This window comes from Acinetobacter sp. yr461 (genome assembly GCF_900110445.1).
GTDB classification, from domain to species: domain Bacteria; phylum Pseudomonadota; class Gammaproteobacteria; order Pseudomonadales; family Moraxellaceae; genus Acinetobacter; species Acinetobacter calcoaceticus.
On record NZ_FODU01000019.1, the window covers coordinates 1 to 51,146 of the forward strand.

61 protein-coding genes, 2 tRNA genes and 2 pseudogenes are annotated in these 51,146 nt (G+C 40.3%); 16 read left to right on the forward strand and 49 right to left on the reverse strand.

The features are described 5' to 3' along the window. Window position 1: 1 nt before the first annotated feature. Window positions 2-78, reverse strand: a tRNA-Arg gene (locus BMW38_RS17115). A 9-nt stretch (window positions 79-87) separates the two neighbouring features. Next, window positions 88-178: transfer RNA gene (locus tag BMW38_RS17120), tRNA-Ser, on the reverse strand. A gap of 261 nt (window positions 179-439) precedes the next feature. Between BMW38_RS17120 and rnr the strand changes: the two genes are divergently transcribed. The 4 genes from rnr (at window position 440) to BMW38_RS17140 (ending at window position 5,730) form a co-directional block, all read left to right on the forward strand. Further along, the gene (gene rnr / locus BMW38_RS17125; protein ID WP_213031193.1) at window positions 440-2,854 is read left to right on the forward strand and encodes a ribonuclease R; all 2,415 of its coding nucleotides are present in this window, start codon (window positions 440-442) and stop codon (window positions 2,852-2,854) included. Window positions 2,855-2,988: 134 nt separating this feature from the next. Continuing rightward, window positions 2,989-5,043: a M3 family metallopeptidase gene (locus BMW38_RS17130; protein ID WP_092710316.1), complete on the forward strand. Its 2,055-nt coding sequence runs from the start codon at window positions 2,989-2,991 to the stop codon at window positions 5,041-5,043. Between the two features lie 40 nt (window positions 5,044-5,083). After that, window positions 5,084-5,293 (forward strand): YheV family putative zinc ribbon protein, encoded by a 210-nt coding sequence (locus BMW38_RS17135; protein WP_004639498.1) that lies wholly within the window; start codon window positions 5,084-5,086, stop codon window positions 5,291-5,293. Window positions 5,294-5,304: 11 nt separating this feature from the next. Beyond that, entirely contained in the window at window positions 5,305-5,730 is a 426-nt protein-coding gene (locus BMW38_RS17140; protein ID WP_092710319.1) for a hypothetical protein, read from the forward strand. Window positions 5,731-5,887: 157 nt separating this feature from the next. Here the strand turns inward: BMW38_RS17140 and BMW38_RS17145 are convergent, their stop codons facing one another. The 5 genes from BMW38_RS17145 to BMW38_RS17165 form a co-directional block, all read right to left on the reverse strand. After that, a complete protein-coding gene (locus BMW38_RS17145) occupies window positions 5,888-8,083 on the reverse strand; it encodes a TRAP transporter large permease subunit (RefSeq protein WP_092710323.1) in 2,196 nt (731 codons plus the stop codon). 178 nt (window positions 8,084-8,261) lie between these two features. Beyond that, entirely contained in the window at window positions 8,262-8,837 is a 576-nt protein-coding gene (rrtA, locus tag BMW38_RS17150) for a rhombosortase (RefSeq protein ID WP_092710327.1), read from the reverse strand. 83 nt (window positions 8,838-8,920) lie between these two features. Next, on the reverse strand, window positions 8,921-10,009 hold the full coding sequence (locus BMW38_RS17155) for a hypothetical protein (protein ID WP_092710332.1): 1,089 nt from the start codon (window positions 10,007-10,009) through the stop codon (window positions 8,921-8,923). 770 nt (window positions 10,010-10,779) lie between these two features. Next, window positions 10,780-11,169, reverse strand: coding sequence for a hypothetical protein (locus BMW38_RS19675; protein WP_092710336.1), 390 nt, complete (start codon window positions 11,167-11,169; stop codon window positions 10,780-10,782). A 6-nt stretch (window positions 11,170-11,175) separates the two neighbouring features. Continuing rightward, complete coding sequence (locus tag BMW38_RS17165; protein WP_017388310.1) at window positions 11,176-11,433, reverse strand: FAD assembly factor SdhE; 258 nt, start codon at window positions 11,431-11,433, stop codon at window positions 11,176-11,178. 189 nt (window positions 11,434-11,622) lie between these two features. Between BMW38_RS17165 and BMW38_RS17170 the strand changes: the two genes are divergently transcribed. Continuing rightward, window positions 11,623-12,795 (forward strand): acyl-CoA dehydrogenase family protein, encoded by a 1,173-nt coding sequence (locus BMW38_RS17170; RefSeq protein WP_017388309.1) that lies wholly within the window; start codon window positions 11,623-11,625, stop codon window positions 12,793-12,795. 50 nt (window positions 12,796-12,845) lie between these two features. Here the strand turns inward: BMW38_RS17170 and BMW38_RS17175 are convergent, their stop codons facing one another. The 30 genes and pseudogenes from BMW38_RS17175 to BMW38_RS17320 form a co-directional block, all read right to left on the reverse strand. Then, window positions 12,846-14,336: a flavin-containing monooxygenase gene (locus tag BMW38_RS17175; RefSeq protein WP_092710339.1), complete on the reverse strand. Its 1,491-nt coding sequence runs from the start codon at window positions 14,334-14,336 to the stop codon at window positions 12,846-12,848. Between the two features lie 181 nt (window positions 14,337-14,517). Beyond that, a complete protein-coding gene (gene rplQ / locus BMW38_RS17180) occupies window positions 14,518-14,895 on the reverse strand; it encodes a 50S ribosomal protein L17 (RefSeq protein WP_002049717.1) in 378 nt (125 codons plus the stop codon). An 18-nt stretch (window positions 14,896-14,913) separates the two neighbouring features. After that, entirely contained in the window at window positions 14,914-15,921 is a 1,008-nt protein-coding gene (gene rpoA, locus BMW38_RS17185; RefSeq protein ID WP_003653641.1) for a DNA-directed RNA polymerase subunit alpha, read from the reverse strand. Between the two features lie 17 nt (window positions 15,922-15,938). After that, on the reverse strand, window positions 15,939-16,565 hold the full coding sequence (rpsD, locus tag BMW38_RS17190) for a 30S ribosomal protein S4 (RefSeq protein ID WP_003653643.1): 627 nt from the start codon (window positions 16,563-16,565) through the stop codon (window positions 15,939-15,941). Window positions 16,566-16,577: 12 nt separating this feature from the next. After that, complete coding sequence (rpsK, locus tag BMW38_RS17195; protein ID WP_001040166.1) at window positions 16,578-16,964, reverse strand: 30S ribosomal protein S11; 387 nt, start codon at window positions 16,962-16,964, stop codon at window positions 16,578-16,580. A 19-nt stretch (window positions 16,965-16,983) separates the two neighbouring features. After that, the gene (gene rpsM / locus BMW38_RS17200) at window positions 16,984-17,340 is read right to left on the reverse strand and encodes a 30S ribosomal protein S13 (RefSeq protein ID WP_003653646.1); all 357 of its coding nucleotides are present in this window, start codon (window positions 17,338-17,340) and stop codon (window positions 16,984-16,986) included. A 105-nt stretch (window positions 17,341-17,445) separates the two neighbouring features. Further along, window positions 17,446-17,562, reverse strand: coding sequence for a 50S ribosomal protein L36 (rpmJ, locus tag BMW38_RS17205; protein ID WP_000867907.1), 117 nt, complete (start codon window positions 17,560-17,562; stop codon window positions 17,446-17,448). Between the two features lie 20 nt (window positions 17,563-17,582). After that, window positions 17,583-18,902 (reverse strand): preprotein translocase subunit SecY, encoded by a 1,320-nt coding sequence (secY, locus tag BMW38_RS17210; RefSeq protein ID WP_170834093.1) that lies wholly within the window; start codon window positions 18,900-18,902, stop codon window positions 17,583-17,585. Window positions 18,903-18,947: 45 nt separating this feature from the next. After that, on the reverse strand, window positions 18,948-19,388 hold the full coding sequence (gene rplO, locus BMW38_RS17215; RefSeq protein ID WP_003653650.1) for a 50S ribosomal protein L15: 441 nt from the start codon (window positions 19,386-19,388) through the stop codon (window positions 18,948-18,950). Between the two features lie 3 nt (window positions 19,389-19,391). Next, complete coding sequence (gene rpmD / locus BMW38_RS17220) at window positions 19,392-19,568, reverse strand: 50S ribosomal protein L30 (RefSeq protein ID WP_003653652.1); 177 nt, start codon at window positions 19,566-19,568, stop codon at window positions 19,392-19,394. A gap of 6 nt (window positions 19,569-19,574) precedes the next feature. Then, window positions 19,575-20,072: a 30S ribosomal protein S5 gene (gene rpsE / locus BMW38_RS17225; protein WP_003653653.1), complete on the reverse strand. Its 498-nt coding sequence runs from the start codon at window positions 20,070-20,072 to the stop codon at window positions 19,575-19,577. A 2-nt stretch (window positions 20,073-20,074) separates the two neighbouring features. Next, a complete protein-coding gene (gene rplR / locus BMW38_RS17230; RefSeq protein ID WP_003653654.1) occupies window positions 20,075-20,425 on the reverse strand; it encodes a 50S ribosomal protein L18 in 351 nt (116 codons plus the stop codon). Window positions 20,426-20,439: 14 nt separating this feature from the next. Next, window positions 20,440-20,973 carry a 50S ribosomal protein L6 gene (gene rplF, locus BMW38_RS17235; RefSeq protein ID WP_003653655.1) on the reverse strand — a complete coding sequence of 178 codons (534 nt, stop codon included), beginning with the start codon at window positions 20,971-20,973 and terminating at the stop codon, window positions 20,440-20,442. 13 nt (window positions 20,974-20,986) lie between these two features. Next, complete coding sequence (gene rpsH, locus BMW38_RS17240) at window positions 20,987-21,382, reverse strand: 30S ribosomal protein S8 (protein WP_003653656.1); 396 nt, start codon at window positions 21,380-21,382, stop codon at window positions 20,987-20,989. Between the two features lie 11 nt (window positions 21,383-21,393). After that, entirely contained in the window at window positions 21,394-21,699 is a 306-nt protein-coding gene (rpsN, locus tag BMW38_RS17245; protein WP_003653657.1) for a 30S ribosomal protein S14, read from the reverse strand. Window positions 21,700-21,708: 9 nt separating this feature from the next. After that, window positions 21,709-22,245, reverse strand: coding sequence for a 50S ribosomal protein L5 (gene rplE / locus BMW38_RS17250; RefSeq protein WP_003653658.1), 537 nt, complete (start codon window positions 22,243-22,245; stop codon window positions 21,709-21,711). Between the two features lie 15 nt (window positions 22,246-22,260). After that, window positions 22,261-22,578, reverse strand: a complete 318-nt coding sequence (rplX, locus tag BMW38_RS17255; RefSeq protein ID WP_002116820.1) for a 50S ribosomal protein L24 — start codon at window positions 22,576-22,578, stop codon at window positions 22,261-22,263. Between the two features lie 9 nt (window positions 22,579-22,587). Beyond that, window positions 22,588-22,956, reverse strand: coding sequence for a 50S ribosomal protein L14 (gene rplN / locus BMW38_RS17260; protein ID WP_001982634.1), 369 nt, complete (start codon window positions 22,954-22,956; stop codon window positions 22,588-22,590). A gap of 92 nt (window positions 22,957-23,048) precedes the next feature. Next, window positions 23,049-23,306 (reverse strand): 30S ribosomal protein S17, encoded by a 258-nt coding sequence (rpsQ, locus tag BMW38_RS17265; protein ID WP_001291845.1) that lies wholly within the window; start codon window positions 23,304-23,306, stop codon window positions 23,049-23,051. Beyond that, window positions 23,303-23,500 carry a 50S ribosomal protein L29 gene (gene rpmC, locus BMW38_RS17270; RefSeq protein WP_000849928.1) on the reverse strand — a complete coding sequence of 66 codons (198 nt, stop codon included), beginning with the start codon at window positions 23,498-23,500 and terminating at the stop codon, window positions 23,303-23,305. The genes rpsQ and rpmC overlap by 4 nt, the downstream gene beginning before the upstream one ends. After that, a complete protein-coding gene (rplP, locus tag BMW38_RS17275) occupies window positions 23,500-23,913 on the reverse strand; it encodes a 50S ribosomal protein L16 (protein ID WP_002049688.1) in 414 nt (137 codons plus the stop codon). The genes rpmC and rplP overlap by 1 nt, the downstream gene beginning before the upstream one ends. Further along, window positions 23,853-24,669, reverse strand: a pseudogene (gene rpsC / locus BMW38_RS17280) (30S ribosomal protein S3). The gene rplP and the pseudogene rpsC overlap by 61 nt, the downstream one beginning before the upstream one ends. Window position 24,670: 1 nt before the next feature. Beyond that, complete coding sequence (gene rplV, locus BMW38_RS17285) at window positions 24,671-25,000, reverse strand: 50S ribosomal protein L22 (protein WP_004639524.1); 330 nt, start codon at window positions 24,998-25,000, stop codon at window positions 24,671-24,673. An 11-nt stretch (window positions 25,001-25,011) separates the two neighbouring features. Then, window positions 25,012-25,287, reverse strand: a complete 276-nt coding sequence (gene rpsS / locus BMW38_RS17290; protein ID WP_001138119.1) for a 30S ribosomal protein S19 — start codon at window positions 25,285-25,287, stop codon at window positions 25,012-25,014. A gap of 13 nt (window positions 25,288-25,300) precedes the next feature. Further along, a complete protein-coding gene (gene rplB / locus BMW38_RS17295) occupies window positions 25,301-26,125 on the reverse strand; it encodes a 50S ribosomal protein L2 (RefSeq protein ID WP_004789629.1) in 825 nt (274 codons plus the stop codon). Window positions 26,126-26,136: 11 nt separating this feature from the next. After that, on the reverse strand, window positions 26,137-26,457 hold the full coding sequence (gene rplW, locus BMW38_RS17300) for a 50S ribosomal protein L23 (protein WP_003653662.1): 321 nt from the start codon (window positions 26,455-26,457) through the stop codon (window positions 26,137-26,139). Further along, on the reverse strand, window positions 26,454-27,056 hold the full coding sequence (gene rplD / locus BMW38_RS17305; RefSeq protein WP_003653663.1) for a 50S ribosomal protein L4: 603 nt from the start codon (window positions 27,054-27,056) through the stop codon (window positions 26,454-26,456). Before rplD ends, rplW begins: the two co-directional genes overlap by 4 nt. A gap of 11 nt (window positions 27,057-27,067) precedes the next feature. After that, window positions 27,068-27,706, reverse strand: coding sequence for a 50S ribosomal protein L3 (rplC, locus tag BMW38_RS17310; RefSeq protein WP_004639526.1), 639 nt, complete (start codon window positions 27,704-27,706; stop codon window positions 27,068-27,070). Between the two features lie 58 nt (window positions 27,707-27,764). Continuing rightward, window positions 27,765-28,076, reverse strand: coding sequence for a 30S ribosomal protein S10 (gene rpsJ, locus BMW38_RS17315; protein WP_000070912.1), 312 nt, complete (start codon window positions 28,074-28,076; stop codon window positions 27,765-27,767). Window positions 28,077-28,328: 252 nt separating this feature from the next. Next, window positions 28,329-29,057, reverse strand: a complete 729-nt coding sequence (locus BMW38_RS17320) for a type 1 glutamine amidotransferase (RefSeq protein WP_092710343.1) — start codon at window positions 29,055-29,057, stop codon at window positions 28,329-28,331. A 168-nt stretch (window positions 29,058-29,225) separates the two neighbouring features. On the opposite strand from BMW38_RS17320, the gene BMW38_RS17325 reads away from it, so the two are divergent. The 7 genes and pseudogenes from BMW38_RS17325 (at window position 29,226) to BMW38_RS17350 (ending at window position 35,392) form a co-directional block, all read left to right on the forward strand. Beyond that, window positions 29,226-30,416 (forward strand): PLP-dependent transferase, encoded by a 1,191-nt coding sequence (locus tag BMW38_RS17325; protein WP_092710345.1) that lies wholly within the window; start codon window positions 29,226-29,228, stop codon window positions 30,414-30,416. Between the two features lie 43 nt (window positions 30,417-30,459). After that, on the forward strand, window positions 30,460-32,007 hold the full coding sequence (locus BMW38_RS17330) for a helicase HerA-like domain-containing protein (protein ID WP_056482623.1): 1,548 nt from the start codon (window positions 30,460-30,462) through the stop codon (window positions 32,005-32,007). Continuing rightward, window positions 31,997-32,148 (forward strand): annotated as a pseudogene (locus tag BMW38_RS19385) (hypothetical protein). The gene BMW38_RS17330 and the pseudogene BMW38_RS19385 overlap by 11 nt, the downstream one beginning before the upstream one ends. A 2-nt stretch (window positions 32,149-32,150) precedes the next feature. After that, complete coding sequence (locus tag BMW38_RS17335; RefSeq protein WP_056482620.1) at window positions 32,151-32,915, forward strand: globin domain-containing protein; 765 nt, start codon at window positions 32,151-32,153, stop codon at window positions 32,913-32,915. 87 nt (window positions 32,916-33,002) lie between these two features. Then, a complete protein-coding gene (locus BMW38_RS17340) occupies window positions 33,003-33,440 on the forward strand; it encodes an RrF2 family transcriptional regulator (RefSeq protein WP_092710349.1) in 438 nt (145 codons plus the stop codon). A 100-nt stretch (window positions 33,441-33,540) separates the two neighbouring features. Next, window positions 33,541-34,317 (forward strand): ribosome biogenesis GTP-binding protein YihA/YsxC, encoded by a 777-nt coding sequence (gene yihA, locus BMW38_RS17345; protein ID WP_092710353.1) that lies wholly within the window; start codon window positions 33,541-33,543, stop codon window positions 34,315-34,317. A 124-nt stretch (window positions 34,318-34,441) separates the two neighbouring features. Further along, window positions 34,442-35,392 carry a metal-dependent hydrolase gene (locus BMW38_RS17350; RefSeq protein WP_092710358.1) on the forward strand — a complete coding sequence of 317 codons (951 nt, stop codon included), beginning with the start codon at window positions 34,442-34,444 and terminating at the stop codon, window positions 35,390-35,392. 48 nt (window positions 35,393-35,440) lie between these two features. Here the strand turns inward: BMW38_RS17350 and BMW38_RS17355 are convergent, their stop codons facing one another. Both BMW38_RS17355 and BMW38_RS17360 read right to left on the reverse strand, forming a co-directional pair. After that, a complete protein-coding gene (locus BMW38_RS17355; RefSeq protein ID WP_009388008.1) occupies window positions 35,441-36,706 on the reverse strand; it encodes a dicarboxylate/amino acid:cation symporter in 1,266 nt (421 codons plus the stop codon). A gap of 109 nt (window positions 36,707-36,815) precedes the next feature. Then, window positions 36,816-37,688: an acyl-CoA thioesterase gene (locus tag BMW38_RS17360; protein ID WP_092710363.1), complete on the reverse strand. Its 873-nt coding sequence runs from the start codon at window positions 37,686-37,688 to the stop codon at window positions 36,816-36,818. Window positions 37,689-37,964: 276 nt separating this feature from the next. On the opposite strand from BMW38_RS17360, the gene plsB reads away from it, so the two are divergent. Beyond that, complete coding sequence (gene plsB, locus BMW38_RS17365; RefSeq protein WP_092710367.1) at window positions 37,965-40,532, forward strand: glycerol-3-phosphate 1-O-acyltransferase PlsB; 2,568 nt, start codon at window positions 37,965-37,967, stop codon at window positions 40,530-40,532. Between the two features lie 46 nt (window positions 40,533-40,578). On the opposite strand, the gene BMW38_RS17370 is transcribed toward plsB, so the two are convergent. Continuing rightward, window positions 40,579-41,562: a putative solute-binding protein gene (locus tag BMW38_RS17370; RefSeq protein WP_092710370.1), complete on the reverse strand. Its 984-nt coding sequence runs from the start codon at window positions 41,560-41,562 to the stop codon at window positions 40,579-40,581. Window positions 41,563-41,641: 79 nt separating this feature from the next. Beyond that, on the reverse strand, window positions 41,642-42,457 hold the full coding sequence (locus BMW38_RS17375; RefSeq protein ID WP_092710375.1) for an NAD(P)H-binding protein: 816 nt from the start codon (window positions 42,455-42,457) through the stop codon (window positions 41,642-41,644). 20 nt (window positions 42,458-42,477) lie between these two features. Between BMW38_RS17375 and recG the strand changes: the two genes are divergently transcribed. Then, on the forward strand, window positions 42,478-44,523 hold the full coding sequence (gene recG, locus BMW38_RS17380) for an ATP-dependent DNA helicase RecG (RefSeq protein WP_092710379.1): 2,046 nt from the start codon (window positions 42,478-42,480) through the stop codon (window positions 44,521-44,523). Next, the gene (locus BMW38_RS17385) at window positions 44,516-45,145 is read left to right on the forward strand and encodes a ComF family protein (protein WP_092710410.1); all 630 of its coding nucleotides are present in this window, start codon (window positions 44,516-44,518) and stop codon (window positions 45,143-45,145) included. Before recG ends, BMW38_RS17385 begins: the two co-directional genes overlap by 8 nt. 5 nt (window positions 45,146-45,150) lie before the next feature. Here BMW38_RS17385 and BMW38_RS17390 read toward each other — a convergent pair whose 3' ends face one another. Together BMW38_RS17390 and BMW38_RS17395 are read right to left on the reverse strand one after the other, a co-directional pair. After that, on the reverse strand, window positions 45,151-45,549 hold the full coding sequence (locus tag BMW38_RS17390; RefSeq protein ID WP_092710383.1) for an NUDIX hydrolase: 399 nt from the start codon (window positions 45,547-45,549) through the stop codon (window positions 45,151-45,153). Window positions 45,550-45,562: 13 nt separating this feature from the next. Beyond that, the gene (locus BMW38_RS17395) at window positions 45,563-46,144 is read right to left on the reverse strand and encodes an LOG family protein (protein ID WP_092710388.1); all 582 of its coding nucleotides are present in this window, start codon (window positions 46,142-46,144) and stop codon (window positions 45,563-45,565) included. Between the two features lie 158 nt (window positions 46,145-46,302). Between BMW38_RS17395 and BMW38_RS17400 the strand changes: the two genes are divergently transcribed. After that, a complete protein-coding gene (locus tag BMW38_RS17400) occupies window positions 46,303-47,316 on the forward strand; it encodes a magnesium and cobalt transport protein CorA (protein ID WP_004639553.1) in 1,014 nt (337 codons plus the stop codon). 72 nt (window positions 47,317-47,388) lie between these two features. On the opposite strand, the gene BMW38_RS17405 is transcribed toward BMW38_RS17400, so the two are convergent. The 6 genes from BMW38_RS17405 to BMW38_RS17430 form a co-directional block, all read right to left on the reverse strand. Then, window positions 47,389-47,676 (reverse strand): STAS domain-containing protein, encoded by a 288-nt coding sequence (locus BMW38_RS17405; RefSeq protein WP_092710392.1) that lies wholly within the window; start codon window positions 47,674-47,676, stop codon window positions 47,389-47,391. A gap of 11 nt (window positions 47,677-47,687) precedes the next feature. Next, the gene (locus BMW38_RS17410) at window positions 47,688-48,329 is read right to left on the reverse strand and encodes an MlaC/ttg2D family ABC transporter substrate-binding protein (protein ID WP_005038459.1); all 642 of its coding nucleotides are present in this window, start codon (window positions 48,327-48,329) and stop codon (window positions 47,688-47,690) included. 26 nt (window positions 48,330-48,355) lie between these two features. Beyond that, complete coding sequence (locus BMW38_RS17415) at window positions 48,356-49,033, reverse strand: outer membrane lipid asymmetry maintenance protein MlaD (protein ID WP_092710397.1); 678 nt, start codon at window positions 49,031-49,033, stop codon at window positions 48,356-48,358. Next, window positions 49,033-49,812 (reverse strand): lipid asymmetry maintenance ABC transporter permease subunit MlaE, encoded by a 780-nt coding sequence (gene mlaE / locus BMW38_RS17420; protein ID WP_092710402.1) that lies wholly within the window; start codon window positions 49,810-49,812, stop codon window positions 49,033-49,035. Before mlaE ends, BMW38_RS17415 begins: the two co-directional genes overlap by 1 nt. Beyond that, window positions 49,809-50,627 carry an ABC transporter ATP-binding protein gene (locus BMW38_RS17425; RefSeq protein ID WP_092710406.1) on the reverse strand — a complete coding sequence of 273 codons (819 nt, stop codon included), beginning with the start codon at window positions 50,625-50,627 and terminating at the stop codon, window positions 49,809-49,811. Before BMW38_RS17425 ends, mlaE begins: the two co-directional genes overlap by 4 nt. Window positions 50,628-50,717: 90 nt before the next feature. Further along, a complete protein-coding gene (locus tag BMW38_RS17430; protein ID WP_026057109.1) occupies window positions 50,718-50,927 on the reverse strand; it encodes a hypothetical protein in 210 nt (69 codons plus the stop codon). Between the last annotated feature and the right edge of the window lie 219 nt (window positions 50,928-51,146).

Genomic DNA, 51,146 nt, shown 5'->3' on the forward strand with positions numbered 1-51,146 from the left:
TTGGTGCGCTCAGAGAGATTCGAACTCCCGACCCCTTAGTTCGTAGCCAAGTGCTCTATCCAGCTGAGCTATGAGCGCATTAAGTAATGGCGGTGAGAGAGGGATTCGAACCCTCGATACCAGTAATAGGTATGCTTCCTTAGCAGGGAAGTGATTTCAGCCACTCATCCACCTCACCGGAACGAGCCGCCATAATACAAACTAAAACCACATTGATCAAGTCATCATACTGAAATTTTCTTGTTTTTTAGTTCAATGAATTACTTTTTAAGCAATTTACTCATTATTTTCGTCTTTTTCGATCAAACGCTTGTTAAGATAGATATTATTTCTTCATCAAAATACTGTAGTGCATAACACATTATTGCAAACCTAAACGTGCAGTTCGGGTCTGCATGGCTTATGCTAAACTTATCTGCCAAGCGTGAAACCAAACGACATGACAAAAAACTGGGCTGACCCTGAAGCGAAAGCTGAAGCTGAACGTTATGACAATCCTATTCCAAGCCGTACTCTTATTTTAGATACATTGGAGCAGGTGCAAACACCACAATCTCATGCAGAGCTTGTCGATCATTTTAATATTCATGACCAAAAAAGTATCGAAGCGTTAAGTCATCGTTTAAGTGCTATGGTTCGTGATGGTCAAATCATGAAAGACGGTTTTAAATTTCAGTTGGTGGCAGATCAACCAACATATGAAGCAACTGTTTATATTAATAGTAAAGGTTTAGGTACAGCACATATTGATGGTCAAACTGACCTTTTACTTCCTGAACGTGAATTACGTTTAGTATTTAATGGTGACCGAGTTAGAGTACGCCAGACTTCGGTAGACCGTAAAGGTAAACCTTGGGGTTTTATTACAGAAGTTTTACAACATCGCGTCAAACAATTGATCGGTAAATTGTCAGTTCATGAGGGCGAATATTTTATTCAACCCAACAGTCCTAATCAGCACCAACCTATTCCTTTAGAAAAAGAACTCGTAAAACACGCTGAAGTAAATGTTGGCGATATGCTACGTGTTGCAATTGATAGCTATCCGACCCGCGAAGAGTTTTCAACGGCGCATATTATTCAATCTATGGCCGATAAAGCTGATACAGAAATTATCATTCCACAAACCATTCTTGAGTTTGGTTTGCCATATGAGTTTCCAGATCAGGTATTAAAAGAAGCAGAAAGTTTTAAAGAGCCATCTGCTCAAGACCGTGAAGGCCGCATTGATTTAAGAGATTTAGCATTAGTTACGATTGATGGTGAAGATGCACGCGATTTTGACGATGCTGTTTATGCAGAAAAACGTCCGGGTGGTGGTTACCGGGTGGTGGTGGCAATTGCTGACGTAAGTCATTATGTACGCTTAGACTCAGCCCTCAATGAAGAAGCTGAGGAACGAGGTACTTCTGTATACTTCCCACACTTTGTATTACCAATGCTACCAGAAGCATTGTCAAATGGGCTGTGCTCTCTGAATCCGCATGTAGACCGTTTATGTATGGTCTGTGACCTTAAACTCTCTCGTACAGGCCTTGTAACTGGCTTTGAGTTTTATCCATCGGTCATGCACTCAAAAGCACGTTTGACCTATACCCAAGTAGCACAATATTTTGAAGGCGCAACAGATGCGATTCCAAAAGATCGCGATGTTCATAAATCCTTAAATACGCTTTTCCAGCTTTATCAAATTTTGAAAAACTTACGTGCCGATCGTCATGCAATGGAATTTGAAACCATTGAAACGTACATGACTTTTGATGAGCTAGGCGGGATTAAAGAAATTTTGCCACGTACACGTAATGAAGCTCATAAGCTGATTGAAGAATGTATGTTACTTGCTAACGTAGCTGCAGCTGAATATGCGTTAGAAAATGATATTCCAATGTTGTATCGCGTACATGAAGCTCCTGAGTTTTCACGTATTCAGAAAGTAAAAGACTTTGTTAAATTACTTGGTCTACCCTTCCCTGACCAGCCAACTCAAGCAGATTATCAACGAGTCATCGAAGCAACCAAAGACCGTATTGATGCACCAAGCATTCACGCCGTGTTATTACGCTCAATGATGCAAGCTTATTATGGCGCAAAAAATGCGGGGCACTATGGTTTGGCTTATGAAGCATATACGCATTTCACTTCGCCAATCCGTCGTTACCCAGATTTATTGTTACACCGTGCGATTAAAGCTCATCTAAAACAAAAACCTTCTCCACTTTCTGGCGCTGCACTAGATGATGCTGGTGAACATTTTTCTAAAACTGAACGCCGTGCAGATGAAGCATCTCGTAGTGTAACGACTTGGTTGAAATGTCACTATATGCAACAGCATTTAGGCGAGGAATTCATTGGTATTGTAAGTGCCGTAACTGAGTTTGGTTTGTTCGTGACACTGAAAGACTTATATGTCGATGGCATGATTCATATTAGCCAACTCGGTGATGACTTCTTTATTTATGACCAAGCGAGTCAAAATCTTGTAGGCCAAAATAGAGGTCAAGTTTTTGGTTTAGGCGATGAAGTTAAAATTCAGGTTGCTGGCGTAAATCTTGAAGAACGTAAAATTGACTTCCAGCTTCTTCAACAAGTCACACATGCAGGACGAGTAGTTCGTAGCCGAGCTCCACGCACAACCAAAACATCTTCACAGGCAACTGAAGAAGTTTTCAGCAAACCAACAAGTAGTGATGGCGAAAAGCCTGTTCACAAAAAGAAAGAGAAAGCCAAGCCTAGTTCTTATACTAAAAAGCCTGGTAAAAAAACTTCTGCAAAAGCAGAAAGTAAACCAGAAAAAGTAAAGAAAAAGTCTAAGCCTAAAAAGAAAAAGGCCAATGCAAAATCAAAGGCTGAATAATTAAACAATAGATGTTGCCAATTTAGAAATAAGCTCCGATTTGGAGCTTATTTCTTTTTAAAAAGCTTATTTTGCAAATTAAACTTGATTTCCTACCTGACAGGACCTACATCTAATACTATGTTTAAAAAATAATGTGGCTAACAGCAATGACTTTTCAACAAGCGACCTTACCAACTCCGCGTTTTGATCAAATTGAATTAGAAAATTTAAAAGAAGACATCCAACAAGCGATTCAAGCAGGTCAAGAATTTTTAAATACGCTTACAGTTGTACCTAGCGATACCGCTCAACAACTTGCCGTACTTGAACAAGTCGATACACTTGAAAACAACCTCAGTGAATCATGGGGTGTTTTATCACATTTAAATGCTGTGATGAACAATGCTGAAACCAGAGAAGTCTATCAATCGTTATTACCAGCGTTGAGTGAATACTATACTCAGCTTGGTCAACACACGGCGCTTTATCAAACGTATCAACATATCCATGATGGTCAGGGCTATACGTCTCTTAGTCCAGCCCAACAAAGTGCTATTCGCCTTGCCTTACGTGATTTTAAACTTTCAGGTGTGGCTTTAGAGGGTGAAGAGAAAAAACGTTATGCAGAGATTTCTGCACGTTTGTCACAAATTTCTTCTGATTTTTCTAATCATGTACTTGATGCAACACAAGCTTATTTTAAACCCCTTACAGAAGCTGAGCTAAAAGGTCTTCCAGAAAGTAATGTTGAGTTGTTGAAACAGTACGGTAAACAACGTGAACTCGACCAAGCTGTTGCAACTCTGGACTTCCCCGCTTACTTTGCCATTATGACCTATGCAGATGACCGTTCATTACGTGAAGAGCTTTATAGAGCGTATGTGACTCGTGCTTCTGATCAGTCTGAGCAAGCTGAATTTGATAACAGCAAAATTATGGAAGAAATTTTGAGTCTTCGTCAAGAAATGGCGAAGCTACTCGGTTTTAATAATTATGCGGAATATTCTCTTGCAAGCAAGATGGCGCCAGATGTAAAAACAGTACATGAGTTTTTGGTTGATCTAGCCGAACATGCACGTGCCCCTGCTCTCCAAGAAGTTGCTGAACTTCGAGATATTGCCAAACAAGATGGGGTAGATGAACTTCAACCTTGGGATACCACTTATTATTCTGAAAAGCTAAAACAACAACAGTTCAACTTATCTCAAGAAGCATTAAAACCTTACTTCCCTGCACCTAAAGTCATTCAAGGATTATTCCAGATCGTGCAGCGCTTATATGGTATTAGCATCATTGAGCGACAAGCACCTGTCTGGCACCCAGATGCACGTTATTTTGAGTTAGAAGACCAAGGCCAAGTTATTGGTGGATTCTTCTTTGACATCTATGCACGTACGGGTAAACGTGGTGGTGCATGGATGAATGGTTTCCGCTCACGCATGCAGACTCTTCACGGTCTACAAAAACCAATTTGCTACATGGTATGTAACTTTACACCTCCAGTAGGTGATCAGCCTGCTTTACTGACTCATGATGAAGTCATCACCTTATTCCATGAGTTTGGACATGGTTTACATCACATGCTGACCGAAGTAGATAACATTTCGGTTGCAGGTACTCATGGTGTCGCTTGGGATGCGGTAGAACTACCAAGTCAGTTCATGGAATTCTGGTCTTGGGATAAAGAAAGTCTAGATGTATTAAGTGAGCACATTGAGAGTAAACAAACCTTACCACAAGAATTATTAGATGCTTTATTAAATGCCCGCTTCTTCCAATCTGGCATGCAGACTTTACGTCAACTTGAATTTGCCTTGTTTGATTTAACAATTCACACCAAAACACCAGCACTGAACAGTGAGCAAATTCAGCAGACTTTAAATGAAATACGTAGCCAATATGCTGTCGTTCCTACGGTCGGATACAACCGTTTCCAACATAGTTTTAGTCATATTTTTGCAGGCGGTTATGCAGCAGGTTATTACTCTTACAAATGGGCAGAAGTGTTAGCTAGCGATGCATTTGACCGTTTTGAACATGAAGGTATTTTCAATACTCAAACGGGTAAAGAATTCCGTCAGGCGATTTTAGCTGTAGGCGGAAAAGACACTGCGCTTGAAGCATTTGTTAATTTCCGTGGTCGTGAACCTAAAATTGATGCATTGTTACGTCATCAAGGTTGGACGAATGACAGCAAAACCGCTTAAACTATGGGCCTAAATTGATCGTGTGGTTAGGGTGATAAAGATGAAAAAACGTTTCATTGCTGGGGCTAAATGTCCAAAATGTGAAGCAACAGATCGGATTGTCATGCTAACCACCGCTGAAGACGAATGGATTGAATGTATCGAATGCGGTTATAGCGAAAATCGTCCGACTCATATTGATGAGCCTGAAGCACCTGCTGTACCTGATGAAGTTGGAGTAATACAGTTCAAGCCTCGTCGTCCTGACTAAAGGTCTTAGAGATGCCACTACAAAGAAAACAAAACTCAAAACTATTGTGGATTTTAATTGGGGGCTTAAGCATTCTCGTAGTGCTTTTTTTCGCTGCACAATGGTTTTTCAAAAAAACCGAGTCATCCACACCAATGGTTGATCCTCATCCTGTTTCGACACCTGCGCCTGTTAAAGCCACTGATCCATCATCAGCTTCTGAACCGAAAGCAGAGGCTGCGAGTTCACAACAACTGGTGAATGAAGATGTGCTTAAACAGCCTGTACCTGCTCAAGAATCTTTAGCTAAAGAAGAAGTGTCTAAACTCGATGACATCCACCGTCAGTTGCAAGATCAAGAAAGTTCATTAAAAGCTCAGCATGCAGATGCAGATCAATTAACGAAACTCAAAGAAGAACAAGTTAAATTGCTTGAAGCTCAACTCAAGCATCAATAGTTTTTCAATGGGAACTTAAAAAGCTAAAGTTATTCATCTTTAGCTTTTTTATTTTAATTAAAATAATTTTAGTCATCTTTTTTCCAAAAGTATCTGTAATACAAAAAAGCCCTCCATTTAGGAGGGCTTTTTTGTATTACAGATACTTTAATTTAAGTTATTTATACCAATCGAATAACTTGAACACATACGGTACATAAGTAACCAATACCAATGATGAGAACAAGACAATAATTGGTAGTAACCAGCGCTCATAACGGAAGTAGAAACTTGTATATTTCTCTTTCGCTTCAGCATCCGCCGCATTAACTTCATCATCTCCGACGGACAACCGCGTGAGTAGATGGTTCAAGGCAACTGGTGGAGTTACATAACCAAATTCGAATGCAACCAACACAATCATCCAGAAGTGAATTGGATGAATACCATTTTCGTATGCCACAGGTGCAATGGTTGCAGCAACTAAAATTACAGCACCAAATGGATCGGTACACATACCAATAATCGCAAGTAGCAGTGCAATACATGCCAGTGATATATAGATACTGCCTAAATGAGTTGGCAATAATTCAACCACTTCAGAGCGTTCAATTAAACCACCTACACTTGCAGACAATGCCATCAAGATAATTAGTGCACCAATATGACCTACAGTTTCTGAGGTCGCAAAACGAAGTGCTCCACCAAAACCAAGACGGTATTGAGAACTATGTGGATCATGTGACTGCAAGAATGGAGATTTTTGCTCATGTTCACGAACAATTGCTTCATGAATATTGATTGCAGGAGCTTCTTTTGTAGACACCAATTTGTCATACAAGATCATTGCGATCAGGACTAATGGCAAAATTACTGGCGCAGTAAATTCATTCATTCCTGTATCTAGCGCATATTTATAGATCGCAAGAACAACAGCAGTGATCAGAATGTATGGAATAACGGGTACAAAGGCACGTAACATACCCGGAATCGCTACTTTTGGTGAATTCACGCGGAATTTTTCTTCAGCCAATAGTAATGAAACACCCAAGAAAATAAATGCGGTTAGCCAAAATACATAAACACCATGGCCAAACAACTCATCGGACGTTACATGACGGCTATCAAGCATGGCAATTAAAACGACCAGTAAACATGGACGTACAACTACCCCTAAAGAACCTGACATTGCAGACACAGCCAAAGCATATTGACGGCGAGCACCTGCATTCCAAACTTCTTTATAAATAATCGCACCTGCCGCAATAACGAAAATACCTGATGCACCTGTATAAGCCGTTGGTACCGCAGCTGCAATTAGGATTAACCATGTTAGGGTTTCTGGTGCCAAATTCCATGGACGAAGCACATTAAGGAATAAATCCATAACACGTGTTTGAGTTAGGAGCATACCTGCCCAAATAAACAAGGCAAGGTTTAAGAAAATACCTGAGAACTCAACCAATAAACCAAGGTAAATCCCTTGCCCCATTGGATAATCCATGAAGAATGTAAATACGATACCTGTAATCAAACCCATGTAAGCATATAAAGGTACACTTAGAAGGGCTAAGCCAATATTACCGCCTTCACGTTTTGGTGGAGGTGAAACAAATAGTTGATAAAGACTAATTAAAGTCAGAACAACAAATAGAATCATCCATATCCAGTAAATAGTTACTGTTTCATAGGTTGGTGTTACCCCAGAATTAATAACTGAACGATACTGGCTAATTACAGAGAAACTGAGTAGTGCATTAGCAACCACCATAAAGATGGAATAGACTTTGTAATCTATTTTTGTTGCCGGATTACGTAAGCCAATATGGTGAAATTTTAACGATGCTGTAATCGCAGAAATCAAAACCATAAAAATCAGTAAAATTGCGCGATTTTCTGTACCAAATTTAAAAATACCAAAGAAACCTGTCTCGATGGTACGGTAAGTACGCACCCCTGGGTTAGCTTCGATATATTTAATTGTCTTGTCATATGCCTGATATTTCTCGTCACATTGTTGCTGTGCAGCGAGTAGCGATGCACGGACATCACTTTCCGATGCTGCACCAAAGAAACTCGAGAAATCGTCAGATGCATTGGCTTTCATTTGTTCTTTTACTTGAGCATCGATATTTGGATGTCGATCACAAGTCGGCTTTTCAGGTTCAGCACGCAAAAATGAATATTGCATGCCTATAGCAGGGTCACCATAAAGACGCTCCCCGATACGTAATAATTGTCCGTGGATCATTTCCCCGGTACCAATGATTAAAGTCATTAATAGCAGAGTGAGGATGACGAATGTTGAGATCCATTCGTTCCAGATATAACCCAACAGACCTAATCCAGATCTTTTTTCTTGATATTCTTGCATAAATATTCCAATTTTGTTCTCTCAAGTCCTTAAAAAATAAAGACTTGAGTCATGCAATTTTCTTGGTCAGGGGTTAAATCCATACCCCTTCTACCAATCCCTTTATTCAACGATCAAATTTGCATCAAACTTTATTAATAAAGAATGACTAAAATCACTTTTTTAACAGTTCGTATTGTCAATATTTCTTTTTTACTCTCTGTACCAGCCAATAGCACCCACCAAAGATTGCGCCACCAATCGCGCCATATAAGTGAGCTTCAGTTAAAACTGGGCTTCCTATTAACTGGGCCGTTCCTGTTTGCCCAAAGGTATTTTCCCATATCAGTTTTGCAATAATTAATCCTAAAACCAGAAAAGCAAAATTCCGTTCTTTACGATATTGCAAGTAAACTAAAGCAACTGCTGTATAGAGCCCATGTAATACACCAGATAGCCCTGCATACGCTTCGATATAAGGTAAATAGAAATAGAACACCAAACTAATGAACGGTGGCAAAAGCAGAAGCAGACTTAAAAGATGCCACGCTTTGGTATGCGGGAAGATAAACGGTAAACAGGCGAATGCCATCATATTTAAAAGGAAATGAATCCACCCAACGTGTACCCAATGTGCTGTCCACAAACGCCAGAATTCGCCAAGTAGGCTTTCACGCCAATAAATAAATGTATCAGGAAACACCTGTAGACAGGCAGACACAGAAATGCACACTGCGACCAAAAGCACTTTATTATTCAGTACATGATCCTTCATGGCACACTCCTTGAAATTAAACTTCTTGCTACCATTGTAAAACTTAACAACAGTCTCGCAAGAAGTTAACCTTTCAAATATTTTTACTGCGCTGCTGGTGGAGCAGATGAGTCTGCAGGAGCTTCAGATGCGGCCCCTCCATCAAACAATTCATCTAACTCTGCTGCACCTTCATTCTTATCATCCCAGAAATGTGACATACCATCATCTCCAGTACGTACACCGGTATGCTCTGTCCAGTAACGGTCAGAAATACCACGTACAATCAGACCAGCCATACTATCGATTAACTTAAAGTTCGGATTGACAGGCTTATCATCAGCTTGAGATGCGGCATATGATCTTAATGCATCACGGATTTTTACATCATCACCACTTGCTTGGGCAGCTACCGCATACAAAGCATGGGACAGGCGAACACCTTTTTGTTCACCAATTTGAACTGACTGTTTTAAAGTTTGATATGGGTCAGGTTTCCCTTCATCAGCCCCAGGCAGTAAGGTCCAAATAACAGCACGTGTTGCATTAGGTGCGCCCCAGAATTTTTCATTATCTAGACAAACCATACCGCGCTCTACAATAGCAGCAATATCTTTTGGAACATTGACTGCACCACCAGAGTTAATATCATTGGTTACAGCCTGAAGGCCACTAATCATTCCTAGTAAATATACAGTTTGATCAGTATCACTACGCATCGTTGGACAAGAATCACCTAAATGATATTTATATTTAGATTCCCAACGGTCAGCGAACAATTTATAGCCCGTATATTGACGCTCAGCAGCAATTGCTGCCCAACGTTTCTGAGCAATACGAGCATCTTGAGCTTCGGTTACTTGACCTGCTTTTGATGCACGTAAATAACGTAATTCCTGTTCTAACGCTTGGTTTTCCGCACATACACCTGATGCGGCATACATTAATACAGCAACACGAGTTGGATCTGCACCCATACCTTTGGTAGACATAATTGCAGGTGTTAATGCACTACCCGTATTACAAACCATTTCAGCATCTTGCATTGCTAAAATAGGTGGAACGACGTGCTTTTCCGTAAAACCTAAAGCAACATTTGCTCCGGTTTTCACGACGTATGAACAACCTGATAAAACTGAAGCTGCAAGCAAACTTACCGCCAAACCTTGGCTTATTTTTTGGACTTTAGACATCTTCCTGTCCTCTATGTAATTTGTTTTTTCCTTTTCAGATGTACATTAGCAGATGCATATCTTGAATAAAAGAGTAATTACTCTAATTGTAGCGCTTATACTTTGACATACTTCACAGTAGATAAAATTGACAGTTTTTTCAGAAAACAGAAATTTTAGGCAAAAAAAAGTAGCATTGCGACGGTTCAGCACATGCTACTTATTAACTGAGATAAGCTTTTAACGGCTTATATTATTTTTGTTCTAGATAATCCTTAAGTAAAGTTCCTGCTCTTCCTACTACCACAGCCATAAGCACTGCAATTAACAGAAACATCCACATTGAAATCTCCATGAGAGACCTCCTTTACTACAATCGCACCCAGTTATAAACTGGACACTTGATGAAATTAATCGACTAACCAATTTAATAATTGACTGATCGACGACGTTGCATCCTCTGTCTCTTAACTTTGCTAAAATTAACTTTGTTAAGATATTCCCTGAGTAAAGTTCCTGCTCTTCCGATCACCACTGCCAAAATGATGGCAATGACCAAGAACGACCATGTTGGCATCTCCATTTTGAGACCTCCGACACACTTTACGTTGGTGTTTGTACTTTAACCGATCAACTAGATACCCATAGGTGAAATTGTCAGACAATTGTATTTCCTTAGCTTTTTTCTAATTTTTAATTAGACAATCCTAAACTCAAGCAAAAAAATAAAGATTAAATTATTGTTTTTTATAATTTTTAAATAAATATACAAATGTAGAATTGTCTAACAATTAATGAAGTTTCTGTAAGACTTTTAGCTTTTTCCAATGCTGCAAAGGAAGTTGATCAAACCAAATTATGGCTACCTTTATAGGTGCCCCTTCAAGATAAATAATCATAAACAACTGATAATCAATTATTTTAGAAATTTCGACACGAGAGATTATCTTTTGTGAGGAGTATGCAATTGACCACGATTTTTGGTCTAAATATGCAATTTGAGAAATTCGTGATTGTCTTAAAAAAAATAGAAAACTAATAGATAAAAGGATGAAAGCAATCAACCACCAAATGGGTGATAACAATTGATAAAGTAGGATGGCTAAACTCAAGCCAATAAAAAGCTGAAATATTATCGAGAAATGACTATATTTCAGCTCAAAATTTAATTCTTTTATCAAAACAGTTTAGCCATGAACGTACTGTTTTAATTTATAAATAAATTCACGTAACTCTGTACGTGGAGGTTCAGAAACTTCCATGAACCAATCGAGTAAATCAGGATCTTCTTGTTCAACTAACTCTGCAAATAAGGCCTTCTCTGCCGAATCCGCTTTTAGATAATAGTTTTTTACATAAGGGTCAAAATAGACGTCAATTTCTTTTAAGCCGCGGCGTGCTCGATAAATTACTTTACGTTCTTCCAAGGTCATTTCGTCAGACATTTATTTCCCCATCTGCGTTGATAGTGCGCTTAGTTTACCTGATCACATTCCAAAGATCGCTAAAAATATCAAATTGACCAAATTTATCATCTTGTACTCATAATTGAGCATTCATCACATTGTTACATAAGCAAGGCTTCCGTATGTTTAAGTTCATAACATCACACCTGAACCAAGGAAGAAATACAAATGCAATCTGGTGCTATCCGTCCCATTCCAAATATGTTACCGAGACAATTATTTAACGAAGAACATGAGGCCTTCCGCGAAACAGTTCGTAAATTTTATGAAAAAGAAGTTGTTCCCAATATTGAAAAATATGAAAAACAGCAACATGTTGATCGCGATCTTTGGAATAAGGCTGGAGAATTAGGCCTCTTGTGTACCACAATGCCAGAACAATACGGTGGATCCGGAGTAGACCGCTTGTACAGTATGATCTTAATCGAAGAACAAGCTTATGCTATGGACTCTAGCACGGGCTTCTCTTTGCATTCAGATATTGTTGCCAATTATGTGAACAATTTTGGTAATGAAGAACAAAAACAAAAATGGTTACCTAAAATGGCCACTGGAGAAGTGGTCACAGCTATTGCCATGACTGAACCAGGCACTGGTTCTGATTTACAAGCAGTAAGAACCACAGCCGTTCTTGATGGTGATGATTATGTAATTAATGGTTCCAAGATTTTCATCACTAATGGTTATTTATGTGACATGGTCGTAGTGGTTTGTAAAACTGGCAATAACGACAAAGGTTCAGCAAACTTATCACTCATTATTGTTGAAGCAGACCGAGCTGGTTTTAGCAAAGGTAAGCCTCTGAATAAAATTGGAATGAAAGGTCAAGATACATGCGAATTGTTTTTCGATAACGTTCGCGTTCCTAAAGAAAATCTTTTAGGTATGGAAGGCATGGGCTTTATTATGCTCATGAAAGAGTTAGCTTGGGAACGAATGCTAGTTGCTATTATTTGTCAGGCAGGAGCTGAAGCGGCATTTGCACATACGGTTCAATACACAAAAGACCGTAAAGCATTTGGTAAACATATTGGTGCTTTTCAAAATACGCGTTTTAAACTTGCTGAACTGAGAACAGAAATAGATTTCTGCCGTACTTATTTAGATCGTTGTATGGAATTACAACTTGAAGAAAAATTGAGTGTGGAAGCTGCTGCAGCTGCTAAATATAAAATTTCAGACATGTTCTCAAAAATTGTAGATGAGTGTCTTCAATTGCATGGTGGTTATGGCTATATGCTTGAATATCCAATTGCACGTGCATACATTGATCATCGAGCAAATCGAATTTATGCAGGTACCAATGAAATCATGAAAGAGTTAATTTCAAGAACACTTTAATACCTACATAAGAAAGGGGCATTATGCCCCTTTTCTTTATCTAATATCTATTAAGATACTAATTTTGGCTTACGCTCATTAGCTTCTGAACGTTTATGAAAATGTAGAACACCATCTTCAAATTTTGAATTTTTCAGCGACTTTCTATCTTCTAAATAGTTATTAGTGACTTGCCATGGAGCATGCTTACCCTGTTTTGGAAGTTCATGTGCCGCACGGCTAATATAACCTGAAGACAATTTACCCATTACAGTATCTTCTTCCATTTCAGTTTTATCACCTGATGGAATCACTTCATCATAGTGATTTTTATCCATATAATTTAACAAGCGACAAATATATTCCGCAGCGATATCAACTTTAAGGGTCCACGATGCATTTACATAACCAATAATCATAGCCATGTTTGGTACATCACTTAACATCACACCGTTATAAAGCATATGCTCAGATGAATTAACTGCTTTCCCATCAATAGTCGCCTGAACACCACCCATAATCTGAACTTGTAAGCCTGTTGCAGAAACAACAATATCAGCATCAAGGTGTTTACCAGATTTAAGTAGAATACCTTTTTCGGTAAATTTCTCAATCTGATCAGTTTCTACGCTTGCTTTACCTTCACGCAAAATTTTAAACAAATCGCCATCAGGTACCACACACAAACGTTGATCCCAAGGGTTATATGAAGGTGTAAAATGCTTCATATCTACCTTACCCTTCAACTGCACTTCAATTGCTTTTAAGAGTAAACGACGTACAGTCTTTGGATGTTTCTGCGATAATGCATAAATAGCGCGCTGCATACCAATATTACGTGCGCGGGTAAATTTATAAGCTGTTTCTTCAGACATAAATTTACGCGTTTTTTCATAAACGAAATCGATAGACGGTACACTAGCAATATACGTTGGTGAACGCTGCAACATCGTTACATGACCAGCGCCACCTTTAGCCATTGCCGGAACTAAAGTAATTGCAGTTGCGCCACTACCAATAATAACGACTTTTTTGCCTGTGTAATCTAAATTCTCAGGCCAATGCTGTGGGTGAATAAGCTGCCCTTTAAAAGCTTCTTGATTTGGGAAAGAAGGAGCATATCCCTGATCATAATTATAATAACCGGTACAACCTACAACAAAATTAGCAATCCAAGTCTGTTGTTTTTTCTTACCATCTTCAATTACAACCTGCCATTTCTTTGATTCAGAATCATAATTAGCAGAAAGCACACGATGACCAAAGTGAATTTTTTCTTTTAATTTATATTCATCAATGACTTCGCCTAAATACCCTTTAATAGAAGCACCATCAGCTAATACATTCGCTTTACACCATGGTTTAAAATTAAAACCAAATGTGGACATATCTGAGTCTGAGCGAATGCCTGGATAACGGAAAAGATCCCATGTTCCACCAAAAGATTCACGACGCTCTAAAATTTCAAATTGGCGTTGTGGCGAATTTTTTGATAAATGGGCAGCAATTCCAATTCCTGAGATACCTGCGCCAATGATTAAAATATCAACTTGCTTTTCCATTTTATTTTTATACCCATTGTTGAGAATATAAGTTTATTAAAGCACAATTTTGACAATACACAATGTCAAGTTTGACCGTTTATCCGTTTTTTTATGTCACTTGAGGACATTTTTATAATTTTATTAATTAACAAAAATAAAAAAGACCGGTATAGAACCGGTCTTTTTTGAATAAAATCAATTATTCAGCTGAAGTGTTCACTTCACGATCTACAAGCTCAACGTAAGCCATCGGCGCTGCATCACCAGCACGGAAGCCCGCTTTAAGAACACGTAGATAACCGCCGTTACGTTCTTTGTAACGAGGGCCGAGTACGGTAAATAATTTACCTACAGTTGCAGCATTACGAGTACGAGCAAATGCTAAACGACGATTTGCTACAGTATCGTTTTTTGCTAGAGTGATTAAAGGCTCAGCAACACGACGTAATTCTTTAGCTTTAGGCACAGTTGTTTTGATCAACTCGTGTTCAAATAAAGAATTAGCCAAGTTTTGGAACATCGCTTTACGATGGCTGCTTGTACGGCCTAATTTCACACCACTATTACGATGACGCATGGTGATAGTCCTACTTAATTAACGGCTACGATAGGCAAAACGGTCGTCCATACGAAGACTAGCTGGTGGCCAGTTTTCAAGACGCATACCGAGTTGTAAGCCTTTCGATGCCAAAACATCTTTGATCTCTGTTAACGATTTTTTACCAAGGTTAGGAGTTTTTAACAACTCAACTTCAGTACGTTGAACAAGATCACCAATGTAGTAAATATTTTCTGCTTTCAAACAGTTAGCAGAACGAACAGTAAGCTCTAGATCATCTACTGGGCGAAGCAAGATTGGGTCAACTTCTTCACGAGGCTCTTGAGCAACTGGAGTTTGGTCTTTCTGAAGATCAACAAAAATTGCAATTTGTTGTTGCAAGATTGTTGCCGCTTTGCGGATTGCTTCTTCAGGATCAACCGTTCCATTTGTCTCGAGGTCGATTACCAGTTTATCTAAATCGGTACGTTGTTCTACACGCGCATTTTCAACGGTGTAAGAAACACGCTTAATCGGGCTATAAGAAGCATCTAATTGCAAACGACCAACAGGACGTGTTTCACCTTCAGGGAAACGAGAATCAGATGTTTCATAACCACGACCTTGAGCAACCTTCAAGCGCATTTTTAATGAGCCTGAAGCACTCAAAGTACCTATTAAATGTTCTGGATTAACCACTTCAACATTATGAGGTAAACGAAGGTCAGCAGCAGTAATTTCGCCAGGACCTTGTTTCTCTAATGTTAAATATGCTTCATTTTGATCGAACAGCTTAATAGACAATCCTTTTAGGTTCAGCAAGAGCTCGACGATGTCCTGCTGCAAGCCTTCTAAAGTACTGTACTCGTGCTCGACACCTTCTATCTCAACTTCAACCACAGCAGCGCCAGGTAAAGAAGACAATAGAATGCGACGTAAAGCATTACCTAGAGTGTGGCCAAAACCACGCTCTAAAGGTTCTAGAATCACTTTTGCCGAGGTCCCGCTAACCGCTTCGACCTTGATCGCTTGCGGAGTTAGAAACTCGTTTGCAGTACGCGTCATTATTGCTACCTCAAGGATTATTTAGAATACAATTCTACAATCAAGCTTTCATTGATTTCAGCAGGTAAATCAGCACGATCTGGTGCAGCTTTAAACGTACCTTCAAGCTTAGAATGATCAACATCCATCCAAGCTGGAATACCACGTTGTGCAGCTAACTCAATCGCGTTTTTAATACGCAATTGTTGTTTAGCACCTTCGTGAACCGCAATTACATCACCAGCTTTAACTTGAATAGATGCGATGTTTACACGACGACCATTCAAAGTAATGCTACGGTGACTTACTAACTGACGAGCTTCTGCACGTGTAGAACCAAAACCCATGCGATAAACAACGTTATCAAGACGGCTTTCAAGCAATTTCAACAAGTTCTCACCTGTTGCGCCTTTAACACGAGCTGCTTCTTTATAGTAGTTACTAAATTGACGTTCTAACACACCGTAAATACGACGGACTTTTTGTTTTTCACGTAATTGTAGTGAATACTCAGATTGCTTACCACCGCGTGCCTGACCATGTTGACCAGGTGCTTTGTTAGCTTTTTTAGTTTTGACGTCAAAAGGTTTAACGCCAGATTTAAGTTGCAGGTCTGTCCCTTCGCGGCGAGAGAGTTTGCATTTTGGACCAATATAACGAGCCATGAATGTTTCTCCTTACACGCGACGTTTTTTAGGTGGACGGCAACCGTTGTGAGGAATTGGCGTCACATCGGTAATGCTGTTAATTTTATAACCCACTGCGCCTAATGCACGAACCGCAGACTCACGACCTGGACCAGGACCTTTTACAAGGACATCCAGATTTTTCAAACCGTAATCTAAAGCTGCTTTACCAGCAACTTCAGCAGCTACCTGAGCAGCAAACGGAGTTGATTTACGTGAACCACGGAAGCCTTGTCCACCAGAGGTGGCCCAAGCCAATGCATTACCTTGACGATCAGTAATCGTAACAATGGTGTTATTAAAAGACGCGTGAATGTGTGCAACACCTTCAGAGACGGTACGGGTGACCTTCTTGCGTGTGCGAGTATCTTTAGCCATCTTTTAGCTTCCAGAAATCTTACTTTTTAATCGGTTTGCGCGGACCTTTACGGGTACGTGCGTTAGTTTTGGTGCGTTGACCACGGACAGGCAAGCTGCGACGATGGCGAAGGCCGCGGTAGCAACCCAAATCCATTAAACGTTTAATGTTCATGGAAATTTCGCGACGTAAGTCACCTTCGGTAGGAACCTTAGCAACTTCTGCACGAATCGCATCAAGCTGAGCATCGTCCAACTCACGGATCTTAGTAGTTTCAGTAATACCAACTGCAGTTAAGATATTCTTAGCAGTATGGCGACCGACACCAAAGATGTAAGTGAGGGAGATAACAGCATGCTTGTTATCCGGAATGTTTACACCGGCAATACGAGCCATTCACTTTCTCCAAAAAGGCAGTAGAGATAATCAACCGCCCCACAAAATCTTGAGGGGCGGATATTAACCCAATTCGCCTACTGAAATCAACAGGTCTTGATTAGATTAACCTTGACGCTGCTTATGACGAGGTTCTGCGCTACAAATTACGCGAATAACCCCATTACGACGGATAACTTTACAGCTACCACAAATTTTCTTTACAGAAGCTTGTACTTTCATGATGAAACCTCTAAGTGCGCTTATCCCTTAGGATGAGCAGTCGTTTTTCTCATTAATGTTTGATTATCATATTGATGAGATGTTAAGTGCGCTTGTAGCTGAGCCATAAAGTCCATAACAACGACAACTACGATTAGTAATGATGTACCACCCAAAGAGAATGGGATCCCAAAAGAACTTTGTAGAATCATTGGCATTAAACAAATGACCGTAATATAAATCGCACCAATAAACGTCAAACGATTAAGAATATGATCTAAGTAACGAGCAGTTTGCTCACCTGGGCGAATACCAGGCACATAAGCTCCGCTGCGTTTTAGATTTTCTGATACTTCCTTAGGGCTAAATACTAAAGCCGTATAAAAGTAACAGAAAAAGATAATTAACGCACCAAAGAGCACCAAATACAAAGGCTGTCCAGGCGACAATACTAAAGCTAAATCTTGTAAGCTACGCTTAATTAATCCAGCATTTGCATCTGCACTTCCCACCCATTGACCAAGACTCGCTGGGAACAATAGTAAAGAACTTGCAAAAATCGCAGGAATCACACCAGCCATATTAATTTTCAATGGCAAATGTGTCTGCTGTGCCGTAAATATACGACGACCTTGCTGCTTTTGTGCATAGTTTACTGGAATACGACGTTGTGCTTTTTCAATAAACACAATCGCAGCCAACACGCCTAAAGACAAAAGACCAAAGATCACAAGACCAATTAAACTTGTCTGACCATTATCTACTGATGAAACTGATTGCATAATTAATTTAGGCAAACCAGAAACAATACCAGCAAAAATAATCATTGAGATACCGTTACCAATACCTCTTTCAGTGATTTGTTCACCTAGCCACATTAAGAACATAGTTCCAGCGACAAGTGATGTAACTGCTGGTATATAAAACTCAAGACCAACTGACAGAGTAATACCCTGACCAATCAAACCTGCGCACATACCAACTGCCTGAACCACTGCAAGCAATAATGTACCCTGACGCGTATATTGATTAATTTTACGCTTACCTTGCTCACCTTCCTTTTTCAAGGATTCTAGTGAAGGAATTACCGTAGACATTAACTGCACAATAATTGATGCAGAAATGTAAGGCATAATTCCTAAAGCAAGAATAGACATTCGCTCTAAAGCACCGCCAGAAAACATATTGAATAGCCCAAGAATAGTTCCTTGGTTCGCATGAAATAAATTTTCTAACGCAGCATTATTAATGCCTGGTACTGGAATATGCGCTCCTAGTCGAAAGACCAGCAATGCACCGATTAGAAAACTCATCCGGCGAATAATTTCACGATATTTCACATGAAATGGCTGACCTTTCATCATGTTGACATGACCTGAAGAACTAGGAGACATAGACACTCGAGATTACTCCTCGACTTTGCCGCCAGCTGCTTCAATTGCAGCTTTAGCGCCTTTAGTCAATGCAACACCTTGAACAGTGAATGCACGAGTGATTTCACCAGAAAGTACGATACGAGCACGAATTTGGTCACGACGAACAACATTCGCAGCTTTCAAAGTTTCTAGGCTAACGATGTCGCCTTCAACTTTGCTTAACTCAGATAAACGTACTTCAGCAGTTTTTAAAGCGATTTGGCTAGTGAAACCGAATTTAGGTAAACGACGATAAATCGCTGTTTGACCGCCTTCAAAGCCTGGACGAACGCCACCACTTTTACGTGATTTTTGACCTTTGACACCACGGCCACCGGTCTTACCAACGCCAGAACCGATACCACGGCCTAAACGACGGTTTTCACGTTTTGCACCTTCTGCAGGCGCAAGCTCATTTAAACGCAGAGTCATGGCTTATTCCTCTACACTAACCATATAGTAGACTTTGTTGACCATACCACGGTTAGAAGGCGTATCTTGCACTTCTACAGTATGACCAATACGACGCAGACCTAAACCTTGTAAGCAAAGCTTGTGATTTTTCAAGCGATGTGAAGAAGATTTAGTCTGGGTAACTTTAATCGTTTTCATGATTGATTACCCTTGAATTTCTGCTACTGATTTACCACGTTTCGCAGCGACTTTCTCAGGAGAAGTCATATCACGCAAACCTTTGAAAGTTGCGTTTACTACGTTAGCAGCATTAGTAGAACCATAACATTTAGCAAGTACGTTATGCACGCCTGCAGCTTCTAGAACGGCACGCATTGCGCCACCAGCGATTACGCCAGTACCTTCAGAAGCAGGTTGCATATATACACGGCTTGCACCATGACGAGCATTCACAGGGTGTTGTAAAGTAGTACCTGCAAGGTCTACAGTAATCATGTTGCGACGTGCAGCTTCAAGTGCTTTAGAAATAGCAGCTGGAACTTCACGTGCTTTACCACGACCAAAACCAACACGACCATTACCATCACCCACAACAGTTAATGCTGTGAAAGAGAAGATACGACCGCCCTTAACAACTTTGGCTACACGATCAACGGCAACCAGCTTTTCAACAAGACCTTCGTTTTGTTCAACTTTAGCCATGATTAGAACTCCAAGCCGTTTTCACGAGCAGCATCAGCCAAGGCTTTGATACGACCATGATATTTAAAACCAGAACGGTCAAATGCAACTTTAGTTACACCAGCTGCTTTCGCGCGCTCTGCGATTAAAGCACCTACTTTAGTAGCCGCATCTACATTACCTGTAGTACCGCTACGTAAAGATGCATCCAAAGTTGAAGCTTGTGCTAAAACTTTGCCACCATCTGCTGAAATAACTTGAGCATAGATGTGACGCGGAGTGCGGTTTACACACAAACGAGTCGCACCCAATGCACGGATGTGCAAGCGTGTGCTTTTCGCACGACGCAAACGGGTTTGTTTCTTTTCGTTCATAAGAACCTCGCGCCTTATTTCTTCTTAGCTTCTTTACGAAGAATGACTTCATCCGAATAACGAACACCTTTACCTTTATATGGTTCAGGAGAACGATACGCACGGATTTCTGCCGCTACTTGACCTAACAACTGCTTGTTTGCTGATTTCAAAATGATTTCAGTTGCAGTTGGAGTTTCCGCTGTTACACTTTCAGGTAAAGCGTAGTCAATTGGGTGTGAAAAACCAAGGTTAAGGTTTACAACAGTACCCTTAACCGCAGCTTTATAACCAACACCAACTAGCTGCAACTTACGTTCGAAGCCTTCACTAACCCCTTTTACAAGGTTATTCAATACAGCGCGAGCAGTACCAGCTTGCATCCAAGCATCTTTCGATTCTTTAACTGGAGCAAGTTGAAGTTTACCTTCTTCCTGTTTTAGCTCGACCAGCGCATGCAGGTTGAAAGACAACGTACCTTTGCTGCCTTTCACTTCGACCTGCCGGCCGTTCTGAGTAACTGTTACACCATTTGGTACAGTTACTGGGGCTTTAGCCACACGAGACATGAGGAATCACCTATTAAGAAACAAAAGCAATAACTTCACCACCAACGCCCGCAGCACGTGCAGCGCGATCAGTCATGATGCCTTTGCTTGTAGAAACAATTGCAATACCTAAACCTTGCTTAACGCTTGGAAGTTTATCTTTACCGCGGTATTGGCGAAGACCTGGACGGCTTACGCGCTTAACCACTTCGATAACTGGTTTGCCTTCGAAATATTTTAAAGTAATTGTCAAAGTAGATTTTGTCTCTTCTTGAGCAACTTCTACATTTGAAACATAACCTTCTTGTTGAAGAACGTTTGCAATTGCAACTTTCAACTTAGAAGAAGGCATAGAAACAGTTTGTTTCTTAGCCATTTGTGCGTTACGAACACGTGTTAGCATGTCGGCAACGGTATCTTGCATACTCATTTAGTCGCTCCTTACCAGCTTGCCTTAACAACGCCTGGTACATCACCCTGCATTACTGTGTCACGTAATTTGTTACGGCTTAAACCGAACTTACGGAAGTAACCATGAGGACGACCAGTTAAACCACAACGGTTACGAAGACGTACCGGAGATGCATTACGTGGCAATGCCTGTAACTTTAACGTCGCTTCGAAACGCTCTTCTTCAGTTGCGTTTACGTTTGCAATAGTAGCTTTTAATTCAGCACGTTTTGCAGCGTATTTAGCAACTGTTTTTTCGCGTTTCAATTCGCGATTAATCATACCTTTCTTAGCCATATCGACCTCTTATTTGAACGGGAAGCCGAATGCACGCATAAGCGCACGGCCTTCGTCATCGGTGCGAGCAGTCGTAGTAATAGTAATATCCATACCACGAATACGATCAATCTTATCGAAATCGATTTCAGGGAAAACGATTTGCTCTTTCAAACCCATTGAATAGTTACCACGACCATCAAATGATTTCGAAGAGAAACCACGGAAGTCACGGATACGAGGGATTGCGATTGAGATCAAACGATCCAAGAATTCGTACATTTGGTCGCCACGTAAAGTAACTTTACAACCAATCGGCCACCCATCACGGATTTTAAAACCTGCGATAGATTTACGAGCAAGTGTAATTACTGGTTTTTGACCAGCAATTAGTTGCATGTCGACTACAGCACCATCTAATAATTTCTTATCAGTTGCAGCTGCGCCTACACCCATGTTTAGGGTGATTTTTGTGATGCGTGGAATTTCCATCACGTTCTTAACGCTAAGTTCTTCTTTTAACTTGGCTTTAAGTTCATCATTGTAACGTGCTTTAAGTCTGGCCATCGCCTTTTCAACCTATTACTTCGCTACCGCCACTGATTCACCATTTGATTTATAAACGCGAGTTTTCACGCCATCAATCACTTGGTAACCAACACGGTCAGCCTTCTGGGTTGTAGCATTTAAAATTGCCACGTTTGAAATATGAAGCGAAGCTTCTTGAGTAACAATACCGCCTTCAGCGCCAGTTACACGATTCGGCTTTTGATGCTTCTTCACTAAGTTAAGGCCTTCAACCTTAACGCGGTCTTCAGAAACAGACAATACAGTACCCTGTTTGCCTTTTTCTTTACCTGCGATCACAATAACTTGATCGCCTTTTTTAATCTTAGCCATGATTGCCTCTTATAGAACTTCAGGAGCCAATGAAATGATTTTCATGAACTGTTCAGTACGAAGTTCACGAGTCACTGGTCCGAAGATACGAGTAGCAATCGGAGCTTTGTTGTTGTTCAGGATAACTGCAGCATTATCATCAAAACGGATCACAGAACCATCTGGACGACGAATGCCGAATTTAGTACGAACTACAACCGCATTCATCACGTCACCTTTTTTAACACGTGCGCGTGGGATTGCTTCTTTTACAGTAACTTTAATAATGTCGCCAACAGAAGCATAACGACGATGTGAACCACCAAGTACTTTAATACATTGTACGCGGCGAGCACCACTGTTGTCTGCTACGTCGAGCATAGTTTCGGTTTGAATCATTGCCCTACTCCAAAACCGAGCATCACCGGTCACAATTTCGAAAGGCTCAAAGAGTACTCGAAATTGACCGATGATGCAACAAGAACGTCGAATTACTCAGCAGCTGCTTCAACTACTTCCACTAAAGTCCAAGCTTTAGTTTTAGAAATTGGGCGGCTTTCTTTAATGGTCACAACATCACCAATTTTAGCGACGTTATTCTCATCATGAGCGTGTAACTTAGTTGAACGGCGAATTGACTTGCCATACAACGGGTGTTGAACGCGGCGTTCAATAAGAACAACAATAGATTTATCCATTTTGTCACTTACGACTTTGCCGGTTAACGTGCGGACTGTTTTTTCACTCATTGTCCGTTCCCCTGTTTTTCGGTAAGGAGTGTCTTAATACGAGCAATTGTCTTACGAGCAACTTGCACTTCGTGCGATTTACCCAACTGACCAGTTGCTTTCGCCATACGAAGACGGAATTGGTTAAGCTGTTGCTCATCAAGCAAAGCTTTCAACTCTTCTACCGATTTTTCACGTAAATCTTTAGTTTTCATTACATTACCGTCCGAGTCACGATAGTGGTTTTAAACGGAAGTTTAGCAGCAGCTAAAGCAAATGCTTCACGCGCTAATTCTTCGTTCACACCTTCAATTTCGTACAGGATCTTGCCTGGTTGGATCTGGCAAACCCAGTATTCCACGCTACCCTTACCTTTACCCATACGCACTTCAAGAGGCTTTTGAGTAATTGGCTTATCCGGGAATACGCGAATAAAGATCTTACCACCACGCTTAATACGGCGGCTAATAGTACGACGTGCAGCTTCAATCTGACGCGCAGTCATACGACCACGTTCAGTTGCTTTAATTGCAATCGAACCAAATGATACTGTACTACCACGATGCGCTAGACCAGTATTACGGCCTTTGTGCACCTTACGGAATTTGGTACGTTTAGGTTGCAACATGGATTATTCTCCCTTGTCAGCAGCACGGTCACCGCGACGACCACGACGCTCTTGACCTTCACCACGACCACGACCACGTTTAGCTGGACGATCTTCAGCAGGAGCAGGGTTCATGACTTGTTTCATGCCACCTAAAATCTCGCCACGGAAAATCCAAACTTTAACACCAATCGTACCGTAAGTTGTTTCTGCACGCACAGTTGCATAGTCAATGTCTGCACGCAATGTATGCAAAGGTACACGACCTTCACGATACCATTCAGTACGAGCAATCTCTGCACCACCTAAACGGCCAGACACTTCAACTTTGATACCTTTAGCACCAGCACGCATAGTGTTTTGAACCGCACGCTTCATAGCACGACGGAACATTACACGCTTTTCTAATTGAGAAGCAATTGCTTCAGCAACTAAACGCGCATCTAAGTCTGGGCGATCAATTTCGTTGATACTTACTTGCGCAGGAACACCCATAATGCTAGTAAGTTCGCGCTGTAATTTCTCAATATCTTCGCCTTTTTTACCGATTACGATACCAGGACGAGCTGTGCTAATTGTTACTTTAGCAGCGCCTGATGGACGTTCGATAAGAATGTTGCTGATCATCGCATTCTTAAGTTTTTTATTTAAAAACTCACGAACTTGAAGATCTTTAAGCAAGTATTCAGCGTATTGTTTCGGACTCGCATACCAGTTAGCGTTATGACGTTTCACAACACCTAGGCGGATACCGATTGGATGAACCTTCTGACCCATATCAAACCCCTACCTTAACGGTGATGTGACAAGTACGCTTAGTAATACGATCTGCACGGCCTTTAGCACGTGGCATAATACGTTTAAGGCTAACGCCTTCATCAACGTAAATCGTAGAAACTTTAAGATCATCAACATCTAAACTGTTATTGTGTTCAGCGTTTGCAATCGCAGATTCCAATGCTTTTTTTACTAAAACAGCAGCTTTTTTATTGCTGAAGTTTAAAATATTTAAAGCATGCGCAACAGATTTGCCGCGAATAAGATCTGCAACCAAACGTGCCTTTTGTGCCGAGATAGCGGCACCGCGTAATTTAGCAGTTACTTCCATCATGACACCTATTAACGTTTAGACTTCTTGTCAACACCGTGACCACGATAGGTACGAGTTGGCGCGAATTCACCGAGTTTATGACCAACCATATGCTCAGTAACAATTACTGGAACGTGATTACGACCATTATGAACAGAAATTGTTAAACCAACAAAATCTGGAAGGATCATCGAACGACGAGACCAAGTTTTAATCGGCTTGCGAGAGTTACTAGCAACAGCCGCTTCAACCTTAGCGAACAAGTGCGCATCGACGAATGGGCCTTTTTTCAGAGAACGAGGCATTAGTCAGATTCCTTTACTTGACGCGACGGTCGCGAATAATCATCTTAGTCGTACGCTTATTGGTACGTGTCTTGTACCCTTTAGCTTTTTGACCCCATGGGCTTACAGGTTGAATACCTTTATTACGCCCTTCACCACCACCGTGCGGGTGATCAACTGGGTTCATCGCCATACCACGTACGGTAGGACGAACACCACGCCAGCGCGCAGCACCAGCTTTACCCAATGAACGAAGGTTGTTTTCTTGGTTAGAAACTTCACCAATTACAGCGCGGCATTCAACATGAATTTTACGCATTTCGCCTGAACGAAGACGAACAATTGCGTAAGAACCATCACGACCCAACAACTGAACAGAAGCACCAGCAGAACGCGCTAATTGCGCACCCTTACCAATTTTAAGTTCAACGTTATGAAGTGTAGAACCGATCGGCATGTTACGAAGTGGCAAGCAGTTACCTGGACGAATTGGAGCATCGTTACCAGATTGTACTTTATCGCCAGCACGTAAGCCTTTAGGTGCAATGATATAACGACGCTCACCATCAGCATATTTCAACAAAGCAATATGTGCTGTACGGTTAGGATCGTATTCAATGCGCTCTACAACAGCTGGGATGCTGTCTTTATTACGCTTAAAGTCAACGATACGATAGTGTTGCTTATGACCACCACCAACGTGACGAGTTGTAATGTGACCGTTATTATTACGACCACCAGTACGTTTTTTTGCTTCAACCAACGGTGAGTAAGGCGCGCCTTTGTGAAGGTGATCATGAACCACTTTCTCTACAAAGCGACGTCCTGGAGACGTTGGCTTACATTTTTGAATCGGCATAATTTTCGTCCTTATTCCGCTGCGCTTTCAGCGGTATCGCCCAAGTCAGCCATTTCAACATCTTGGCCGGCTTTCAGGGTGACGTATGCTTTTTTAACATCAGAACGACGTCCCAATGTTTTACCAAAGCGCTTAGTTTTACCTTTAGTAATAGTAGTGTTAACTTTAACAACTTCTACACCAAAAAGTTTTTCAACTGCTTTTTTAACTTCAAGTTTAGTAGCATTAATATCTACTTTAAATACTTGAACGCCAACAGTATCACCTAAAACTTGTGCCTTTTCTGAGAAGACTGGTCCTTTAAGGACTTGATAGATACGTTCGTTGTTCATCCGAGTTCTACCTCAATTTTCTTAGCAGCAGCTACAGACATAACAACTTTATCAAACGCGATCAAGCTTACAGGATCGATTGCAGTTGCATCCACCACATCTACATGCGGAAGGTTGCGTGCTGCAAGATATAAGTTCTCATCTACAGCTTCAGTAACGATCAATGCACGAGCGGCATTTAAATCGCCAAGCTTAGCAAGCAATTCTTTAGTTTTTGGAGCTGCAATAGCAAACTCTTCAACTAATACAAGACGATCTTGGCGAACAAGTTCAGCTAAGATACATTGCATTGCACCGCGGTACATTTTGCGGTTTACTTTTTGAGACCAATCTTGTGGACGAGCAGCAAAAGTTTTACCACCACCAACCCAGATAGGGCTACGAGTAGAACCCGCACGAGCACGACCAGTACCTTTTTGACGGAATGGTTTTTTACCACCGCCAGAAACGTCTGCACGTGACTTCTGAGCACGAGTACCTTGACGACCACCTGCTAAATAAGCAGTAACAACTTGGTGTACAAGAGCTTCGTTAAATTCACGTCCGAAAGCAACTTCAGACAATTCAACAGCAGAGCCGGAAACAGTTTTCAAATTCACGGTATTTCCCCTCAGGCCTTGATGGTAGGACGTACAATCACGTCACCGCCAGTTGAACCAGGAATTGCACCTTTAACAACTAAAACAGAACGTTCAGCGTCAATAGATACGATTTCAAGACCTTGTACTGTTACGCGTTCATCACCTAAGTGACCAGCCATTTTTTTGCCTTTGAACACGCGACCAGGAGTTTGGTTTTGACCTGTAGAACCTAATACACGGTGAGAAACTGAGTTACCGTGAGTAGCGTCTTGGGTACGGAAGTTCCAACGCTTAACACCACCTTGGAAACCTTTACCTTTTGATTGACCAGTTACGTCAACAACTTGACCAACTGTGAACAAATCAACACCAATAGTACCGCCAACTTCACGACCTTCAAGCTCAGCTTCAGTAACACGGAACTCTTTAACCAAACGACCAGCAGCAACACCAGCTTTCGCAAAGTGACCTTTCTGAGCGTTAGTTACGCGAGATTCGCGACGTTCACCAGTAGTTACTTGAACAGCTTGATAACCATCAGTTTCAAGTGTTTTGATTTGCGTAATGCGGTTTGGATCGACTTCGATGACTGTAACAGGTACAGAAACACCTGCATCTGTAAAGATGCGAGTCATACCACATTTGCGACCGACTAAACCAATAGCCATGTGCATAAACCTCTAAAAAAGCGGCCTAATTAACTTAAAAGTTAATCAACCGAAAGCCTTAACCCAAAGCGATCTGAACATCAACACCAGCCGCAAGATCTAATTTCATCAATGCATCAACAGTTTTATCTGTAGGTTGAACGATGTCGATCAAACGTTTGTAGGTGCGGATTTCGTACTGGTCACGCGCATCTTTGTTAACGTGCGGTGAAGTAAGAACGTTGAAGCGTTCGATGCGAGTAGGCATCGGAATTGGACCACAAACTTGTGCGCCAGTACGCTTAGCGGTTTCTACGATCTCTTGAGCAGATTGATCAATCAGACGATGATCAAAAGACTTCAAACGGATACGAATTCTCTGGTTAGACATACCAGTAAACTCCAAGCCAAACATATAAAGAATCACCCTTGACGCATCTCACCCATTGGTAAGTGTCAAAGGCAGTGAAAATCACTAAGGTCATGATCGATGCCACGACTGTAATGCACATTTACCACTTTCTTCGCAGCAAATGCCCCTCCTATTGAGGGTCGCTCATTATAACGATTGTTTAAGTCTTATGCAATTCTCTTTTTCTATTTTCTCCACAAAACCCGCTTTGATCGAGCATTCAAAGTTCATCTAGGCATTTATTACAAACTCAATAGCTTTATTTAGGAGTTGATTGCCTTGCTCAAATTTTTGTGCTTCTGAATACTGTAGTTCACACGTAGATTGAACATATTCTCCGTCAAAAATAGACAACTCCTCTTCATCTTCAAGTAAGAGCTCTAAAGCTGCTGGTGTCATCTCTGGATGAAACTGAAAACCAAGCACATTTTTTCCAATCTGATACATCTGATTGCGACAAGCTCTGCTCTCCGCCAAATGTATAGCGCCTTTAGGTATTTCAAATGTCTCACTATGCCACTGCATAACATTTATCTTTTCAGGTAACGGAAAGCTTTCTTGAGGTAAATTTGCAACTCTCTGAACCGTTGACCAGCCAAGTTCCTGATAGCGATTACGGCTCACTGCCGCGCCCAATGCATTAGCAATCAGTTGCCCCCCTAGACAAAGACCAATAGCAGGCTTTCCTGCTGCCAAATAACGGCGCAACCATCTTTTCTCAATCTTAAGCCATGGAAAATTTGCCTCATCATTTACACTCATCGTTCCACCCATAACCAGTAATAAATCAACCTCTTCGATTCTAGGCAAAGCCTCTATTTCAAGTGATCGATCAACCGGAAGTGCAAAGAACTCCGTAGAGCTAATGGTCGCGTGATGGGCTTTTAAAAATGAATAACAACTTCCAAATCCCTCACCTGCAATATGTTGAAAATAGTGAACTCGTAAATGCGACTTCATGCGCTTAAACCTATTGTTGTTAGAATGTTGTAGTGGTCTTTGCAAAAATAAAGCCAAGTTTTTATTTTATGGGTCTACTGTAACGAAACGTCTTATAAAACTTCGTAAATCTAGCGAAGAACTTAAATTTCTCTTAATCTAACTTTATTATCTAAAATGCAACGCACTATGAAAAAGCATAACGACTTCCAGACTCGCCTCATTCACGCACCAAGAAAAGCTCCGCAATTTATCGAAACAGTGCAACCACCCTTATTTCGTGCATCCACTATTATTTTTAAATCAACTTCGCACCTTTTTGATCGCCATTGGACTGATGATTACGACTATAGCTATGGCACGCATGGCACCCCGACCACCTTCACCTTAGGCGACAATATTGCGCAAATCGAAGGTGGGCTGCATTGTTTGCTTGCACCGAGTGGTCTATCAGCAATTAATGTTGTGAACTCAGCATTTTTAAACACTAATGATGAAGTATGGGTCCCAGACAACATTTATGGACCGAATCTAGAACATTTAAATCATCTACAAAATCAATATGGCGTTATTGTTAAAGTATATAACCCTATTGATGCTTCAAGTTTTCAACCGACTGAAAGAAGTAAACTATTATGGTTGGAGGCTGCAGGTTCGGTTACTCTAGAATTCCCTGATCTTAAAAATCTAGTCAAAAAAGCTAAAAAACATGGTGTATTAACAGCATTAGATAACACCTGGGGAGCCGGGCTTGCGTTTAATGCTTTTAATTTTTCAGATGAACACCTATCAGTCGACTTAACCGTCCATGCTCTAACCAAATATCCGAGCGGTGGCGGTGACATCTTAATGGGTAGCATTGTAACTCGTGATGATAAACTCCATCATCGTCTGTTCCGTACGCATGCCATTTTAGGTATTGCAGTTTCAGGAGATGATGCGGCTCAAGTCCAACGCAGTCTAGCTCATATGTCTTTACGCTATGAACAACAATCAGCCAATGCTCAAACTTTACTTAAATGGCTAAAAGACCAATCTCAATTTGCACAAGTTCTACATCCAAGTGATGAGACTGCCCCAGGCCATCAATATTGGCAAGAAATCTGCACAAATGGTCAAAGTGCTGGCTTAGTCAGCGTTATTTTCAAACCAGATTATGACATTACCGCAGTACGTCGCTTCTGTGATGCATTAGAGTTATTTAAACTCGGTTTTAGCTGGGGAGGACCAGTTAGCCTGATCATGCTTTATGATTTAAAAATGATGAGAAAACTTGAGAATACACATTTACAACAAGGTTTATTAGTTCGCTTCTGTATAGGACTGGAAGATCCGCAAGATTTAATTCAAGATATCGAAAATGCACTGAAACAACTGTAAAAACGACAACATTATAGTGGCTCGAACCAAAGGATAAAAATATATGGGTACACCGATTGTTATTGCTAAAAATCTTAATGACACATCAAAAGAAATTGTTTTGCTTTCTCAGTTTGCTAACCGCCATGGCCTAATTGCAGGTGCAACAGGTACAGGTAAAACAGTTACTTTAAAAGTTCTAGCAGAAAGTTTCTCTCGAATCGGCGTTCCTGTATTTCTTGCCGATGCTAAAGGCGATGTTTCGAGTCTCGCAAAATCAGGTGAGGCTTCAGATAAGTTTAATGAACGTCTAAAATTATTACAGATTGATAGCGTTCCTTTTGCTGCTAACCCTGTCGTTTTTTGGGACTTGTTCGGTCAACAAGGCCACCCTATTCGCACTACTATTTCTGAGATTGGGCCAATTTTATTGGCTCGTATGCTCAATTTAAATGATACTCAAGAAGGTGTATTAGCTGCAGTTTTTCGAATTGCGGATGATCAGGGCCTACTGTTAGTAGACTTTAAAGACCTAAAAGCCATGATCACCTTCGTTAGTGAACATGCAGCAGAGTTTAAAGCAGAATATGGCAATTTATCTCCGGCTAGCTTAGGTGCTATTCAGCGTAACTTGCTTGCTCTTGCTGACCAAGGTGGAGAACAATTTTTTGGTGAGCCGGCTTTAAATATTCTGGACTTTATACAAACCGATGCAAATGGACATGGTTATATCAATATTCTTGCTGCTGACAAGCTGATGAATACGCCTAAGCTATATGCCACCTTCTTGTTATGGATGCTTTCGGAGTTATTTGAACAGCTTCCAGAAGTTGGCGATATGGACAAACCAAAACTCGTGTTTTTCTTTGATGAGGCTCACTTATTATTTGACAATGCCAGTCAAGCATTACAAGAAAAGATTGAGCAAGTTGTACGCTTAATTCGCTCTAAAGGTATTGGCATCTATTTTATTACTCAGAATCCACTCGATTTACCAGAAAGTGTTCTTGGCCAGCTTGGCAATCGCATTCAACATGCGCTACGTGCATTTACGCCTAAAGATCAAAAAGCAGTAAAAACCGCAGCAGATACTTTCCGTGCCAATCCAAACTTTAAAGTTGATGAAGCCATTACCGAACTGGCTGTTGGTGAGGCGCTCATTAGTTGTCTTGATGAACAAGGTACGCCACAAATTGTAGAACGTGGCTGGGTGATGCCTCCTTACTCTGCTTTTACACCAATCACTCCAGAAGAGCGTCAAACTCTAATCTCAAAAAGTATTATTGCTGGTATTTATGAACAAGCTGTAGATCGTGATAGCGCTTATGAAATGCTACAAAATAAAGTCGCTGAACGTGAGCAACAACAACAAAATACTGAACTTGCTAAACAACAAGAAAAAGAGCAAGAAACTTTAGCAAAGCAGCAAGCAAAGGAACAAGAACGATTAGCACGTGAACAGCAAAAAGAAGAAGAACGAGCAGCACGTGAACGAGCCAAGCTTACGCAAGATATTGTGGGTACTTTTGCAAAAAGTGCCGCGCGCAGTCTAGGGGGAAGTACAGGTCAAAAATTAGTAAGGGGCCTACTAGGTTCACTATTTGGTAAATAAATTTCTTCCATATATCAGTTTTAAATTAGGGAATTTTATATTCCCTAATTTTTTTATGGTTTTTATAAAAAATCTATTGCGATTGTTTTTTTAAAGATGTATTTTAAATACATCTTATATAGCCAGATAAATAAGGTCTAGCCATGACTCCACAACAAATCGAACTCGTTAAATCTACAGTACCTGTTTTACGTGAACACGGCGTTACGCTGACCACATACTTTTATAAGCGTATGCTTAATAACAACCCCGAATTAAAAAATGTTTTTAACTTGGATGACCAAACTAGCTTACGCCAACCTCGTGCTCTTGCAGCTGCCGTTCTTGCTTATGCAGAAAATATTGAGAACCCTACTGTTTTAGCGAAAGCAGTTGAACGTATTACGACTAAACATGTGAGCTTAGATATTCAACCAGACCAATATGCAATTGTTGGCGACAACTTACTTCATTCAATTAGTGAAGTACTCAACGTGCCATTTGAATCAGAACTGATTGAGGCGTGGAAACAGGCTTATTTACAATTGGCAGATATTCTAATTGGCGTTGAAAAACAAAAATATGAACAACTTAAAAACTTAAATGGTGGATGGGCTGGCTGGCGTTCATTTGAAATTACTCAAATTGATCCTCTTGAATCTGGCAAACGTTTCACCTTAAAAGCAACTGACCATGAAGACGTACTTAGCGGACCTGCAAATGCTTTTATCTCTGTTAAAGTGCAAGTTCCAGATGAGCAGCTTGAACAACCGAAAGCTTTTAAATTTACAGAAGCTCAGGAAAACAACTCATATCATTTTGAAGTTCAGCCTGAAGAAAACCATACAGAGTTCTCAGTAGCGAATATCTTGCTTGAACATTACAGAGTTGGCGATCAAGTTCAAGTTTCAGCGCCTTTAACGCTCTAATATAAAAACCTCTTGCCTGAAAGTTTTCTTATTTAGACTTTCAGGCTAAGATGATCATCCTTTTAATCTCTTCCATTTTTGGTGATCATGCAGCTTAATAAATTTACCGATTATGCATTACGACTATTAATGTATGTTGCACGCCCAAGTGATGCACCCTACACGATTGCAGAAATCGCGAAAGATTTGCATGTTTCACAAAACCATCTGGTTAAAGTTGTTCACTTCATGGGTAAGCAGGAATGGATTATTACCATTCGGGGAAAAGGCGGTGGAATTCGCTTAAATCCAGATGCACTTAACTCAAATTTAGGTTCAATTGTTCGAATATTACAGGGTGACAATCAAATCGTTGAATGCAATACGCCACCTTGTGTATTGCGAAGTCACTGTGGTTTAAAAGGTATTCTTGACCAAGCTTTAGAAAGCTTTTACCAAAGTCTAGACCAATACACGCTTGGAGAGGTTTTGCAACAGTCAAAGTCTACCCCACCTGACTCTCCTATTGCCTTTTTACAAATCTGACTTCTATTGATTTTCATAAGTAGATTTATTGAAAATTAGCAAGAATAACCAAGCTCCTTTATACTAGGCACGAGCCCTCTCATCTAAAAAGTTATTTTTTATGCGTCGTAGTGAAAAATCGAAAGACACCAAAGCCAGACTCGCACCCAAGCAAAAGATCAGCTATGAAAAAGCACCAGATCCGGCGATCACAGCCTATGCTGTGCAATCACTAAACTGGTTACGCCAAGCTGAGTTTCTAATGAGTGCGCCTAAATTGGCACTTTGTGTTGAAGATAGCGGCTACGAGATTGCTTTTGCAGGGCGCTCAAATGCTGGTAAGTCGAGTGCGATTAATGCATTAACCAATCAGAAACAACTTGCCCGCGCTTCTAAAAAGCCAGGCCGTACCCAGATGATTAACTTTTTTAGTCTAGGCAACCCTGATCAACGCTTGGTCGACCTTCCAGGTTACGGTTATGCAGCTGTACCTGAAGATATGAAAAAGGTGTGGCAAAAAGAATTAGAAAACTATCTGATCCATCGCCAAAGCTTACAAGGCTTAGTGCTACTTATGGATATTCGCCATCCTCTACAACATTTTGACATGATGATGCTGGAATGGGCTTATTCACGACATCTGTTCGTACATATTCTATTAACAAAAGCAGACAAACTTAATCGCGGTCCTGCAAATAAAGTATTACTTGAAGTTAAACAGCAACTTAAAAAAATGAAGCTTGATTTTTCTATCCAGCTTTTCTCTTCACTTAATAAATTAGGTTTGGAAGAGCTTGCAAGTGTCATGGGTGGACGCCTGCATTTTACGCTTGATCAACAGCCAGAATTTGATGTCGATTCAATCCCTGAAGCGACAGATGAGGATGCTGAAAGCTAAATTATCCTCACAGATACAATTTCTTCATTAAATTTATACTCAATTGTCCCCTATTGCTAAACACAAATGTAGGGGCTTTTTTTATACTCATTCTTAACTTCATCGAGTTAAAAATCAGGACTAAATGATGAAATTGTTATCTTTTTTGAAGGCCAAGGCGTTAGGCTCTTCTATTGATTATAAAATTCTTCCACGTAAAGTAAAATTTGACTGGAAAGATACCCCTGTCGACTGGATTCCTAATCAGCCTTTCGCAAGTTATTTTATTAATGAAATTAATAATATCTTGCCCGCTGGAGAGTTCTGGTTTTGCCGTTTGTATAATAAGGTTTTACCGCAAATCACAGATGAAAAACTCAAGCAGGATGTACAGGCATTTATCCGTCAGGAAGCTATGCATGCCAATGCTCACACTTCTGCAAACAAAGAATATTTAAGCGCACGTAATATTGATATCCAGAGAAATCTGGACATTATGAATTATGTATTTACTATCGCTTTGGCAGATAAACCTTTTGATAGAGAAGTTCCAAAAATTTTAGAAAAACAGTGGGATCTATTCCGTTTAGGAGTTATTGCAACTGTTGAGCATATGACCTGCGTGTTGGGGAAATATGCGTTATATAACGAGCGATGGGAAGAACTAGGCGCAGATCCAGAAATGGTGGATCTGGTTAAATGGCACGGTTCAGAAGAAATTGAACACCGCACGGTTGCCTTTGATTTATATCGTCATCTTGGTGGCGGTTATATTCCACGTTACTATATGAGTCTTGCTGTTATCACACTTGTACTTGGATTATGGGTAGATGGCGCTGCACATATTATGAAACAAGATCCACGTTTTGCAGATGCGGCTAAATCTAGATTTTTTCCAGTGTGGGTTACTTTAGAGTGGTACAAAATCAGCCGAAAAGATAATCAGGTTTTACCAAACCCACTCTGGCTTATTGCCCAGCAAATTGATTACCTCATGCCTTGGTATGATCCAGTCAAAGAAGGCAGCACTGAAGATGCGGTTAGCTATTTATCGCAATCTCCAGCAGCAAAAAGGGCAGAACTTCAAGCTGCTTAAAATAAAAAAGCAGGATTTAAAATCCTGCTTTTTTTGATCTATAGATAGCTAGACACTGATATCTTTATCTTTCGTATAACGGTCTACAACCACACTAATCATCATATCCCCTTGCACATTTACCACCGTTCTCACCGTATCTAATAAACGGTCAATCGGAAGTAAAATTGCAATTGCCTCAGCAGGCAAACCCACAGATTGTAAAACCATAATCATGGTAACCATACCCGCACTTGGAATTCCTGGCGCACCAAGTGATGCAATCATCGCCGTTAAACACACGATAATTTGCTGTGTCAGGTTTAAATCTAGACCCACCAAATTTGCCACAAACAATGCAGCTGCCGCTTCATATAGTGCAGTACCATCCATGTTTAACTGTGTGCCTAATGGGATAACAAATCCTGCTGTTTGCGGGCGTACGCCTAAGTTTTCTTGCGCACACTTCATACTAAGCGGCATAGTGGCAGAGCTAGAACTGGTTGCAAATGCAGTAATCAGTGCTGTACGAGTCCCTTTGAAAAAAGTCCAAGGACTCATGCGACCGAAAATCCAAAGCAGTAGTGGTAAAACAACAGCACCATGAAAAATGGTTGTGCCTGTTACAACGACCGCGAACTCAGCCAAACGACTTAATACTGAAATATCTTCTGTTGCCATTAACTTTGCTAACAAAGCAAAAATACCCAACGGCGCTAATTTCATAACCCAGCCAACCAGCATCATCATCATTTCAAAGAACTGGTGACTCAATAAACGAATACTTTTGAAACGTTCCCCACCCTGCACCAAAGCGACACCAACGAATAAAGCAAAGACTACGACAGCTAAAACGTTACCATCACTAAACGCTTTAAATGGGTTAATTAAAGTATTTTGAATAAAATTAGTGAAAAAACTGGCAGGGTTCAAACTATCTGGTGCCTGATAATTTTGCATAGATGTCTGGAAAATAGAAATATCTATGCCACGCCCAACTTCAAATAAATGAGCACAACTGATGCCTAAAATTAAGGCTAAAGTGGTTGTGGTTAAACAGCATAAAAATGTGATTTTCCAGACTGGCCCTAACTGTCCGCCTGCTTGTAGATTTGATACCCCCACAACAATCGAACTAAAAATTAAAGGTACCAAAAGCATTTTAAGGAGCCCAATAAAAACGCTACTTAATATTCCAAGCCCATATAAACTATGCTTTACAAAAGCAGTGTCTGGATACATTGTGAGTAGGAAACCAAAGGCTAAACCTAAAATGGCGGCAATTAGAATTTGTGTATTTAAGTTCATATCAGCATTATTTTTTTCAGTTGGCAGACCTATTTACAATATGACATGAGCTTGCTTTTCATTCGAGCAATTTTTTGTCACATCGATCCCATTAAAAAGAAAAAAGCCATCTGGTTAGATGGCTTTTTCGAGGAATCTATTGCGTTTCAATTTCCCGCAAACGGATTAAACCCTCTTGTACTGTACTGCATACAAGCTGACCATTTTGCCACATACGACCAAAATTTAAACCGCGAGAAGCCGCGCTCACTGTGGCTTCCATGTCATAAAGCATCCACTCATCCGCACGCAGTGGACGATGGAAATAAATCGCATGATCAATGCTTGCACATTGCAAACTTGGAGAAATATAACTTAAGCCATGCGGTCTTAAAGCCGTTGTCATTAAAGTAAAGTCTGAATAAAAGGCAACAATCGCTTGATGCAAAGCAATATCATCTAATTGTTTTGGAATACGGTCATGCGTGCGGATATAGTGCGCATTATATGGAGCTTCTGGTTGCGGCTGAAATGGATTTACCGGATCAATCGGACGAATTTCTACATGACGCTCGCGCATGAAGCTAGCACGAACATTTTCAGGTACAAAGTTTAGAATACCTTGTTTCAGCTCATTTTCAGATTTAAGCGTTTCTGGTGCAGGATACTCGGGTTCTTGATGTTGATAGTTCAAACCTTCTTCTGGGTTGGCAAAAGAAACCATCGCTGAAAATATTACTCGCCCATGCTGAATCGCACGAACTTGACGACTTACAAAACTCTTCCCATCCCGTAAACGGTCTACTTCATAGATAATTGGGGCATTAATATCGCCACCATATAAAAAATATGCATGTAAAGAATGCGCTGGGCGATCAGTAGTATAAGATGCTGCACGTAAAGCCTGACCCAAAACCTGTCCACCAAAGACACGTTTACCGACCAGATTCCGACTGATACCACGGTAAATATTTTCTTCTAGCTTTTCTAAAGTCAAAAGCTCGACAAGTTCTTGGGTTAACGCATTCATGAGAGATACCTTCATATTTCAGGTAAAAAATCGTATTAAAGGACAGATGTGTAGAATCTATTGTGCCATAAAAAACTATTTGCACATGGAACAATCAGTCAACTTATGACGAACATTGCTCATATAACAGCTAAAAATACGATTTTTAACGATAAAATATGCCAAAAGCATTATAATTTATAAGCTATTAGCATATTGTTTTTTTCAATAAATGCCTCAAAATAATTACCCTCCGCATTTGGTGCTGGGATTTGTCTTTAAGAAGTAGGAGTTCTTATGTCCAAGAGTGGGTTTGGTCAAATGTATCGTCGGCTTTCGAGTAAACTACTTGACCTCGTGGTAACACCACATGTTCTTGGGGAAGTTCCTACTGAACCAGTATCAGAAACAACAGAAGCAAAGACTGACCGCCAGAAAGTGGTGTGCTATGTCTTACAAAATCATTCTCGAAGCAATGCTTTGGTGGTTGATGGAGAAACGCGTCGTTTAAATTTAAAACCTGCGTTAGACCCATTAGTTGTTGGCACTCATCAGGAAAAAGCATCGGTTTTATTTTTACAGCACAATGATGAAAATAATTTACTGAATCCTCCTCCTCATGCTTTTCCACCACGCTTACTAAAATTAATTGAAGTCTTACAAGAAAATCCTGAACTTGATATAGAGCTTGTTCCGGTTACCGTTTTATGGGGCCGTACACCAGATAAAGAAGATTCTTGGTTTAAGCTCTTATTTTCAGATACATGGGCTACACCGAGCACCGTTAAGCAATTGGTCAACATTGGCCTGCATGGTCGCCAATCGTATTTAGAATTTCATGAACCGCAATCGCTACGTGAACTGGTTGAATATGCTCAACAGCATTATCCAAACCTTTCACCAGCCACTTATATTGTAAGTACGTTAAATGATTACTTAGATCGTCAACGTGAAGTAGTCTTAGGCCCCGATTTATCGGATCGCCGTAATGTCATGCAATCGGTTGTAAAATCTCGCGATGTGCAAGAAGCAATCCGCCGTGAAAGTATTCGCGGAAAAGTCAGCATGCTCGAAGCTGAGCGTCGTGCGATTGGCTATGTGAATGAAGTCGTATCAGATTATTCACACTCAGCAGTCCGCTTTGCCGATCTTGCTTTAACACGTTTATGGACCCAGCTTTATGACGGCGTAGAAGTGCATAACTTCAGTACTGTTCGGGAACTGGCAAAAGATTATGAAGTGGTTTATACACCTTGCCACCGCAGTCACATTGACTATTTATTATTATCCTATGTGATTTATAAACGTGGCTTAATGGTTCCGTATATTGCTGCGGGTGATAACTTAAATCTACCATTTGTAGGGCAACTTTTACGTGGAGGCGGTGCATTCTTTATTCGCCGCTCTTTCCGTGGAAATGGCCTTTATACAACGGTATTTAAAGAATATTTATATAGTATTTTGTCACGCAACACCCCTCTTGAATACTTTATTGAAGGTGGACGTTCGCGTACAGGACGCCTATTACCGCCTAAGACTGGTATGCTTGCCATGACAGTTCACAGTCATTTACGTGGCCGTGCTAAACCTATCGTCTTCTTACCAACTTATATTGGTTATGAACGACTGATGGAAGGCTCAACCTATGTAGGCGAAATGCAAGGTAAACCGAAAGAAGCTGAATCAATTTTTGGTATTGTAAAAACCTTACGAAAAATTGAACGTATTTTCGGTAAAGTCCACGTGAACTTTGGTGAGCCTGTTTTCCTTGATGATCTGCTTAAACAACATAATGCAGAAAATGTTCATATCGAAAAGAATGACGACCCAATTCCTCAAGCAGTTTCAGATGCAGTAAATAGCTCTGCACATGCAATTTTAGAAAATATTAACCGAGCTGTGGTGATCAACCCTGTCTCTTTACTTTCTATTATTTTGCTTGCAACTCCAAAGCATACGCTTGATGAAGAAATCTGTATTAAGCAGCTTGAAGCTTACCGCAATCTGGCATCAAACTTCCCATATGACCAACGTATGGAAGTAACGCCTCTTTCTGGTAAAGAAATTATTGCTTATGGTTTAAAGCTTAAACTCATTAAACGAGTTCAGCATGCACTCGGCGATATTATTGGGATTGAAGACAATCAAGCTGTTCTTCTGACTTATTTCCGTAATAACATTTTGCACGCCTTTGTTTTACCGTCATTGGTTGCATCACTTGTTGAACACAATGGAAAAATCAGCCGTTCAGATTTAACCAATGTCATCTATACCCTGTATCCATTCTTGAAGGCAGAGTTATTCCTAAAATGGAAGAGTAGCGAGCTTAAAGAACAAATTGAGCAATATGCAGATGCGTTGGTTCAATCGAAACTGATTCAACAAGACGATGAAGGTAACTTGATTAGCTCTGCACCAAATACTGAAGAGCACAATCAACTTGTTGTTTTAGCTACTCCTGTTAAGCAAAGTCTTGAGCGTTACTACATGACGCTTGCACTAATTACTCAACGTGGTTCGGGTAATATTTCTGCTAAACAGGTTGAAGAATTAAGTCATTTACTCGGACAACGTTTGTCTGTTCTATATGAATTTAATTCGCCAGAGTTCTTCGATAAAGCTTTATTCCAAAGCTTCTTAAAAGTACTTACACAGCAAAATTACATTCGAACCAATGACCAAGGCCAAATCGAATTTGATGATAATTTCCGTCAAATGGCTGCGGGTGCACAGTTGGTTCTTGATGAAGTAACCTTACAAATGTTGCAACACATCACGACCTTTACCGACGAAGAGTTAAAAGATGCGCTTGAAGCTATGGCATCTCAACAAGCAAAACGACGTTTAAAACGTAAAAAATCTTAAGAGTTTGAGTCAAAATAAAAGGCAACTTTCGTTGCCTTTTATTTTATTAGCGACTTGGACATTCAAAATAACGTGGATCATCTATGCAACGCAGACGCTTCATAAGTTGAACAAAATAAGCATCGTAATAACCTGAAAGTACGTACTGATTGCGTATTTTTGCAACCATAACGTCATAGCTCTGCTTTTCATAAAAAGAGACATCTACCCAATAATAAGCAGGTAAATGGTTTTCCCACTGGGTCGCACGGTTAGTCAGTAATTGGCTGTTTTGAACAAACCATCCTCGAATTTTTCGGCCAAAATTAGCTGGATAAGCTTGTGGTTTAATAATTAAATTGACGCCGAAATATGCCAAAGGAAAGTTAATGACTTGGACATCTGGTCCAAATTCTTTTTGTAAGTTATATGGCAATAGTCCATATATTGGGACAGGAACAATATCAATTTTGTCTTGCTTAAACTGAACAATCGCATTAGATAAATCAACATAAACTGGCTGAGCACCCACACTTCGTACCAATGCCTGTTGTGGTGGATTGTTTGGTAACACCCCAATACGCTGATTTCTTAATTGAGCAACTCTAGAAATTTTCTTATTTTTTAGGACCATATAGGCAGTACCAACAGGAATCATCCCTACCGCTTCATAGTCCTTAGAAATTAACCTTTTCTCGATTGTTGGATGATTCAGAAGCTGCAATAAGCTTTTAGCAGTACGATTATTAGGAATAAGCCCGATACCTGCGGTGCTCCCCATAAACTGGTTATAACGATAAGTATTAAAATTAGATGCCGCTAAACCTGAACATTTACCCTCGTCAAAAGCTTGTATAGCCTGTTGTTCTTTTTGATAGGTAACCACTTTAAATTTGACTTGATATTGCTGAGCATATAACCGAATGTCATTTAAACGACGTGTGATATCCCCTTGGGAACCAATCGGATCATATGCACACCACACCTGATCCTCGGCCCAACTCGCAACAGCTGTTACGCTCAAAATAAGAGCTAAACAAATTTTTTTCACTTTCAACCTTTTTATCTTTATCGGCAATTTGACTGCCTCATCAGGTATTTCTATTCTTATTTAAAGTTTAATCAAAATTTTATTTAGTACTATGAACATTTAAACATAATAAATAGTCATTAAAGCAAATTGGATGCTCTAATTGAAAACCTGTTTGAAGCAAATGTTTAGCATAAATTCTTTTACCTGAAGTTTGGTTCGATTCTAAAGTTAACTCTGGCAATCCCAATTTTTCTTGAAACCACACGATAACTTCATGCAAAGGCAATGGTTGGTTATTAGTCACAATATAGCTCGCTTGATGAGTTTCATAATCAGCCATAAAAGCCAAAAATCTTGCTAAATCATCAATATGTATTCGATTGCTATAATGTATATTTGGATAGCTTTGACTATTTTCAGCCATTTTCTTCAAGCGGGCAACGGAAGTTCCATAAATACCTGTAGGACGAACAATTACACATTGGTTTGGATAATGCTTCTGCCAAAGCAACTCCATATTACGTAAGATATGACCTTGTGCATCGCTTGGTTGAACCTCACTAAAATCATCAATCATCTCCCCTGCATTTTCACCATATACCCGCGTAGAAGAGACTACGATTATTTTTTTGACTGGATGTGGTTTTAATACTTCTCGAATCGGTTCAATACTATCTACATAAGTATGCTGATAGCCCTCAACCGTACTCTCATTTGGAGAAAGTAAAATATATACAACATCTACAGGTTCAATTTTACTTAAATCGAGTTTAAAGATATCTTGAACAAGATGGGTTGCGTAACCATCTGTTTTTACACTACGGCTGATTGTGGTAATTTGATGTTCTTTCTCAAATAGTTGTTTAGCAACACGCTGAGATGTTTTACCATAACCGATAAATAATATATGCATAGAAAACTCGTTGAGGGGACATGACTTCAGTCCATCAGTTACAAGGCGTTGGATCGGCTTCAGCAGCCCTGCTCGAAAAACTAAATATTTTTACCACAGATGATTTACTGTTTCATCTGCCACGTGATTATGAAGACCGCAGTACGATTATTGCAATGAATCAACTTGTGGTTGGGCGTAGCTATTTACTCGAAGGTGAGGTCAGATCAATTGATTTCCCTCCGGGAAAACGAAAATCTATGGCAGCCTTGGTTCAAGATGAATTCGGTAAAGTCACCTTACGCTTTTATCATATTTATAAAAACCTGACTGACAAAATAAAACCAGGTCATCGCTTACGTATTTTTGGTGAAGTTCGCGTAGGCGCACGCGGCCTTGAGATGTATCATCCTGAAATTCAGCTCATTAATGAACACACGCCTCTACCAAAAACTCAGCTTACAGCAATCTATCCCAGTACAGATGGGCTGACTCAACCCAAATTACGCGAATATGTAAAACAAGCTTTAAAGCACCATAGTGATGCCTTACCAGAGTTGCTTCCCAAACAATATACCAATGGCTATGCGCTTAAAGAGGCTTTGTATTACATTCATGAGCCTCCAGTTGATGCCAATATGGTCCAATTGGCTCAAGGTTCACACCCCGCACAGCAACGGCTTATTTTTGAAGAGTTGGTTGCACACCAAATTAGTTTACTTAATCGCCGTGCTTATATCCGCCAAATTGCGTCTCCAGCTTTTTCTAGCAGCAAAATATTAGCCAAAAAACTATTAGAAGCTTTACCTTTTCAAATGACTAATGCACAAAAACGTGTATCTAAAGAAATTTTGAATGATTTGAAGCAGAACCAACCAATGCTTCGATTAGTGCAAGGCGATGTAGGCGCTGGAAAGACCTTGGTTGCCGCTGTAGCCGCTTGCCATGCTTTAGAAGCTGATTGGCAAGTTGCATTAATGGCTCCTACTGAAATTCTTGCAGAACAGCACTATTTAAATTTTAAGCGTTGGTTTGAACCCTTAGGTATTACTGTGGCTTGGCTATCTGGAAAACAAAAAGGTAAAGCGCGTGTTCAAGCAGAGCAACAAATTAAAGAAGGTCATGCTGAACTTATTATTGGTACACATGCGTTATTTCAAGACAATGTAGGCTTCGCCAAATTAGGTCTAGTGATTATTGATGAACAGCATCGTTTTGGCGTAGATCAGCGCCTAGCTCTGCGTAATAAAGGTGCTGAGCAGTTCACCCCGCACCAACTCGTCATGACAGCCACCCCTATTCCACGAACACTGGCAATGAGTGCCTATGGTGATTTAGACACATCAATTATTGATGAGTTACCACCAGGGCGTACTCCAATTCAAACCGTTACGATTCCACTTGATCGTCGTGAGGAAGTACTCCAACGAATTGCTTCGAATTGCAGAGATGGAAAACAAGCATATTGGGTGTGCACACTGGTTGAACAGTCTGAAACTTTAGATGCTCAAGCAGCAGAAGCAACTTATCAAGAAATGAAAGAGCGCTTTCCTGAGCTCAATATCGGCTTAGTACATGGCAAAATGAAAGCCGATGAAAAACAATCGGTCATGCAAGCTTTTAAGAATAATGAATTACAACTTCTTATCGCAACTACGGTCATTGAAGTTGGAGTAGATGTTCCCAACTCCTCCATTATGGTGATTGAAAATGCCGAGCGTTTAGGACTTTCTCAGTTACACCAATTACGTGGTCGTGTAGGTCGAGGCGCTCAAGCCAGCTTTTGCGTACTTTTATATAAAACACCTCTTTCACAAAATGGCCAAGAGAGACTTTCTATTTTAAGAGAAAGTAATGATGGCTTTGTGATTGCAGAAAAAGATCTTGAGTTACGCGGACCAGGTGAATTACTGGGTACTAAACAAACTGGAGATATGGGATTTAGAGTGGCTCGTTTAGAGCGAGATGACCACTTACTGAGTCAAGCTCATTATGTAGCTCAGCAAGTGTTAAAAGATTATCCAGAACAAGCAGATGCACTATTAAAACGTTGGCTTCCAGAAGCGCCTCGTTATGCATATGTTTAGTTTCTTAAATCCGCAGCATCTTATCCACTCACTCTCACCTTGCTTGTTGTGTGAGTCAGGTGTGCGAGAAAAACATTCGCTCTGTAAGGACTGTTGGGAACAGTTACCATGGCTTAAACAAACAATTGAACGTAATGATCAATCAGTTCTTGTGGCCTGTGATTATGCATATCCAGTTAACCGGATCATTCAGCAGTTTAAATATGAACAAAAATTACATTATCAAATCTTATTAGGTGAAATTTTACAACAACTCAAATTTCCTAAGGTACAGGCTATTATACCTATGCCGATTTCGAATCAACGCTTAATTGAACGTGGTTTTAATCAGTCACTATTACTCGCGAATATCTTAAGCAAGCAATTAAAAATACCTGTTTGGCAGCCAGTGCAACGCCTTGCTGAGCATTCACAAAAAGGGCTTTCTCGACTGGAACGCTTTGAGAACATCGAACAACAATTCATTGCATTTACTCAAGAAAAACGGCGTTATCGCCGTGTTCTGATTATTGATGATGTCGTTACCACCGGAAGTTCAATTTATGCCCTTAGTCAGGTATTAAAGCAATTAGGATGTACAACCATTCATGCCGCCTGTTTAGCGGCAACTTTAACGAGCTAAGATCATTAAACTGTAGATAAATGCTGTTCACACCAAGGAATAACAATTTCACGGGTTAATGGTGCGAGGTGAGTTTCTGAATCATTTAAATCCACCCATTTCATTTCTGCAATTTCGGCAGCAATTTTAGGAGCCTGATCGAGTTGAACCAGATATAAATGACTGACCAGAATATGATCAGGTTCATTCGCCGCTGCTGTTTCAAAACGACCAAGAAATTGCTCAATTACACAAGAAGTTCCGACTTCTTCTAAAATTTCTCGCTGCATGGTGATCTCTGGCGCCTCATTAGGTTCCAGCTTACCACCCACTTGCATAAAAGCATGGGTATTACGCTTTCTTACGAGCAATAACTGATTTTGCTCGTTCAAGATCACTGCAGCAGCGACCGTAATTGTTTTCACCTATTTAACCTCTTTATGGCTGTACATCAGCATTTGCCCATTTTGGAGCAGGAGCCTGATATTGTTCAAATTGTTGAAGAATATTTTCTATTTTGTCTGATGCGATCAATTTATCAACGAACCGTGCTTGGCTAAATCCATTATCTACCGTTCCTTGAATCATTTTAAGTAAATCTTCATAAAAGCCAGCTACATTTAAGAAAGCACATGGCTTTTGATGAATACCTAATTGCGCCCACGTCCATTGTTCAAAGATTTCTTCCAATGTACCCGCACCGCCTGGTAAAGCAATAAAGCCATCGGAAAGATCTGCCATTTTGGTCTTACGCTCATGCATATTTTCGACAACATATAATTTGGTTAAGCCCGGATGAGCTAACTCACGATCGACCAAAGCACGAGGTATCACTCCAATGACTTGTCCACCTGCCCGTAAGGCACTATCAGCGACAACGCCCATCAAACCTGAGCGACCACCACCATAAACCAAGGTCTTACCTTGTTTTGCAATAGCCTCGCCTGTAGTTTGGGCAACTTTTTGGAAAATTGGGTTTGAACCAAGAGATGAACCACAGAAAATACAAATTGAATTCATAGTGTAAAAAACCGTTTTATTGAACTGTCATGCTGACAAACTAAACTATCGATAAAGTTTTTTTTTGCAAAATAGCGTATTAGCAAGTGTTTTTCGGCAAATCCTTGTCTAAAATACACCCATCCATTTCCATCAGACTGCGTGAGGAAAAAAGACACATGCTTGAAGCCTTTTATGCCACAGAACGCGGAAGTCTGGAAGATGCCACCATCAATGGTGGATTTGATCTACATCCCGAATTAGTCTGGCTTGATCTTATTGCCCCCTCACAAGAAGAGCAACAATGGGTCTTAGATGCCTATGATCAAAACTTACCTACACTAAAGTCGCTTGAAGATATTTCATCCTCAGCACGATTTTACCGTGATGATGACGGTATTTTGCATATCAGCACCTATTTTTTAACGAAAAATAAAAATTATCAAGTTGATGGTGATGCAGAAGACTCTTCACATATTTTAGCGATGGTGCAAACGGTTGCATTTATCTTACATAAAGACCGTCTCTTTACGATGCGGGGAGAAAAATTAGTTGCCTTTCGTGCCTTCCGTGCACGCGCTCGTCGAAATGACTATGACATGGACTATAAAGATCCCACATGGATTTTATTAGGCCTTCTTGAGGCAAAACTTGATGAGCTTGCGGATATCTTGGAAGATATCCACAAAGATTTAGAAAAATACTCTACCGAAGTTCTAAATAATCACCAGCGTGAACAAATTCTAGATCTTGACGACATGATTACACGCCTAGCTCAACAAGAAGATATGCTAGGAAAAGCGCAGCTCTGTTTAATTGATTTACGACGTGTACTTACTTTTTTATCACGTCCACGCGCATTAGGTAGTCATATTTACGATGCAGATATTCGAGAACTCAGTGAAGATGTTCGCTCACTTGTAGAACATGATGCTTTCTTATTCCAAAAAGTACGATTCTTGCTTGATACAACGTCTGGATTCATTAATACCGAGCAGAATGACACGATCCGTCGATTCTCGATCTTACCAAGTATGTTAGCTCCACCTATGCTCATTGCCAGTATCTATGGTATGAACACAGATGTACTACCTTTTGCACATGGTACGACTAGTTTCTTTATTGTTTTACTCATTATTATGGGCTTCTTTATTGGTCCTATTATTTACTTCCGCTGGAAAAAATGGATCTAAGCTTTGTAATAAAATGCTAATTCCAAGCATAAAAAAGCACCTATATTTAGGTGCTTTTTTATATTTTACAGATCAAATCAGATGTAGATCTTCCTGCAAATGGCAGGCTTGAATAATCTTCAGCATTTTTTCGGGTACATTTTTAAAATGTAAACCAGTATTCTGCGGAGTAATACGTAGCCATTGAACTAAAACAGCCAATGCCAAGGTACTACCATGCTCAAGCTCTGTTAAATCTACCACTAAAGGAAAGCTTTGTTGCTTCTTAATGATATCTAACCCAGCTTTATACTGTTGTTCGGCATTTTGAAAATCAATTTTTCCCGAAACAACCAATTGTTGGTTGAGATACTGAACCACTATTCACCTACTTATTTCTGCTTGTTCTGATTAACAGCAGCATCTGCATCCGGCTGGAAGGTTGCAATTGCTTTATTTAAATCGCCACCATTACGCTTCACAGTTGCAGCAAACTGGTTACGGAACTGCAATCCTAAATCAATACCAGAAACATTGATATTACGGATTTTCCACTGAGTACCTTTATCAGCTAACTGGAAAGACACAGGAATTTTTTCACCATTGTGATTAAAGTCCAATGTCACTACTGGGTTTTTGCCCGCAGTTGCTTTATAAGGACGCATTGTATAGCTTTGGTTCGTATACTTAGCAAATGCACTACCGTAATTTTCAATTAACGTATTACGGAAGTTTGTTTCAAACTGAGCACGTTGTGCAGCTGTACTATACTGATTAGTCGCATAAGTACCCATTACAATACGTGTAAATGCTTGTGAATCAACATACGGGTCTAAATTCTGACGTACGATAGCCTTCACTAAAGCAGGGTTTGCTTGCAATTTAGCATGATCAGCTTTTAAACGAGCAATCAAACCATCAGCAACACGCTTGATAAAATCAGGTGGTGCTTCTGAAGGCGCAGCAAAAGCTGTACCTGCAATCATGGTAGACAAAAGACTTGCTGTCAGGGTTTGTTTAAACAACGTATTCACCAGGAACCACTCCTTCAAATAATCTTTTACTCAACAAATGATGCTTGTGCACTATCTTTATCAGTGCTTGCAGGAGCTTCTGTTGAGCCTGAATTGGCAGCAACTTTACCAGCCCCGCCACCAGTAATAAATTTACTAATTAAGTCTTCTAAATCCATAGTTCCTTGAGTGTTTGAAATCGTGTCACCTCGTTTCAGGTAGTTCACACCGCCACCAGGTACAACTTTCAAATATTTCTCACCCAACAAACCATTCGTTGCTACCATTATATAAGCATCTTCATCAATACTGGTGATGGAGGTCATGTTACTGGTCAGTTGCTGTTCCATTGTTTTTTGTTGCGCTGGAGAAGCCTGCGTATAATCTGAGCTATAACGTAACTCTTCCAGTGCATTTTTCTGAACTTCTTTTAATTGTTCAGGATTGAAACTTGTCAATTTTCCATCTAAACCAAATGTTACGGTAGCCAACCGCGTAACCGGATCAAGCGTAATTGAATCAACACGACCAATTGTAACACCACTCATTGTTACTTTAGCACGAGGCTTTAGACCATTGACGTTATCAAACTGAGCCTTCATGGTATAACTATCACTTAAATTCGTACCGACAAGACCACTGACTTTCATCGCTAAAAAAAACAACGCAATACCGAAGATAATAACAAAGATACCAACGGCCAGTTCACTACTACGTGATTTCATTAAATCCCTCCGAACATGACCGCAGTCAACACGAAATCAAAACCTAAAACACATAATGAAGAATATACAACTGTTCTCGTCATGGCAGTTGCGATTCCTTCTGGTGTCGGATCACAGGCATAACCTTGATAAACAGCGACCCATGTACAAATCAAAGCAAAAACAATACTTTTAATAATCGTGCCATTGAAAATGTCATGCCAGAAACGCACTGTATTTTGCATACCACTCCAGAAGGAGCCTTCATCAGCACCCAAAAAGTCAACACCGACCATCTTGCCACCAATAATACCAATCGCAGCAAATATCACAGTTAACATTGGCAAACTGACTATACCTGCCCAAAGACGTGGTGATACGATTTGCTTTAAAGGGTCAACCCCGATCATTTCCATACTGGCAAGCTGTTCGCTTTGCTTCATTGAACCAATTTCGGCAGTCAATGCAGAACCGGCCCGTCCTGCAAATAGCAATGCAGCAACTACAGAAGCAAGCTCACGGAGTAGGGTTAACGAAATCGCTGTACCCAACATCGACTCAGCACCGAAAGTAACCAAAATGCTATACATCTGCAAGCCAAGAACCGCACCAATAAACAAACCAGAAACGGTAATAATAAGTAAGGACATCACACCTACGCGGTGCATTTGGTAACCAAAACGACCAAAACCACCCTTGGTAGGAAATGAAAAAATAATCTGCAAGAGCATATGTGCCGCAGCACCAATGCCTCGAATCCGCTCAATAACGAGTCTACCTAACCAGGCAATCGCATTCATGGACGAACCTCGTTATTTAAATAGGCTTGAGGACTAAACTGGTATTCAACTGGTCCTTCTGCCGAACCTGTTAAGAATTGGTGTACAAATGGAGAAGCATGTTTTTGCAACTCTTCAGGTGTACCCTCTCCCTGAATTTTTCCTTCAGCTACCACATAGATGTAGTCAGCAATCGATAATGTTTCTGCAACATCATGCGAAACAATAATTGTTGTTAAATCCAAAGCTTCTCTTAACGAACGGATTAAACGTGTTAAAACACCTTTTACAATCGGATCTTGACCAGCAAAAGGTTCATCGTACATGATTAAATCTGGATCAAGTGCAATCGCGCGAGCCAAGGCTACACGACGATTCATACCACCTGAAAGTTCTGTCGGCATTAATTGTTCAGAACCACGTAGACCCACTGATTCAAGTTTTAACGCAACCAGTTCAGCAATGAGATTTTCAGGAAGCTTAGTATGCGCTCGAATTGGAAACGCCACATTTTCATAAACGGACATATCCGTAAATAAAGCTCCACTCTGAAATAACATTCCCATACGTGCACGGGCGGAAAAAAGTTCCTGACGAGACATTTTGGCAATATCTTTTGTGTCGAGTAAAACTTCCCCCTGATCTGGAACGAGCTGTCCACCAATCAGACGTAATAAAGTTGTTTTACCTGTACCAGAAGGTCCCATAATGGCCGTAATCTGGCCTCGACGTATATTTAAACTAATATTGTCATAAATGACGCGTTCCCCTCGATTAAAACTCAAGTTTTTCACTTCAATAAGTGGTTGAGTCGAGAGAGGAGTTTTATTATTCATAATGGCAATCGTTCCTGCACTTTTATGCACGCATACTATAACACTGAAAATTAGCAAACTTGTTGTAATTTTGACAAAAGCAAATCTAACTTATTTTATAGAAATAGAAGAGGTATGTTCGTAAAAAGAGGTCAATTCAGAAGCTTGGAATTGCTCAACAGAACTTCCATTTGTAAAAGCGTAGGCGAAGTAAACACCATTACACAAAACGAGTGCAATAAAGAGATAAGGCAAACCATGCTGAACCAAAAGGTTCTTCAATTGTGCCATTATTGTTTCTTTTCGCTTACTTTTACGCATTATTGAATAAAAAATTGAACCAATTCACATTTTGTTAGTTTATAACAAAACTGAAAAATAAAAAAGGCCAGTATCTTTACTGGCCTTTTTTTTCAAACTAAATATTGATTAGCGGTCGAATTTACGACGCGGTGGTTTATCATCGAAGCTACGACGCGGACGATCTTCACCACCAAAGCTACGTTTTGGACGATCATCACCACCGCCGAACGCTGGACG

Bases quoted from the DNA above. Each gene is read 5' to 3' on its own strand.
- rpsM (WP_003653646.1), bottom strand. From the start codon at position 17,340: ATGGCTCGTATTGCCGGTGTAAACATTCCGGATAACAAGCATGCTGTT.
- rpsQ (WP_001291845.1), bottom strand. From the start codon at position 23,306: ATGAGTGAAAAAACAGTCCGCACGTTAACCGGCAAAGTCGTAAGTGAC.
- BMW38_RS17425 (WP_092710406.1), bottom strand. From the start codon at position 50,627: ATGAATAATAAAACTCCTCTCTCGACTCAACCACTTATTGAAGTGAAA.
- BMW38_RS17395 (WP_092710388.1), bottom strand. From the start codon at position 46,144: ATGAATTCAATTTGTATTTTCTGTGGTTCATCTCTTGGTTCAAACCCA.
- rplO (WP_003653650.1), bottom strand. From the start codon at position 19,388: ATGACTCTGCGTTTAAATGAGCTTGCGCCTGCAGAAGGTGCAAAACGT.
- BMW38_RS17320 (WP_092710343.1), bottom strand. From the start codon at position 29,057: ATGAAGTCGCATTTACGAGTTCACTATTTTCAACATATTGCAGGTGAG.
- BMW38_RS17375 (WP_092710375.1), bottom strand. From the start codon at position 42,457: ATGCATATATTATTTATCGGTTATGGTAAAACATCTCAGCGTGTTGCT.
- BMW38_RS17335 (WP_056482620.1), top strand. From the start codon at position 32,151: ATGACTCCACAACAAATCGAACTCGTTAAATCTACAGTACCTGTTTTA.
- rrtA (WP_092710327.1), bottom strand. From the start codon at position 8,837: ATGAAGGATCATGTACTGAATAATAAAGTGCTTTTGGTCGCAGTGTGC.
- yihA (WP_092710353.1), top strand. From the start codon at position 33,541: ATGCGTCGTAGTGAAAAATCGAAAGACACCAAAGCCAGACTCGCACCC.
- BMW38_RS17175 (WP_092710339.1), bottom strand. From the start codon at position 14,336: ATGGAAAAGCAAGTTGATATTTTAATCATTGGCGCAGGTATCTCAGGA.
- BMW38_RS17325 (WP_092710345.1), top strand. From the start codon at position 29,226: ATGAAAAAGCATAACGACTTCCAGACTCGCCTCATTCACGCACCAAGA.
- BMW38_RS17385 (WP_092710410.1), top strand. From the start codon at position 44,516: ATGTTTAGTTTCTTAAATCCGCAGCATCTTATCCACTCACTCTCACCT.
- BMW38_RS17170 (WP_017388309.1), top strand. From the start codon at position 11,623: ATGCAATCTGGTGCTATCCGTCCCATTCCAAATATGTTACCGAGACAA.
- rpmJ (WP_000867907.1), bottom strand. From the start codon at position 17,562: ATGAAAGTACAAGCTTCTGTAAAGAAAATTTGTGGTAGCTGTAAAGTT.
- rpmD (WP_003653652.1), bottom strand. From the start codon at position 19,568: ATGAAAACGATTAAAGTTACCCAGACTAAATCTTCTTCACATCGCTTG.
- plsB (WP_092710367.1), top strand. From the start codon at position 37,965: ATGTCCAAGAGTGGGTTTGGTCAAATGTATCGTCGGCTTTCGAGTAAA.
- BMW38_RS17360 (WP_092710363.1), bottom strand. From the start codon at position 37,688: ATGAATGCGTTAACCCAAGAACTTGTCGAGCTTTTGACTTTAGAAAAG.
- rplQ (WP_002049717.1), bottom strand. From the start codon at position 14,895: ATGCGTCATCGTAATAGTGGTGTGAAATTAGGCCGTACAAGCAGCCAT.
- BMW38_RS17165 (WP_017388310.1), bottom strand. From the start codon at position 11,433: ATGTCTGACGAAATGACCTTGGAAGAACGTAAAGTAATTTATCGAGCA.
- BMW38_RS17130 (WP_092710316.1), top strand. From the start codon at position 2,989: ATGTGGCTAACAGCAATGACTTTTCAACAAGCGACCTTACCAACTCCG.
- BMW38_RS17415 (WP_092710397.1), bottom strand. From the start codon at position 49,033: ATGAAATCACGTAGTAGTGAACTGGCCGTTGGTATCTTTGTTATTATC.
- rplX (WP_002116820.1), bottom strand. From the start codon at position 22,578: ATGGCTAAGATTAAAAAAGGCGATCAAGTTATTGTGATCGCAGGTAAA.
- BMW38_RS17155 (WP_092710332.1), bottom strand. From the start codon at position 10,009: ATGTCTAAAGTCCAAAAAATAAGCCAAGGTTTGGCGGTAAGTTTGCTT.
- rpsE (WP_003653653.1), bottom strand. From the start codon at position 20,072: ATGGCTAAAGTTGAACAAAACGAAGGTCTTGTTGAAAAGCTGGTTGCC.
- BMW38_RS17330 (WP_056482623.1), top strand. From the start codon at position 30,460: ATGGGTACACCGATTGTTATTGCTAAAAATCTTAATGACACATCAAAA.
- rpsN (WP_003653657.1), bottom strand. From the start codon at position 21,699: ATGGCTAAGAAAGGTATGATTAATCGCGAATTGAAACGCGAAAAAACA.
- rplR (WP_003653654.1), bottom strand. From the start codon at position 20,425: ATGAACGAAAAGAAACAAACCCGTTTGCGTCGTGCGAAAAGCACACGC.
- rpoA (WP_003653641.1), bottom strand. From the start codon at position 15,921: ATGACGCGTACTGCAAACGAGTTTCTAACTCCGCAAGCGATCAAGGTC.
- secY (WP_170834093.1), bottom strand. From the start codon at position 18,902: ATGAAAGGTCAGCCATTTCATGTGAAATATCGTGAAATTATTCGCCGG.
- rplF (WP_003653655.1), bottom strand. From the start codon at position 20,973: ATGTCTCGTGTGGCTAAAGCCCCAGTAACTGTACCAAATGGTGTAACA.
- recG (WP_092710379.1), top strand. From the start codon at position 42,478: ATGACTTCAGTCCATCAGTTACAAGGCGTTGGATCGGCTTCAGCAGCC.
- BMW38_RS17430 (WP_026057109.1), bottom strand. From the start codon at position 50,927: ATGCGTAAAAGTAAGCGAAAAGAAACAATAATGGCACAATTGAAGAAC.
- rplB (WP_004789629.1), bottom strand. From the start codon at position 26,125: ATGCCGATTCAAAAATGTAAGCCAACGTCTCCAGGACGTCGCTTTGTA.
- BMW38_RS17135 (WP_004639498.1), top strand. From the start codon at position 5,084: ATGAAAAAACGTTTCATTGCTGGGGCTAAATGTCCAAAATGTGAAGCA.
- rpsJ (WP_000070912.1), bottom strand. From the start codon at position 28,076: ATGTCTAACCAGAGAATTCGTATCCGTTTGAAGTCTTTTGATCATCGT.
- rpsD (WP_003653643.1), bottom strand. From the start codon at position 16,565: ATGGCTCGTTATATTGGTCCAAAATGCAAACTCTCTCGCCGCGAAGGG.
- rplC (WP_004639526.1), bottom strand. From the start codon at position 27,706: ATGGCTATTGGTTTAGTCGGTCGCAAATGTGGTATGACTCGCATCTTT.
- rplW (WP_003653662.1), bottom strand. From the start codon at position 26,457: ATGAACAACGAACGTATCTATCAAGTCCTTAAAGGACCAGTCTTCTCA.
- rpmC (WP_000849928.1), bottom strand. From the start codon at position 23,500: ATGAAAACTAAAGATTTACGTGAAAAATCGGTAGAAGAGTTGAAAGCT.
- rplP (WP_002049688.1), bottom strand. From the start codon at position 23,913: ATGTTGCAACCTAAACGTACCAAATTCCGTAAGGTGCACAAAGGCCGT.
- rplE (WP_003653658.1), bottom strand. From the start codon at position 22,245: ATGGCCAGACTTAAAGCACGTTACAATGATGAACTTAAAGCCAAGTTA.
- rpsK (WP_001040166.1), bottom strand. From the start codon at position 16,964: ATGGCTAAAGATACTCGCACACGCAAGAAGGTCACCCGTACCGTCTCT.
- BMW38_RS17400 (WP_004639553.1), top strand. From the start codon at position 46,303: ATGCTTGAAGCCTTTTATGCCACAGAACGCGGAAGTCTGGAAGATGCC.
- rnr (WP_213031193.1), top strand. From the start codon at position 440: ATGACAAAAAACTGGGCTGACCCTGAAGCGAAAGCTGAAGCTGAACGT.
- rplV (WP_004639524.1), bottom strand. From the start codon at position 25,000: ATGGAAGTAACTGCTAAATTACGCGGTGCCGCTATCTCGGCACAAAAG.
- BMW38_RS17340 (WP_092710349.1), top strand. From the start codon at position 33,003: ATGCAGCTTAATAAATTTACCGATTATGCATTACGACTATTAATGTAT.
- rplN (WP_001982634.1), bottom strand. From the start codon at position 22,956: ATGATTCAAACCGAAACTATGCTCGACGTAGCAGACAACAGTGGTGCT.
- BMW38_RS17350 (WP_092710358.1), top strand. From the start codon at position 34,442: ATGATGAAATTGTTATCTTTTTTGAAGGCCAAGGCGTTAGGCTCTTCT.
- BMW38_RS17140 (WP_092710319.1), top strand. From the start codon at position 5,305: ATGCCACTACAAAGAAAACAAAACTCAAAACTATTGTGGATTTTAATT.
- rpsS (WP_001138119.1), bottom strand. From the start codon at position 25,287: ATGCCTCGTTCTCTGAAAAAAGGCCCATTCGTCGATGCGCACTTGTTC.
- BMW38_RS17145 (WP_092710323.1), bottom strand. From the start codon at position 8,083: ATGCAAGAATATCAAGAAAAAAGATCTGGATTAGGTCTGTTGGGTTAT.
- mlaE (WP_092710402.1), bottom strand. From the start codon at position 49,812: ATGAATGCGATTGCCTGGTTAGGTAGACTCGTTATTGAGCGGATTCGA.
- rpsH (WP_003653656.1), bottom strand. From the start codon at position 21,382: ATGAGTATGCAAGATACCGTTGCCGACATGCTAACACGTGTTCGTAAC.